Origin of the sequence: Paenibacillus sp. 7541, assembly GCF_002276395.1 — a bacterium.
In the GTDB taxonomy this organism is placed as follows: Bacteria; Bacillota; Bacilli; order Paenibacillales; family Paenibacillaceae; genus Paenibacillus_AQ; species Paenibacillus_AQ campinasensis.
The window spans coordinates 115,344-173,014 of record NZ_NQLZ01000005.1; the positions used below are offsets into that span (position 1 = coordinate 115,344).

Sequence of the window (57,671 nt, forward strand, 5' to 3'; positions counted from 1 at the left end):
TGGAACTGGCCTGGAGAACGCTGGAGAACAACGAAGTGGGAACCAATGAGTTCATCACCTGGGCCAAGGAAATCGGATCAGAAGTGATGATGGCCGTTAATCTTGGCACGCGCGGCATTGATGCCGCCCGAAATTTGCTGGAGTACACGAATCACCCTGGCGGCACCTACTGGAGCGATCTGCGCCGCAGCCATGGCTATGAACAGCCGCATCAAGTCAAAACATGGTGCTTGGGCAATGAGATGGACGGCCCGTGGCAGATCGGGCATAAGACAGCTGAGGAGTACGGCAGACTGGCGCTGGAAACGGCGAAAGCGATGCGTCTGGTAGACCCGGAAATTGAGCTTGTGGCCTGTGGAAGCTCGAGTGCGAACATGCCAACCTTCCCGGAATGGGAGGCCGTCACGCTGGATCATACCTATGAGGCTGTCGATTATATCTCCTTGCACCAATACTACGGGAATCGTGCTAACGATACGGCCAATTATTTGGCGCTTACCCTTGATCTGGATCATTTCATCCATACCGTGAAATCTACCTGTGATTACATCAAGGCGAAAAAGCGCAGCAAAAAGACGATGCATCTCAGCTTTGACGAGTGGAACGTTTGGTATCACTCCAACGATGCGGACAAACAAATCGAGCCGTGGAGCGTGGCACCTCCACAACTGGAGGATGTCTACAATTTTGAGGATGCGCTGCTGGTCGGCAGCATGCTGATCACCTTTTTGCGTCATGCCGATCGAGTGAAGATGGCCTGTCTGGCCCAGCTCGTCAACGTCATTGCTCCGATTATGACCGAGAATGGCGGCCGGGCATGGAAACAGACGATTTACTATCCATACCTGCATGCTTCCCGGTACGGGCGCGGTGTATCGCTGCAGCCCATCGTCGATTCTCCGGTCTATGACTCGAAGGATTTTACCGATGTTCCATACCTCGACAGCGCTGTCGTTTATAACGAGGCGGAGGAAGAAATTACGATATTCGCGGTGAATCGCCATCTGGAACAGTCACTGGAGCTGACGTGTGACGTGCGCAGCTTTGAAGGCTTCAAACTTGTGGAGTTTATCGTGATGGAGCACGAGGACTTGAAAGCCGTCAATACGGCGGATGAAGAGAAGGTAAAGCCGCATCACAGGGGACAGGCGAAGCTGGACTCCGGCATGTTAACCGCATCCCTTGCAAAGGCTTCCTGGAATGTCATTCGGCTCAAGAAAGGTTAACGCATTCTGCCAAGGCATAGAGCGTGCAGCCATCTGAGCAGTTAGCAGTATTTAGCCTAGCCATGCAGCATGTATAGTTCCGGGTATGATCTAGGGCATAATCACAGATGGAGCAGTGACATCTAGAGCGGCACTGTTCCATCGTCCCTAAGGGGCGGAGGTTCGGACAATAAGGCATAACTCAGAAGACATAAGGCATGTCGAAACTTGTAAGCGCTTCATTTTCTGACTGACAGACATCATACGAGCAGGCATCAAGGGACGTATGAATGAAATCTGGGGAGGTCAATGGAAATGATTAAAAAATGGTTTGTCGGTTTTCTGGTTTTGGCGATGACGATGCTGTGGGGATGCGGCGGCTCGAATAATGCCGGAGGCACAAGCTCGGTCATCGACGGAGGAGCCGGGGAGGATGCGACCGAGCTGTCCTACTGGACATTTGTGGAGCTGCACGGACAGCATTTTGAGAAGATGCTGGGGAAGTGGAATCAGGACAATCCTGACCGCCAAATCAAACTTAATGTGACGGTCATGCCTTATGATGATATGCATAACAAATTATCCATAGCCGTTCAATCGGGGACCGGAGCACCGGACATCGCCGATATCGAGCTTGGCAAGTTCCCGGACTTTCTGTCCGGAACGCCCCAGCTCGTTCCGCTGAATGACGTTATCGATCCGTACCGGGACACCATTGTGCAATCCCGAGTGGATTTATACAGCAAGGATGACGTCAATTATGGAGTGCCTACCCATGTGGGCGCATCCGTTGCCTTCTATAATACCGAAATTCTTGAAGAAGTTGGTGTCGATTACAAGGAGATTGTAACCTGGGAGGACTTCAAGCAAGCGGGGATAAAGGTATATGAACAGACTGGAAAATATATGGGGACCGCCGATACAAGTGCCTCATGGCAGGCTTCCATGCTGCTTGCACAGCAAGGGGCGGATTATACCGACGAGGTAGGAAATCCTCAGGTGAACTCGGAAGCGATGATAAGAGCGATGACGGTACTTAAAGATTTGCAGGACAACCAAGTTATCGCCACAATTGCAGGCGGTCAGCCGGATACGGAGGAGGCCTATGGCGAATTCAATGCCGGCAATTATGTATCGGCGTTTATGCCGCTCTGGCAGATGTCCCGATACACGAACTACATGCCAGACTTGTCCGGTAAAATTGCCATCGCTCCAATTCCGGTCATCGAAGAGGGAATGCCGCGATCGGTAGGCGGAGGCGGAACGGGCACCGTCATCACCCAGACAGCCAAGGATATTCAGCTAGCCAAAGACTTTCTGGCGTTTGCCAAACTGTCGCTGGACGCCAACAAGGAAATTTGGAATACACTTGGATTCGACCCGGTCAATATGGACGTATGGGAGATGAAGGAAGTCACTCACAATCCCGAGAACGCGTTTGTCCAGTATTTCGTCAACAATCCTTTTGATGTGCTCAATGAGATCCGGGATGAAATTCAATTGATTAAATCGACCCCCGCAACACCAACGATCAACAATATACTCTCCACCACGACCTACAATGAAATTTTCGAGGACGGCAAGGACATTACGCAAGCGTTAAATGATGCGCAGCAGCAGATTGAGCAGGAATTGAAATAATGTTCGTCAAAGGAGTCATGGTGTATGATTAGAAAGTTTTTGTACTCCCAGAAAGTTGCTCCTTACGTATTTGTCCTGCCGTTTATTCTGGTCTTTCTCATCTTCTGGGTCTATCCGCTTGGAAGCTCGCTCGGCATTAGTTTTCAGCAGATCCAGCTCGGGCAGGAGGCGGAGTGGGTTGGCATAAGCAACTATGAAAAGCTGCTAGGGGACGGCATCTTTATGAAGGCTGTGCTGAATAGCGCTGTATACATGGTGCTGACCCTCGTCATTCTAATTCCTTTCCCGATGCTGTTCGCGGTGCTGATCAACCATAAATTTATGTGGGGGAGAGAGTTCTTCAAATCCTCCTTCTTCTTCCCGGCGCTTACCTCGGTTGTTGTGGCAGGCACGATCTTCAGACTCATGTTTGGCGAGATGGAGGGTTCGTTGATCAATAGTATATTGGGCTGGTTCGGCATCGAGCCGGTCAAATTCCTCAAGGGACAGGTTACCGGGTTCATCGCATTGCTGGCGCTGGCCGCATGGAGGTGGACGGGGGTGAATATGCTCTACTTCTTGTCGGGGCTGAAGAATATTCCGGATGAATATTATGAAGCCGCGTCGATTGACGGAGCGTCGTCCTTTCAGAAATTCATGAAAATTACGATGCCGCTGCTCAAACCCACGACGATCTATGTTATAACGATCAGCATCTATGCAGGGTTGGCGATGTTCATCGAAAGCATGATGCTCTGGAACGGTAACAATTCTCCGAAAAATATCGGGTTGACCATCGTCGGTTATCTGTATCGCCAGGGCATTGAGAGGAATAATCTCGGTTATGCAGCGGCGGTAGGGATTGTCCTGCTGGCCATTACCATGGTCATTAATTTGACGCAGCTGACGCTGTCCGGGATGTTCAAGAAGGAGGAGTGAGCGATGAATAAGGAGATTTGGCCGCGCGCTGCGCTTTTAATCTTTTTCTCTGTCCTGTGCTTCTTCATTCTCGTTCCGTTCTACGCAGTGACGATCTCTTCCTTCAAACCGGGTGAGGAACTGATTCGTTACGGGCTTAACCTGCGGCTTGACCTGTCGGTGATGAGTCTGGATAATTTCATATACCTGTTCACCGGAAGCCACTCGTATTTCATGTGGTTCTTCAACTCGCTGCTTCTGACGATTGTCCAGGTCAGCTTGACGCTCATTGTCAGTGCAACGGTAGCTTATGGCTTCGCCGCCTACGAGTTCAAAGGCAAGAATATGCTTTTTATTTGCGTGCTGCTTATTATGATGGTTCCGTTCGAAATTTTGCTGCTCCCGCTGTACACATTGACCTATAATATCGGTCTTATGAACACCTATTCAGCTATCGTTTTGCCGGGGATTGCAAGTGCGGCTACGATCTTTTTCTTCCGGCAGTATTTGCGAGGCGTGCCGAGCGAAATTATTCAAGCGGGGCGAGTGGATGGAGCTAGCGAATACGGCATATATATCAGACTGATTTTGCCGGTGATGAAGCCTTCCTTTGCGGCGATGGCCATTCTGAACGGGATGAACAGCTGGAACAACTTCCTGTGGCCCTTCATGGTCCTCAGCGATGCCAATAAATACACGCTTCCGATTGGACTCAAGACACTGTTGACCCCGTATGGCAACAATTATGATCTGCTCATTGTAGGTTCCTTCTTCTCGATCATTCCGATCTTTGTTCTGTTCATTGCCTTTCAGCGATACTTTATAGACGGAATGACAGCAGGGGCTGTGAAGGGATAATAATGAGGGCGCGGCTCTTTCAAGAGTCGTGCCTTTTCATGATTAGCAGGAATAGACGGTCCGGACAAGCTAACCATACATAACAGGCGGTATCTTTCCGGTGTCCGGCTTGAGGCGGCGGTTCATTCGTGAACGCCTCTTAGACTGGCAAAATGAAGACTTCCGTTTTAAGATGGAGAGTAGAGATGCATATTCCGTATGGCATGAACGCAAACCTAACGTGAGGTGATCAAACTGTGCATCCCGTAACCCGAGTGCTGCTGATCATTGGCGGGGCGTTAATTGTGATCGGATTGCTGTGGCCGCTTATTGGCCGCTGGGTCGGCCGCTTGCCGGGCGACATCGTAGTGGATCGGCCCAATGTCAAAATTTACTTTCCTATCGTGACCTGCCTTGTGATCAGTGTGGTCGGCTCGCTGCTGCTGTATCTGATTCAAATGTTTCGAAAATAGCCGCAGCTGCTAACTTTCCGTCACGTAATTGATCCAACGCCAAGAGGCCGCCTTTCCGTGAAGGATAAGGCGGCCTCTTCAAATTATGACGCTGCATCATAGGTTACAACAGCTTCGGGGTCCAGATTCCTTACAATTGACTTGAACCGGGGCAGCTCGAACAGATGAATCCGGTACAACATTCCGGACACTGCCTCGCTCTGTGCTTGATTGCCGTCTGCGGTAAACTTGCTTCGCTCCTCCATGTCCGCTTCTTCAGGCTCACGATTCAAGAACGTGTTGATTGCTTGAGCCAGCGCGTCTTCGTTGGCACTGTTAATCCGGATGCCAAGATGAAACGAGAAGCTGGAGGTGGAGATGCGGATGGCCTCCAGCGCCGCTAGGCAAGCAATGGCTGAGTACATAGCAAGCTCCCAGCCAAGCACCAATCCGGCCACGGTAAGAAGTGCCAGGTTGAGTCCGATCTGGACGCCAGGAAGCTTGATCCGATTGAGAAGCCGGGTCAAGGATCTGGAGAGCTTCGGCATTTGGAGAGTATCCAGTATAATGCCGTAGCGGATTCCGATGCCGATCCCTGTGCCCAGCAGGATCCCGCCAATGGCGGCCGACCCGATCTTGCTGTCAATCACGGAGGGAACGGGATAAAACACGATGGAGCAAATGGAGAAGGTTAGAAGTCCTATGGCTGCTATAAGAGCCTTTTCCCGGGCCGATTGGCGGAAGGCAAGCAGCAGAAGCGGGAGATTCAGTACAAAGACAAACATGCCGGTATGCAGACCTGTTATGTGGGAGGCCAGGGCCGAAATCCCTGTCACGCCTCCCGTAATGATGCCGCTTGGCACCAGGAACAGATCAAGGCCAAGGGCAGCGATGAGTCCGCCCAACACCGCCATGAGCAGCCGTCTTATTCTGAATGTCCGTTTCCAGTCTTCTGCGTCACCGTCCGTTATGGGATACGGAAGATTAGGCATGGACACAACGCACCTCCTTTATCAGCTGGTGCTCTCATCCTTCAGCCGGGGTTTGGCCGGCTTTTCTTTATGATCCTTGAACTTGAAGATTTTGTTTAAGATATTGTACACGTGCTTCGACTCTTTGGTCAGCAAAGGCCCCAAAATAGCCAGGATCAACACGTACAATGCTGCAAACGGCTGAATGAAGGACGCAAGTCCGCCCGCTTTGCCGAGATTGGCCAGAATGATGGAAAACTCGCCGCGCGATACGATAGTCAGACCAATGTTTGAGGAAGCTCTGGAGGATAATCCAGCGCTTCGTCCTGCCAGCATCCCTGCGAGGAAGTTTCCGAACAGAGTGATAATTACAGCAATTACAGACAGTACCACAGCGCCTCCAAGCTCCGACGGAACGATCGACAGCCCGAAGCTGAAGAAGAAGATGGCACCAAAGAAGTCACGGAACGGCAAGATCAAGTGCTCGATCCGCTCCTGATGCTCAGTTTCGGCCAGAACAAGCCCGACGAGCAGAGCGCCAATCGCTTCGGCAACGTGAATCGTTTCGGAGAAGCCTGCAAGCAGGAACAAAGCTCCAAAAATAACGAGACAGAATAGCTCATTGGAACGAATATTCAATGCCTTGTTCAGCAGCGGCACCATCTTGCGTCCGATCACAATGACCAGGAGCATGAAGCCAAGGGCAATAACCGCCGACAGCAGCACGCCGCCAAGTGAGGACGAGCCGCTCAGGACAAGACCTGACAGGATCGAGATATAAACCGCAAGGAATACGTCCTCGAACATGATAATACCAAGAATCATCTCGGTCTCGGGGTTCGCCGTTCTCTTCAAATCGACGAGGACCTTGGCCACGATGGCACTTGAGGATATCGTTGTGATCCCCGCAATAATCAACGTCTCTGGAAGCGGAAATCCGGAGAAGATACCAAGCATCAATCCGAGGGTGAAGTTGATTGCAATATAGATGGTTCCGCCGACGGCAATCGACTTGCCTGATTTAATGAGCCGTCCGACAGAGAACTCCAATCCCAGATAGAAGAGCAGAAACAGTACACCGATCCGGCCGAGAAAATCAATAAATGGTGCGCTCTCGATAAACCGGAAATCAAACGGGCCAAAGTGGGGTGCGTGTGGCCCTACTGCCATCCCGATCAGAATATAGAACGGAACGACAGAAAAGCGGAGTTTTGCAGACAGCACCCCAGCGATGGCGAGTAGGGCAATCGCCAGTCCTACTTCTAATACCAAATGATCCATTCAATCAACCCCGTCCGTCTATCAAGATTTGTTTAAATAGCCGCTGCTGCTGGCGCTCACCAACGACTACGAGTGTCGAGTCTGCTGTAATAATAACGTCGGGACCGGGATTAATTTGCTTGCTGTTTTTATTCACAACCGCAATAATCGTTGCGCCCGAGGACTGTCTGACACCCAGGTCGCCGATGGATTTGCCAACCCCATAGTAATGAGGCTCAATCCGGTACCATTCGATGATGAGTTCATCGAGTGCCATATCAATCGTTTCTAGAGCTTTCGGCTTATAAGTCAACCCGCCGACAATGGCAGCAATTTGGCGAGCTTCGTCGTCATCGACGGAGATCATGGAGATGCTTTCCTCCGGATCGTCGTACTCGTAATGATACATTTCTCTGCGGCCATCGTCATGAATAATGATGACAAGCTTATCGCCGCCTCGCGTATCAATCACAAATTTCTTACCGATTCCGGGCAGATCTGTTTCACGTACATGCATGAGTAAAATCCTCCTAAAAAATGGACATGATTAGTTATAGCTTGAAATTACACCGGGGCTACTGAACGGGACGAAAAGCTGACAAATATCGACGTGTATTTAATAGGAAATAATAATAAAAGCCGAAGCCGAAGTGGGATTATCGACCGATAGGGCAACCTGAACTTAGGCGTTCTCAATATAAGGACCGCCGAAGTCGTCAAGAATGCCGGCAGCAAGCTGCTGGCGACTTTGAGTTTGGAGAGAATATGAGATGGCTTAAGCACCGCGGCGTTATGGTGAATGTCAGGCTTAAATACATACCGCAGATCTGCATGCTCATCCTTATATTGTTCCTGGGATGGAAAATAAAGCGCAAAGGCGGTGATGAGCACCAAACCGAACATCCAAAGCCATCGTGCTGTCTTCAATATACGCTCCAAGTCATTTCCCTCCCTTCGCTCCTAGCTTCCTATGGTAATGATAACATAAATGTAATTGATCTCAAAATGAGAACGATAAATTATTTAGGAACGGTTTGGGAGATCATTTATAGGGTTACAATCTCTTTATATATTTGGATATATTTAGATGAGTGAGGGCGAAGAAGTGCGAATGTTCCGCAATTGTTCGCCCTTTATTTTCGTTTCGGGTTGAATCATTTGGTTTGCTCCTATAGTGTCATTTGGAGCGAATGCCAAAGCGATTGCCTTGTCCCTGCCAATTATTGCGTGTTTTTACGAGAGGAGCTTCTTCTGCTGTTCGGCGATTTGGGTTGCTCTGTTGCCTCATTGGAGCTGCTTCGGATTTCCTCTGCATCTTCATTCTCCAGAACTCCCTGAACCAGATCATCCAGCATGTCCGTAGCTGCATGATCCTCCGGATGGTCGGATTCGGGAACGGGATGCACACCTGGAAACTGACCTTCGTAATCGACTTTTTTATTGCTCATATTTTCTCATTCCTTTCCCAATTATAGTGTGCAATGCAAATGGTTTTATGTACGATTAACCGTGTGAACCAGGATGAATCAGTACTAAATAAAGTATCTTTATATAGTGATAGATTATATAGAGGTATGTTAGAATAAAAGGGATATTATACCAGGAGGATGAATAATGCGATGAAGAAAAGAATACTGCTAAGCATGTTGGTTTTATTGCTCATGTCCACTTCTGCAGCTGCGGCACATCCCGGAAGAACGGATTCCAAGGGCGGTCATACTTGCAGAACCAACTGTGAACGATGGGGATTGAAATACGGGGAGTATCATTATCATAACGGAGGCAGCTCGAGCTCCTCTTCAGGTGGTTCTGCTGCATCGAAATCCAGCGCGCCGAAATCGAGCAGCTCGTCGGCCAGCAAGCCGAAAGAGAGCAAGCCTGCTTATGTAAAGTCCGGGCTTAAAGTCTTTATCAATGGCAGCGCACTTCAATTCGGGAGCGATCCGATCATCGAAAATAATACGAACCTGGTGCCGCTCAGAGAGATTGCGGAACGCATGGGTGCCCAGGTGAGCTGGAACAAGTCGGCCGGGGCGATTGGAGTACAGAGAGAAAATTATAAAATGACACTCACGCTCGGCAGCAAAACGGTGTACTACAACGGGAAGGCTGAGACGATAGCTGCTCCTCCGCGGGTCATTAACGGCGTGACCTATGTTCCTGTTCAGGTGTTTGCCAGAGGGCTTGGCGCCAGCCTGTCGTATGACGCGAGCGCAAATGCGCTGCGAATTACGCTTTGATCTTCAAGCTATGCCATCATAACTTGCTTCCTTACCCAGGAGACTTCTCAGACAGCCTGTTTCATACCCGGCTGTCTATTTTCATGTATAATGTAGGAAATGAACGCCCCTTGCTCTGGGGGATTGACAAGCGACAACTATAACGAGGGGAGCGTTTGGACCTTGAGCTTTTTCGATAAATTCAAGGCTGGTGTGTCGGAGGCCGGCAACAAGGCCAAGATCTTGGTGGAAGTAAATAAGCTGAAGCTGCAGAACAGCAGCAAGCGAAGCGAAATTGACGGACAGCTGCTGGAGATTGGCAAGATCGTATACGCATCGGCAGAGTCAGGGGCATGGCCACCTGACAGACAAAGCTTTGAAGCCTGTATGCGGCGCATTCAGGAACTGAAATTCGAAATGGAGCAAAATGAACTGCAAATTGCGAATCTTTCGGACGAAAAGCTGTGCAGAGCCTGTGGAAAGAGCTCGGCAATGAACGCCAGATTCTGCCCGCACTGCGGGGCTACATTTGAGGTTATACAAGTGAACCCGGATCAGGGGGAGGATACACGGCTCCTGCGAAATCCGGATGACAACAGCGACCCGCGAGCATAAACTGAACTTAACGTGTATATGAACCGGACCTGACCAGGGAATTCCTTGTGTCAAGGTCCGGTTTTTTTGATGGCGGCTGTGGACTTGGCGGAAATTTATTTTCCGTCTGAAAATAAATCGATCCTACTCACAAAAAAATCAATATGTAGTAGTATTAATTCTACTAGATGGAGGGAGTGAGCAGACGAATGCGAATCAACAAAGCAGGTCTTGGCAGTTGGCATCGGCATGTCAAACGAAAAGGTTATCCATGGTTTCCGGGTAGACAGATGCTGCTCCTCTTATTGATGGCAGGCATAGTCCTTTCCGCAGGATGCGACGGGCCACGCTTGCCCACACCAGATCATCCCCCGGACGCCAAGCCGAAATCCCCCATCAATATCGTGATCTCCAATCTTGGGATGACGTTTCCCGCCGGTATGGACGAGAACGACAACCGCTACCTCAACTATATTGAAGAACAAACCGGACTCGATATCCGGGTCAACACCCCGCCCCCTGAAGTCTATAACGAAAAGCTGGACGTCATTATGTCGTCAGGAAATCTGCCGGATATGCTTCATACCTATGACCCGGTATGGTTTGATCACTATGCCAAGCTCGGGGCACTGCATCCGCTGGATGAACTTCTGGATCAATACGGTCCGAATCTGAAGGCGAAAATTCCAGCCGAAGTTTGGGATCGGGTCAAGTATGGCGGCAACATCTATGCGGTGCCAAGCCTGAACGAAGTGACCGGTGTTGAATTGATGTATGTCCGCAAAGACTGGCTGGACCGGCTTGAGCTTGCGCCCCCGGTCACACTGGAAGATTACTATGAGGTTATTCGCGGCTTCACGCTCGATGATCCCGATGGGAACGGGCAGCAGGATACGATCGGTCTGACGCTAACCTCGAAGCTGGGACGCTCCTCCCCGTTCTTCGGCGCGTTTGGCACACAGCTGGATACCTGGTTTGAACGGGACGGTAAGCTGGTGTATGGAAATATTCTTCCGGAAACGAAGGAGGCGCTTGCTTTTTTCAATCGCCTGTATCAAGAAAATCTGCTGGACAGTGAATTCCCGCTCAACTTGCAATCCAGCGTCCACGAAAAAATCGAGAACGGCAAGGTGGGACTCTTCTCTGCAGCCTGGTATGACACGCGCGGCCCCATCGCGGCGAATAAGCTGAAGGACCCGAATGCGGAATGGATCATGCTGGAATACCCTACCGGACCCGAGGGGCACAGCGGTGTTTACGGCAAAGACGTGATTCGCGGCTACAACGTGATTCCGGCCACATCTGAGCATGCCGCAGAGGTTATCAAAATGCTGGATTTTATCGTGAGTGATTATAAAACGTTAAAGCTCGGCTTCGAAAATGAAATATGGAGATGGGAGAACGGGGTGATGGTGACCGACTTTGCGCTGCATGACGAGCATTTATATCGGGGCATTTATCAGTCGCTGGTTGATGTGCCAGACCCGGTATTGTTCAAGGAGCGGCTGGATTCATTGGGCGATTTTAATTTATACAACAACCTGGAAATGATCAATCAGCATATTATCCCTAACGCTTTTTACGGTGTGCCTACCCCTGCCATGAGCAAATACAGTAAGAAGCTGGACCGAATGGAGGATGTCTTTACCAAAATTATTATGGGCATTGAGCCGTTGGATGCATTTGACACCTATGTGGAGCAGTGGAGACAAGAAGGAGGAGATGAAATCACGAAGGAAGTGAATGAATGGTATACCAGACAGGAGGCAGGCCGATGAGAGGCTCGGGGGAGGTGGTGTGATGAAGAAGCCGTTTCGCTGGATTTCAGACCGGTTCTCACAACATATACAGACACGGTTAACCGGCTATTTCCTGCTGATCTTGCTGCCGCTGGTGGTCGTCAGCCTGTTTGCTATTGAGAAATCGAGGGACATCCTGTATGAGCAGGCCGTCGAGCGGACGGAAACGGCGTTGTCCTCGGCGATGAATCATTTTGATCTGGCACTGCAAAATGTCGAGGAAATATCGACGCTGATTGCGGGGGACCCCAGCATCAACGAACTGCTTAACAAAAACAGCACGCAGCTATCCCCCCAGTCGATTGTGGATTTCTCTGAAGTGTTGGAGCAGCTGTCCAAATTGGTCTCGGTGAACCGGTTCGTATCGCAGATTGCTGTGTATCACCATGCCTCTAACATGCTGATATCCACCAATTCCGGAGGCCGCAAGCTGACAGGAGAGCCGCAGCAGGAATGGATGGTGGAGGCCGCGCGCAATAACGGAACAGGCTTCTCCTACGTGATGGCTGATTATCCGGTTGCAGGCGGGCATACCTTCGGCTCGATGACGAACACCGACAGCATCTCGCTCATCCGGGCCATGGATTTGTATAACAGCGAGCGCCAGTCCAATCTGCTCATGGTTTCTTTTCAAAAGGCGAAGCTGCTCAATATTATCAAAACGCTGCTTCCTTCGGTGAACAGCCGAATATCGTTGGTGAACGAGAAGGGCGAGGTCATTGTGGAGACCGGGAGCACGCTGGAGGACGAGGTGACAGGGCGGGATCTGGTGGTGACAACCGCCTCGGATTACTCCTCCTGGCAGCTAACCCTGGTTCAGCCAAGGAGCGAGCTGTACAAGGAAACAGATCAGCTCAGGCTGTTTACGTATGCCATCATTGCGCTTAGCATTCTGCTGGCGATCATCATCTCCTGGGTTGTCTACAGCGGCATTGCCGCTCCTGTACTGAAGCTGTCCCGGGGGATGAAGAGACTGAGCAGCGGTGAACTGAACGTCAATGTAGATACAAAGCGGAGGGACGAGTTCGGATTTCTGATCCAGTCCTTTAACAAAATGGCTGCCGTGCAGAAGCACCTGATCGAAGATCATTATGAACAGCAGCTGCGTCTGAAGACAACCGAATTGAAGTTTTTACAGTCGCAGATCAATCCTCATTTTCTGTATAACACGCTGGATTCCATTTATTGGATGGCTAAAAACTATGATGCCGATGAAATCAGCGAGATGGTCATGAATCTGTCGAAGTTCTTCCGGCTAAGCCTGAATAAAGGCAGGCAGGTATTCACCATTGAGGAAAGCGTCATTCACCTTCACTACTATGTTCGGATTCAGCAGATTCGTTTCCTGGACAGCTTCACCGTGGCGTACCGAATATCGGAAGACAGCAGAAGGGTTCCGATTCTCAAGCTGCTCCTTCAGCCGCTGGTGGAGAATGCCATCCTGCACGGTATGGAGGGAAGAAGCGAGGGCGGAAGCCTGATAATCAGCAGCTGGATCGAGCAGGGCAGCATCGTCAAAATCAGCGTGGAGGACAATGGCCCCGGCATCGCGGAGGAGCGGCTCGTTTATATTCGGGAGGAGCTTGCCAAGATGGGTGCGCGGAGTGTGCAGGCACTCTCCCAAGACGAGGAGCATGTTAAAGACCTGTTCGGCTTGCGCAACGTCTTGAGCAGAATGAAGCTCTATTACGGGCGGGAAGCTGATATCGACGTGAACAGTGAGCCCGGCAAGGGTACGGTGGTTACACTGTCCATTCCGCTTGATCGCTGCAGATTGGAAAGCCCTGCGGATGAGAACGTATAATACAGACAAGGGGGAGTCGTAGATGATGAACTTGATGATTGTGGAAGATGAACCGAGACTACGGAATGCCCTTGCCTTCAATATCCCCTGGGAGGAGCATGACATCGAGGTGGTCGGTCTGGCATCGAGCGGGCTGGAGGCGCTGGAGCTTGTAAGCCGCAAGAAGCCGGACATCATGCTGCTCGATATCCAGATGCCCGAGATGGACGGATTGACTTTGCTTCGCGAATTGAAGGACCGGCAGGAGCTGGATCGGCTGAAGCTGATCATTTTGAGCGGGCATGATAATTTTGCCTTCGCCCAGCATGCGCTTGAGTACGGGGTTTCGAAATATTTGCTCAAGCCTGCGGGTGAGGAGGAGGTACTTGCGGCGGTGCTGGAGGCCAGAGCCCAGCTTCGGGCTGATCTGGAGCAGTGGCAGCGCAGGGCGCTCTTGGAGCAGCGCTGGAAGGACAACTTGCCTCACTTGCAGCATCTTTTTTTCATTCAATGGGTTGGCGGTAAATATGCGGAGCAGGAAGTTCTGGCCAAAAGCAAAGAGCTGTACATTCCGCTGAAAAAGGAGGCGCAGATAGCGGTAGCCGTCGTCGATCTCGATCCGATCCCGGAGGAAGAGACGAGGTTTCGCCAAGGAGACCGGGAGCTGCTGCAGTTCACGGTCCAGTGTCTGGCCCAGGAGCTGCTTCCGGCTCCGGCCTGCTGGGGCTGTGCGGATGCAGACAACCAGCTGCTGCTCATATTTGTTGTGGATGAGAAGCGGGATCCGAAAGATGCGATGCTGCGGGTTCATGCTGAAGTAGCCAAGCTTCTGTCCCAGACGAAGGAGGTACTGAAGGTGACGGCGAGTGCAGGCATCTGTGCCGGTACCGGTACGCTTGCCGAAGCGCCGCATCTGTATGCCCAGGCCTGCCGCGCGCTTCAGGAGCGGGTGATCTACGGTCATGATCTTGCGATTCCATATCGCGAGCAGCAGGCAGCGGACGGTCACGGGATGGCGGTTGCCGTGCAGCAGAGTCTGGAGAAGGCACTGGAAATTGCCCTGGAAACCGCCGACGAGACGAAAGCGCTGGAACTGCTGGAAGAGCTGTGGGAGGAAGTGTTCACGCGTTCCGCATCCTCTGATGAATTTCATGAGGCGATCCTGTATGTCAGCGGATTTCTGACCCGGGTCATTCATAAGCAAGGCTGGACGTTGAAGAAAATCGTTGGCGAGGATATCGCCTATTTCCACAACGTCAGGCTGCTCAGCACCAAAATGCAGACCTGGTCGCTGCTCACGCGAACCGTCCGGCATATCGCCAGATTCATGCGCGAGCAGCGAAAAACATCCAGCAATCAGCTGGTCAAGGATATCTTTCACCTGCTGGAGGAAGAAATGGACCAGGAGATTACGCTGCATACAGTAGCGGACCGGTTATATGTCAATTCGTCCTATTTAAGCCGGCTGTTCAAGCAGGAGGTGGGAGTTGCATTCTCCGCTTATGTGCTGGAGCGCAAGATGGAGCGGGCTAAATCCCTGCTGCAGCAGGGACAGAAGGTTTACGATACCGCCCGCCTGGTCGGGTATCGGGATGTGAGCTATTTTACGAAGGTGTTTCGCAAATATTGGGGGGTGAATCCGGGAGAATTCAAGGGGTGAGTGGCAAGCTGGAGAGGGGCGTGGAGCGGAGAGGCGTGCTTGCGTAGCATTGTCGCTGTAAGTGACGAATCGTAGGCGCTCCGCGACCGTATCATTCCTCCAACCGCTGTTGTCGCTGAATTTCCTGAATCATAGAAGTAAGGAAGAAATTCAGCTCCAAAGGCGACCGCTATCGCTTTTCCGGAATCGATTCGTTCGCTCCGCTGGGAGGCGAATCGTAGGCGCTCTGCGACCGTATCATTCCTCCAATCGCTGTTGTCGCTGAATTTCCTGAATCATAGAAGCGAGGAAGAAATTCAGCTCCAAAGGCGACCGCTATCGCTTTTCCGGAATTGATTCGTTCGCTCCGCTGGGAGGCGCCACGGGGCGTGCGCTGAACTTTAAGGCGCCTGCGGCTTACGAATAGAGTAGTTAGGTTAAAGTGCCTTCGTGCCTATAGGCAAGCTTGCAAAAATTCCGTACGTCACACGATTTACGCGGTACCCCGCGTGAAAGCCCTCACGCACGAGCGGCTTGGAACGATAATTTACAAGCTCATTGCAGACATTACATCACAATGGACCACCAGGCCATTGGCAAGGGAGACATTAGCTGCATTCCTGTAAAAGCAGTCACACAAAAGGTTGGACGGAAAACGTTACGTTTTCTCGCCCGGCCTTTTTATTTTGAAACTGTGATCCATCCGGAAGCTGAATTCGAAGTGTTAACTAAGTCGTTCCGTTGAAGCATCACCATCACATCCTCGTGACAAACCGACCGCAACTCCATGGCATCATTACTGACACCCCTGCCCCAACACAACATCAGATTACCATAAATAGTAATGATCCTCGCCTACTCAGTGTCTGCGGCGCGAATTACAATTTGTAATAACGACAAGAGATGAATGACATCGAAAGGGGGAAACAAGCTCGTGAGAACAACAATCGAACCACAGGATACATCAGCGGCCTCACCGACACCGGGCCCACACTTGAACCGAAAGCGGGGCTACTGGAGCCGCCTGGGGTCGGACATCTGGAAGGAATGGGATCTGTATCTGCTGCTCGTGCCGGGAATCCTGGTCATTTTACTCTTCAAATATACCCCGATGTACGGGATCACGATTGCGTTCAAGGACTTTAACATTTTTGCCGGTTATGCAGACAGTCCGTGGGTCGGGTGGAAGCACTTTGCGAAATTGTTTACGTCCCCGGACTTCGCCCAGGTATTCAGAAATACGGTCATTATCAGCTTTCTTAAAATTATCATTCTGTTTCCTCTTCCGATCATTATCGCCCTCATGCTGAATGAACTGCGAAACATGCTGTTCAAACGGACGGTGCAGACCGTCATTTATTTGCCGCATTTCCTGTCCTGGGTAATCGTCGGCGGCCTATTCATCGATCTGCTCTCTACAAACGGCGGCATCGTGAACAAAGTTCTTGTGTCCTTAAACATGGAGCCGATTGCCTTCTTCCTCGACAACAGCGTCTTCCGAAGCGTGCTGATCACCTCTGCGGGCTGGAAGGAGACCGGATGGAGCACGATTGTCTATCTGGCGGCTTTCACGATGATTGACCCGATGCTATATGAAGCAGCCAAAATCGACGGCGCCGGCCGCTGGAAACAGCTGTGGCATATTACATTGCCGGGAATTGCGCCGATCATCATTCTGATGTTTATTTTGCGGCTTGGCAACGTACTGGAGGCCGGGACAGAGCAAATCCTTGTCATGTACAACCCTGTCGTCTATCAAGTGTCGGACGTTATCGGCACTTATGTATACCGGATGGGGCTTGGCAATCAGGATTACAGCTTTTCAACCGCGGTCGGCCTGTTCGAAGCTGTCATTTCCTTCACGCTTGTCATTGTTGGCAATGCGATGAGCCGAAAATATTTGCAGCGCGGGATCTGGTAAAGAAAGGGCGGAACTTCAATGGAAGATCACAAAAAAGCGCTGGAGGGGAACAGCACAGCCAGAGGTGTCATCAAGCTGTCCTTCTCCGAGAAATGCTTTGCGGTATTCAATTACACCTTTTTCATTCTGATGGGTCTGACGACCCTGCTCCCTTTTGTCAATCTGATCGCCAAATCGCTAAGCAGCGAGGGGGCGGTGATCTCGGGAAGAGTCGGTTTGCTGCCGGTAGGGCTGCAGTTTGATACGTACTGGTATGTGCTGCAGGATTCCTTGTTTTTAAATTCACTGAAAAACTCCGTGCTGCTGACGCTTGTCGGCACAGCCTGCAGCTTGACCGTGACCACGCTCACCGCGTATCCACTGTCCAAATACCGGCTGCGCGGGCGCAAATGGCTGCTGCTTATGTTTGTATTCACCATGCTGTTTAGCGGCGGTCTGATCCCGACCTATCTGCTTATGCAGAACTTGAACCTCGTCAATACGTTCCCGGTGCTGTTTCTGCCGGCGATGATCAACGTGTACAACATGCTGATCATCAAAAACTATTTCGAAGGTCTGCCGGATTCGCTCGAGGAGTCCGCCAAGCTCGACGGGGCCGGAAACATCCGCATCCTGCTGTCAGTCATCCTCCCGCTCTCGCTTCCGGTTATGGCCACCATCGGACTGTTTTTTGCGGTGGCCTTCTGGAACGATTACTTCGCGGCCATGATCTACATTACCGATCCGGGGCTGAAGCCGATGCAGCTGTATCTGAAGGAGCTTCTGGTATCCTCAAGCGGCGACTTTCTGAAGGATAACATCGACGCGGCAATCAATACGACGCCGCAATCAATCCAAGCCTCGTCGATCCTGCTGGCGACGATTCCGATTCTGCTTGTGTATCCGTTCCTGCAGAAGTATTTTGTCAAAGGGGTGCTGGTCGGTTCGGTCAAAGGCTGAACATCACAGCACGCGAAAGGTCATTGAGCATGTGCAGCATCTGAACTTCTCGAAGGTGGTGATGCTTCCCGTTAAGAGTGAATTCATGCTGGTCTAGTTACTCAATTATAAGGAGGGTTATCCATGATCAAGCTTAAGAGATCTTCGATTCTGGCTGCGGTGCTCGGATTCACGCTGGCACTGTCCGGTTGCGGTGGCGGGGGAAGTACCGCGGAACAGCCCAATGAACCGCCGACTACGCCGGAGCAAGGACAAGGTGCGTCCGGGGGAGAAACTGCTGAAAAGCCAAATCTGCGCATGATTATGCAGTACGGCTTGTTTGACCCGAAGACGGAATTTGCGGCGAAATATATTCAGGAAAGAACTGGATACAATGTGGAATACGAGCTGCTGCCTGCGGAGGGAGCTGATGAGAAGCTGAACCTGCTTGTGTCCAGCAAGGATAATTACGATCTGGTGAAACTGAACGCGGCGCAGTTCTACAATCTGGCGTCCGCAGGAGCGCTGGAGCCGCTGGATGATTTGATTGAGTCGCATGGCAATTATATCAAGCAGTCCATCAAGCCGGAGTCTTTTGGCAGCGCGATGATTGACGGCAAGATCTATGGAATTCCGGAAACGGGAGCCGGCGTCAGCATCGGTGAAGAGCTGGTTGTCCGTCAGGACTGGCTGGATGAGCTGGGGCTGTCGATTCCGACCAATACCGACGAGCTGTACGACGTATTAAAAACGATCAAAGAAAAGAAAAACGTCATTCCGCTGACGATGAGCAAAGACTCGATCTACGGAGATATTGCAACGACGTTCGGGGTGCTGACCGATTGGAAGGAAGTGGACGGCCAGCTGATGTACCGCGCAGAATTGCCGGAGATGGTAGAGTTCATTACGTATATGAACAAACTGTATAAAGAAGGCCTGCTGGACACCGAAACGCCGATCAATACGGCTCAGAAGTCCATCGAGAAATTTGCGGGCGGCAATGCCGCCATGTATAAACTGGCCTGGTGGAATGCAGGCACGACGATTTCAGCATTGGAGAAGAACTTTCCGGAGGCCAAGACGGCCGTTGTGCCTTATCTGAAAGGGAAGGATGGCAAGGCGGTAGTCGGTGCCAAAGCGAATACAACCTGGTATATCTCGATTCTGAAGTCCTCGAAGAACAAGGAAGCGACGATGGATTTCCTGAACGCCAAGCTGGAGCCGGAGACCTTCAAAGGAATTGCGATCGGGGAAGAGGGCGTGCATCATGAAGTGAAGGATGGCAAGTATTATCCGATTCTTCCTAAATTCAATGATGATTTGAACAACGCCAGCAGTTTCTTGACCGGTGTAGATGAAGAGAAATATCCGATCTACTGGCAGGCGCGCGTTCGTAAGGACCCGGTGCTGCAGGCGCATTTTGAAGAGTTCCAGAGCAATGCGGAAGGCTTGATCGTGGTTGATCCGATGTCCACGGCGCCGCCGATCGATGCGGTTTCCAAGAACCTGCTCCGCTTAACGACGATGCTTGATGATAATGTACTTCAGTTTATTTCCGGAGCGAAGCCAATTGAGGATTACGACAAGTTCCTCGCCCAGTGGAGGGCGGAGGGCGGAGCCGATATGGTTGCGGCAGCCAACGAATGGTTTCAATCCTCGAAGTAAATGGATGTGAAAAAGCAGTCTGCATGGTGCAGCTGCTTTTTCCACACCCTTCATCTGACAATCTGTTCTAAATCTGTTTACATTGATCTAAAAATGAGGTGTTTACTTAATTGCAAATCAATCTGGTGTTAGCCATAATCCATGAGATGAAAGGTGGTACTGTTTATGAATCGAATGCTTCGAAAGCAGCTGTCCCGGCTTCTCTGTCTGACGCTGCTGATATCCATGCTCCTGCCGGCTGCGCCGGCGGTCTATGGCGATAGCGCGTCTTTGTCAGAGCTGCCTGGTGGGGCGTCGGAGGAGCCGGTTACTTTTGTGCCTGAGGGTGGCGGTCAGCCGCTGCAGCTGACGGATATTAATGCAGCCGGGGACGCCCTTGCAGGCAAGCCGGACTACTTGGCCCTGTACACAAGCGGCTCGGGGGTCACCAATGCCGTATACCGTGAAGCGGTGTGGGTGCCATCCCAGCATATAGCTGTTGCCGTGGATGCTAGCGGAAGTGTGGTCAGCGTAACCGGACCGGATGCCGACCCGCCTTTCGTCTGGGACCCGGACACGCAGCTGCCTATCCCTGCGGGCGGATATGTCGTGCTGGCTGGGGGGAGCTGGGAGCAGTCGGCTTATCAACAGCAGCTGTTCCAGCACTTCAAGCCTGGTGACCAAGTGAAGCTGATGCGGGGAGGAACGGTGGTCACCGCAGCTGATTTTATTCCACAGCAGCCGGATCCCGGCCCTCAACCCGATCCTGATCCAGACCCGGGCACGGTTGGGCCGGAGCTGCATCTGATCACGCATAACGATACGATCGTGTCCGTTCCGGCGATCGAGGTGGCCGGATTCATTGCAAATCTGCCTGATGACAGCTCGGCGTTGTCCGTCACAGTGGATGGCGAGGCGGCTAATCTGTCGCCGGAGGGCGTGTTCCGTCACGTCGTGTATTTGGAGCCGGGAGTGAGAGTGATCCCTGTAAAGCTCTTTGAGTCAGGCCATGAGCTGGCGACGAGCCATCTGACGGTTGTATATGAACCGCTGGAGGATCAGGATTATATCGAGGTTGAGGCAGCTCCGAAGGATATCACCATCGACATCGACGGCCCGCGCATTCAACTGAATTATGTTGACCGGGACGTGACGGGAGTCCCGAATATCGTGGCATTGTTTACACAGGATTACGGCGCGTCCGTTCTGATCCCCCAGTTTAATGTGGCGGTTCAGGTCGATGCCAACAATCGTGTGCTGCAGGTTATCAATCCGTCCATTAACGGGAATCCGCCGGTGTGGACCGGCCCGACCGAGCTTGCTATTCCCGAAGGCGGCTATGTGCTGATGGCGCAGGATGACAGCTATACAGGGCACTATATTAAACGATTCCTGGCGGAGAACTTTCGAGCTGGCGATGTGATCAAGCTGCGCAAGAACGGTGAGGTCGTTCAGGTTCGCGATCTGATGAGCGGCAACGGCCTGATCGCCCGACTGTCGCTTCACAATGAGCCGATGTACACCGTGACTGAAGGCAGTACGGTCATCTCTGGCAAAATCGATAATATGGATGACATCGATGCGATCCAGCTGCTGATTGACGAGACGGAAGTTTCCTTTGAGGCTGACGGTTCTTTTTCCTATACGTATCCACTCGCTAGCGGCACCAACTATATTGAAGTCAAAGTGTTGAAAAATGACATTGAGCAGGATGTGCGGTATGTTGCTGTCTTTGCAAGGCCGGGCTTCTCATCCAATAAAGAAGTGATTCTATGGGTGGATCAGGCGGCCAACGTGCGCAAATTCCAGTCAAGCGAGGATGTGCGGCAGTTCTTGCAAAAAGCAAAGGATACCGGCATTACCTCGGTTGTGCTTGATGTTAAAGGCGTAGAAGGCTATGTGTCTTATAAGAAGAACGACCTGACAGGCCGGCCGTACGTCAGTGAAATCCAGGCGCCGGAGAAGGCGGGGGCAAGCCCGAATCTTGATCTGCTCCAGGAATTCATCGACCACGGACACCCATTGGGTCTGGAGATTCACGCTGCGATTAACGTGTTTGCCGAGGGTTCTATCGCTCATCATGAATATGCGGTGCTAAACGATCATCTGGACTGGGAGGAGCGGGTCTATTTCCCGGAAAATAACGGCGAGATCAAGCGTCTGCGGGAGAGTGCCAGACAAGGGCTGGTGGCCTTTGTCAATCCGTCCCATGACGAAGTGAGGGAGTACCAACTCAAGACGTTTGAGGAGATCATTAAGAATTACGACGTTGACGGCGTCGTGCACGATCGTGGCCGCTATGACAATGAAGGGGCTGATTTCAGCGATGTTACGCGGGCCAAGTTCGAGCAATTTTTGCAGCAGCGGGGGAAACAGCTGGAGAACTGGCCGGAGGATATTTTCTATTATGAGAATAACGCCCGTGTCGATGGTCCGCTGATTCAAGAGTGGTGGGAATTCCGCTCCGGTACAATCCAGAGCTTCTTCGCAGAGGTGAAGTCACTGGTTGATTCGTATGAGGCCCGGGAAGGCAGGGAGATCAAAGTCTCTTCCTATGTCGGCTCCTGGTATGAAACCTATTATCTGAACGGCGTGAACTGGGGCAGCAAAAACTTCAGATACCACCCTGCGCTCAATATGCCGGAGGAGTCGGTGTATACACCGGAGTATTACGATACCGGATATATCGAGTACCTTGATTTCCTGATGATTGGTGCGTACCAGACGACGAGCCGGGAAATTCAGAAGTACATTACCCTCGGCAATATTGTAACCAATGGAGAAATTCCGCTGTATGCCGGCATCGCGATGAATAATGTGCAGGTTCCGGCGGTGCAGCGCGAAGTGTTCCAGGCGGGGCTCTCGTCAACGAACGGGCTTATGCTGTTTGATGCTTCGCAGGTGAACTGGACCGTTGTTCAGGCATCGCTGGAGAATCGGGAGTGGGTGAAGGATTTTCAGCTTGGTATGAGCTTGCCGGGGCATCCGGATTCTTTCATGGAAGGGCACTTCTATAATGTCAACCGGGTTGAAGGCAATGTGAATGTCATGACCGAGGATTTCGGTTACTCCACAGGCACGAATCGCTTCGGAGTCGAAGTGGTTGTCGATGATACGGGCACTGTCACCCGGGTCGTGAACAAAAATCAGGCGATTCGGTGGAGCTGGGGAGCACCGGAGGAGAATAACAGTGTCATTCCGCAAGGCGGGTTCGTCATTTCGGCGCTGGACCCTTCAGGCATCCGAACCTTGCGCCAGCTTGTGGCGAATGCCTACAGTGTTGGCGATCAGGTCCGGTCTGCTGCGTTAAGCGGCCTTCTGGACGATGAAGGACGGGAAACGAGGGAAAGCCAGATCCAGCTTGAGGGTCAGGTCGAGGTGCTCGGCCCAGGTCAGGCTGCGGTGAAAGTGAACGGAGCCGATGCGGCGCTGTCGGCAAACGGCGGATTTACCGCTGCCATTCCTCTGGCAACAGGGAGCAATTCAGTCACGGTTGACGTGTATGTCGACGGCTACAAAACGAACAGCAAAACCTTTGACATCATCCGCACATCGACAGGAGACGGCGGATCATCTCCAGGCAGTCCTGGCGTCCCCGTGGCAGGATCAGACGGGGGAACCGGAAGTGCCCCGCAGCCGGAACCTGCCCGGCCGGAACGGTTAACGATCAGCAGCGGGACAGATGAGGATGGCCGGACGGCTATCCATGTCGAGGTGAATGAGTTGCGGCTGCTGGAAGATATCGAGAGGCTGAGCAAGCTGTCGCCAGCTGCACAGGTGCTGGCCTATTCATTGGCCGGGACAGCGGCGGAGGGGGATATGCTCACAATGGATCTTCCGGCTGAAGGGCTCCGCAACGCTGTGAACAGGCTGCCAGATGGCGCTGTGGCTATCGAATCGTCCCTGGGCCGTTTCGAGCTTCCGCTTGCGGCACTGAAGCCGCTGATGACGAATACCGGGCAGGCGGAGCATCTGCATATTCGGATCGGCACGGCTTCTCGGGAACAGGAGCAGCGAGCCCGAACGCTGCTTGGAGATCTGCTGGCGTTCGAGTCCTCTTACGAGATCGCGTTGCACTGGAAGCAAGAAGGGGAGATCGGCGCTGCGGTGGAGCTGCCTTCCGGCATGTTTGCTACGTTCTCTCGAACGCTGGACCGCGTCGTTCATGCGTCCACGACAACGGTATTGAGAAGCCATCCAAGTTCGGATCAGGCGGTGTTCGTACCGGCACTGTTCCATACAGTGGATGGGAAGTCACGCGTATTGCTGCGAGTCATGAAGAACGGTGTATTCACGCTCGTCTCCAATGAGAAGACCTTTGGCGACATGACGGAACACTGGGCACGTGAAGATGTGACCCTGCTGGCGTCTAAGAAGCTGATCGAAGGCCTCGGGGAATCCCGGTTCGGGCCGAACGAGCCAGTCACAAGAGCCCAGTTCACCGCCATGATCGTACGGGCGCTCGGTCTTGAATCGCAGCCGGGCCAGAGCGGATTCCTTGATGTGCAGGCGGGCGATTGGTATGCCGATCCCGTTAAGACGGCGGTGGAGCACGGGCTGATTGAAGGCTTTAGCAGCGGGGAGTTCCGTCCGAACGACCGGATCACGAGGGAACAGATGAGCGTGCTGCTGCTTCGCGCAATGGAGCTGGCCGGGACCCGGGTAGAGCTCGGGAACAAGGATGCTCTGCTGGGAAGCTTTAGTGATCGGGACCGTCTCGGGGGCTGGTCGGAAGAGGCGGTGGCTGTGATGGTTCAAACCGGGCTGATGAATGGCCGGTCCGGGCAGCTGTTTGCGCCGAAAGCGGACTCGACCCGGGCCGAAGCGGCCGCAGTGCTGACAAGAATGCTGCAAATGGCAGAGTATTTGAACCGGTCACATGGACGGTAATCAAGGTTTGAGTATACCGAAATAATGTTCACGGGTGGGCCGGGGCAATTGACCCCGGCTCCCGCGTTGGAAGAGCAACTGAAAAAAGCGATCCGAACCGGCATTCTGGCCAGGTTTGGATCGCTTTTTGTCTTGTATTCAGCCTGCTGGTGTTTTATACCGGGCGGAGCGATGGCCATTGCAGCTCAATGCCTTCGTTAACCAGCCTTTGCTGAAAGTTTGCCAGCTTCTCCTCGTCATTGCGGACCTCGGTTGGGAGGGCGTTGTGGTCAAGACAGTATCCGAGCAGGTAGCCCGCGGCCTCTCCGATGTTCCACTCCACCGGATGCAGCCGATAGCAGCCATTCGTAATATGGGTGACCCCGATGTTCTTGCTGGCTGCGAGCACATTGCGGACCCGTTTCGGGATCAGGCTGCCAAGCGGAATCTGGAACGGCAGTGACGATATGTCGATGTATGGCCGATTGCCTGTGCTCGGATGGAGGTCAATCCGGTAGCAGCCGATGCCGACGGAATCGAAGAAGGTTTCGGCCACTCCGCTCGGTCTAGCGTCGGTCGCTACATGCTGCTCAAGGACGGTAAATTCAGCCAGAATTCGTCTGGACTCCCGGATGTACGGGTACATGGCGAGGCCGTCCTCGGTGCCCACGACATCAGGACGAAGGCGCAGTCCCGGGTAGCCCTGCTTGCCGTCGGGGCGCGGCGCTTCGGTCTGCAGCCAGTACAGCAAGGACAGGCTTAGCTGCTTGGCTTCATACAGATGCCGCTCCACCTTCTCCTGCGGAACATCAATGATCGACCCGAGCCAGTAGTCGTTCTGCGGCCAGTTCACCAAGGATACCGGACTGGCAAATGCCCCTTCTGCAAAATGGTCAGGGTTCAGAATTTGCCGATATTGAAACAGTGAGAACCTCCCGTATCCCGGAAAGATTTCATAATCGATCGGCTCGTTGGTAGACGGCTTCACCGCCCTGAGGCTAAGCAGCCGGTCCGGCCAAAAGTCCGGCTTGTACTGGCGCCAAAAATCGTACATGTCGGGCTTGGCAATCGTATGATCTTCATCTTCGAAATAATCGACGGCATAACAGTAGGTGAAGCCCTGCATGTCTTGGGGCAGGGGCTCGCCGTCGACCGCATGGGGCTCTCCGGTCTGCGCAATGGACTCAGCGCCCGTCACATATTCAATGCCTGCCAGCGGCAACAGATCGCCAAGCTCGGTTGCGTCGATGAAATACGGTGCGTGGAGGGCGATGTGATCGCCGGTATCCAGCTGCTTGACCGTGACGCTCTCTACATGATCCCCTTGAACTTCAGCCTTCGTAACGGCGGTATGGTACAGAATACGTACCCTGCCGCTATGCACATACGGGGCGAGCATTTGATGCAGCACTGCGAGCGCAGCCCGGGGCTCGTGGCATAGGCGGCTGACGGTGCCGCTGCCGGGATTGAGATTCCGCACAGCTCTTGCCGCAGGCGTCATCGGGAAGTGATCCCGATAATACTGGCGCACGCCATCGCGAAATTGTCTGTAGCTTCGGGTGCAGCCGAAGGATTCAATCCAGGGGTGTTCATCCGGCGGGACGGCCTGGCTTGTGAGCTGCCCGCCGATCCAGGAAGTTTCTTCTGTCATAATGACTGTTTTTCCGGATTTTGCTGCAGCTATCGCTGCTGCGGTTCCGCCTGTTCCGCCGCCCAAAATGACGATATCAGCTTGCATTTCTCGCATCATAATTGCAGATCTCCTTTGGTTTGGTATTGAAACAGACTAGGGTGAAAAAGATAACTATTTTCATTGTAGAGGCTTCCCCAGCGGATGAGTACCGGATAGGCGTGACCTTTTTTGGTAAAATGATGCGTTGTTTCACCCGGTTCGTGCCTTAAACGTGACCGGGCAGACGAAGGTTAGGCAGGCCGATAATCATCACATGGGATATGCCCGCCATCATAGGGGAGAGAGGAGCATCTAATGGCTGGATTGTAGGCGGAATAAGGTGTGTTTTATACAATAAGGCATATACAGGGTTTCGCGGCCGTCTTGGCAGGTGAGTGCCTGCAACGAGGGTACGAAGATGATACGATTGCCGTGCTTGATATGGCGGGCGATAGGGGGAAGGATCGATGGGGATATCGAATCAGGAAGGCCGGAGCATTATCGTTGCTCAGGATGGGAGCGGGCATTGCCGCACGGTTCAGGAGGCGATTGACCTGGCGCCGGCGGGATCGGCGGGGAACTGGACCGTCATCAGGATAAAGCGTGGCGTGTACAAGGAGAAGGTTCATATTGATAAGCCGTTTCTTTATTTAAAGGGAGAGCATGCGAATGACACAATCATTACCTACAATGACTATGCCAGAAAGCGGTTCCCGGACGGCTCGGAGTATAAGACGTTTAACTCTTACACGATTCTATTCGGGGCGGATGATATCGTGGCTGAGGATATCACCTTTCGCAATGATGCGGGGCGGGGCGAGCTGGTCGGGCAGGCGCTCGCGGCTTATGTGGACGGGGATCGTGTCTGTTTTCGCGAATGCCGGTTTATCGGGCATCAGGACACGCTGTTCACCGGTCCGTTGCCGGACAAGCCGCTGCAGGGCGGAAGCTTCGGCGGACCGCGGGAGGGAGAGCCAAGGAGAGCGGTTCACCGGCAGTGGTATGATCGCTGCTACATTGAGGGCGACGTTGATTTCATATTCGGTTCGGCTACGGCTGTTTTTACAGCATGCGATATCTACTCCCGCAATCGTCTAACCGAGGAGAACCAGGCGAATGTTAAGCTTCATCCTCATATCAGCGGCTGGGTAACGGCAGCGTCGACGCCGGAGGGTAGAAGCTACGGCTACGTGTTTATAGATTGCAGGCTGATTGGCGACGCCCCCCCGGAGAGTGTCTATCTGGGCCGACCGTGGCGCAATGATGCGAAGGTCGCTTATATCCGCTGCTGGATGGGGGCGCATATCCGGCGCGAAGGATGGGACAACTGGAACAAACCCGAAAGTGAAGCCACCGTCACGTATGTAGAATATGAGAGCAGCGGCCCAGGGGCGGTCTCTCACGGGCGTGTCCCCTGGTCAGCTCAGATTGACGAGGCAGAAGCCGAGAGCTACGCGCTAGGCAGCGTACTAAGCGAGGGCGGGTCGTGGGACTGGGAGAAGCGGAGGCTGACTTAAAGGAAGAAGGGGAGCGCACCTGCATATTCTGCGCTCACCCTTCTTGCCTGTATTTGCTCCGATATTGTCCAGGGGTCATGCCTTCAAGCTTCCGGAAGGAACGAATGAAGTTCTGGGAATTGTTATAGCTTAACTTCTCGGCAATTTCCTTAATCGGCATATCGGTTTCAACGAGCCATTTTTTTGACATTTTGAATCGGTACTGGGTCAGATACTCGCTGAAGGACATATTGGTTTCCTTCTTAAACACACTGCTCAGATAAAAATTGTTATAGTGCAGACGGGAAGCACATTCTTCAAGTGTAATGTTGCGGTCGAATTCGTTGCGGATCATTTCGATCATTTGCTCGGACAAGTTCTGGTATTGCGACTGCTGCCGGTCGCGGAACACTTTCACCATCGGCTGAATGACTCGGGTATGGAACCATCTCTCGATGTCGGAGCTTGTGTACAGCTTCAGCAGCTCCTCGACAAGGGAGCCGTCCTGGATATGGACCTGCTCCAGCATAATCCCGCTCTCCTGCATGACAATCATCAGATCATTCAACAGCCGGATCAGTGAGATTTGATATTCATGCGGAGTCCGGTCTTTGTGAAATACATCGGACAGCCACTGTCCAAGCAACTCCAGCGCGCGTTCCTCATCGGCCAGCTTGATCGCGTCGATCAGCTCGTTCTCCACCTGAGTCGGATAGAAGTACACGCGGGTATGTTTCCCGGAGTTCAGACTGTGATAAGGAATGATGACGCCTGTGCCAAGCTTGATCCGGTGCTTTAGCGCCTCAAGCCCTTCCTGATAAGCGCGCGCAGTTTTGAACAGATTGCTGTACGGCAGGCTGATGCCGATGCTGACATCCAGATCAAGAAAGGAACGGGTCGTTTTCTGAATTTCCTCGGACAGCTTGTAGATATAGTCGTTGAATTGCTCAAGGGTGATCTCGCCGCGCCCGATCAGGGTAACCTGGGTTTGATCAATAATGACCGACGGGAGCCTGTGCTCGGACGGTATAATTTCTTCAATCATGTTATGAATGGCAAACAGCAGCAGGTCGCTGTCCTTTCGTTCATAACGGGTTTCGTCCAGCATATCGATCTGGAGGGTAAAGACCGCCATGCGCTCCCACTTCGATACCAGTTCCCGGTAACCGAACAGCTCGATCTGCTCTTCCGCCTCGGGAGCATTGATCTTGCCCAGAAACAGCTTGTGCAGGAAGAAGGTGCGAACCTGCTGGCTATGCTGGCGCAGCTCGTTGCGAAGCTGCGTGTTGGACTGGAACATGTCACGGATATGTTCATCGATAATTTGCAGCTCGTTCTTCTTATTCGCCTGAATTTCCGGCAGACGCTCCACAATGCTCTCGAAAATATGCCGGATCGGCGTATACATCCTGCGCGTGCCGAGCCACACAACAAGCAGGCTGAAGCCGATCATGACCAGGCAGATGTACAGTGTAAACCATCCGATGGAGCGGGATTCCTTAGTCACTGCGGCCATCTCGGTTAAGGAGGCGTACAGCCAGCCGTTGAAATCGGAACGAACATAGGTGATGGACACCGGCTTGCCGTCAATTCTCGTCTCGAACTGCCCCGACTTGCTGTCGAAGCGCTCCAAGTCTTCTTGCTCATAGCCGGTATCGGTCAAGTAACGGCCGAGCTTGCCGGGTTCCGGATGAACGACGATCCGATAATCATGGTCAAGCACCATAACCTCCCGCGTATCGGAAGGACTGTCCATCATGGCAGCAAGGCTGCAGCTTGGAATAGTCGCTACGGCTATGCCGCGCGCCTCGGAGGAGGACAGCGGCATTTTCTTCGCAAGCGTGATCGTATACGGGCAAGCATAGCTCTGGGTGTCGCTTGAGCCCAGGGATTCGGTTTCGAGAAGGAGCCAGTTCGAATTGCTTTTTAATTCCATTAACGACAGCAATGTATCACTGGAAGCGTATTCATAAAAGTCGTACATTCCCCGGTTGTTGACGAGCCAGTTCATCGTGGCGTTGGCCAGAATGACATCCGTCACCTTCGTCTCCGGTGATTGCAGCAAACTTAGTTCTTCTCTCAGCTTGTTGTAGAGCTGGAAATCATAGTAGGACAGAGGGCGATACAGCGCCTCTTGCAAAATATTGGAATTGATAACATAGTTAAGTGTATAGTCTACGGTCTTGAGGACCTGCTCCAAATTGCTGTTCGTTTGGTTCATAAGCTGGATATTGCTGCTGTTCACATGGCTTTGTACTGAGGCGGACGATTTCATAAAAGAGAAAAATCCAAGCGCGATCAACGGAATAATGCTGATGACGCAGCCGAACAGTATCATTTTGGAATAAAGACTGTTTTTTGGATGCAAAGGGTACACCTTCCCGTTTAACAAAGTGTATAATCATTGTATTGGTAACGCTCTCATGATTCAATAATCATTTCATAAAGAATAATCACTGGATTGGGATATTGTGGATTTTACGAGGAACTGTCTGCTGTTATTCGAATCATAATGCGAAATATGCTTGAGCGCGGAGGTGGGCTTGTTATGAAGGGGCGTCTATCGGGAAATGTATGGATTGTACTGTCCGGGGCTGTGTTAATAGTGATGTGTTTGCTTATGTTGCGATCGATGGCGCTGGATAATCGCACCGAAGCAGCCGGAGGAGACATCTTGTCTATCTCGATTATGGCCAATCTGCATACAGCGGAGATTCCATCCAATAAGATCAAACAGATGATCGAGGAACATACCGGCACCGAGCTTAACGTGCAGTGGGTTCCGGACGGGATCTACGATGAAAAGGTATATGCGTCGCTGACGACAGGCACGCTTCCGAAAGCACTCTATTTGAAAAATGCGGCCTCGCTGCCGTTTTTTCGTGATGAAATTCGAGCGGGCTTGTTTTGGGAGATTGGGCCGTTCATTCCTGAATATCCGAATTTATCGAGGCTGAAGCCGGAAGTGCTGAACAACACCTCGGTGGACGGCAAGCTATACAGCTTGTATCAGGAACGGGCTTTGTCGAGGCAGGGAATCATTTACCGCAAGGACTGGGCCGATCGCTTGGGACTTCAAGCGCCGACGACGCTTGATGAGCTATACCTCATGTTGAAAGGGTTTACATTTGATGACCCGGACGGCAATGGCAAGCAGGATACCTATGGCCTAACGGATCGGAATGACCTGATCTACGGGGCATTCAAGACGATTTCATCATACTTTGGCACTCCGAATGATTGGGGCTGGAAGGACGGTTCATTGCTGCCGGAGTTTATGTTTCCGCAGTATATGGAGACGATGAAGTTGTTCCGTCAGCTGCATGAGGAGGGGATCATTAATCCGAATTTCCCGGTGACCAGCAAGCAGGATCAACAGGAGCTCTTTGTGAAGGGAAAGGCCGGTGTATACGTTGGAGCGATGGGGGATGTCATCACCCTGGAATCCAAGTTGAAGCAGCATGATCCCAGCGCTGTGCTGGATGTTCATAACCGGATTCTCGGGCCTGAGGGATATGGCATCTGGGCGAATCAAGGCTACGGAACGGTCGTGCTGTTCCCTAAATCCGCCATCGCTACCGAGGAAGAGCTGAGGCAGGTACTATCTTTTTATGACCAGCTGATGAGTCCGGAACTGGCCAATCTGATCTACTGGGGAGTGAAGGAGGAGCACTATACTATTCGGGAAGGGAAGGCGATGGCCGTGGACTCCCATTGGTTAAAGGAGAAGGAAGTAAAGCCGTATCAGTCGCTCATGATCGGAGGCTTCAGCACCATTCCGGGCATGCTGCAGCCGATTACCCTGAACGAAGTCAAGGAGAAAGCGGAACGGTTAATCTATGATAATGAACAATTCTTGATATATGATCCGACAGATCCACTGGAGTCTCCGCTGGATAGCGAGATTGGCGTCCGGCTGCAGGAGATCATCCGGGATGCTACGTACCAATTTATGATCGGGATGCTGGATGAAGCCGGGTTCCAGGCGGAGGTGGAGCGGTGGCTGCAGCAAGGCGGGGAGAGAATTATCCGGGAATATAATGAGGCTTATGCTCAAACGGCCGGGACGTTGTCACCGGATTAAATGAAGGGAGCCAGACTAGGGCCAGGGCCAGCGGCTTGACATGATGAAAGGCTTATTCGCACAAACATAAATGTAGCCGCGACTGTAGGCAAATGCCTGATATTACATACACGCAACCGATCTTTTAAGCCGCTTGAATTCGCACGCGCTCACCCTATGACGCGGAATTCAAGCGGCTTGTTCTTCGTCTGCTGCCTGTCCCCAACGGGATCCTTGGAACCGTGATAATCATTAGATTAGTTTTCCGCTCCTTTGGATGGAGCGGAAACGATGGAATGGCGTGCACGGCGCATCCCCAATCTCAAGATTATATACGTACCGGGAGGCGGTGTTTTAAGCTGTTCCTGTCAACATTTCAAATTTCAATTAAAACGGAGGTCAGAAAAAATGAAAAAGACAAAAGCCAGCACTGTCTTGGCAATTGTAACCGCTTTAGCGGTATTGGCCGGCTGTGGCGGAGGCGGAGGAAGCGCATCCGGAACGAAGCAGCAGGGCAGCGGCGCTCAGGGAGAGAGCGATCAGCCAGTAGCCATCACGATTATGGCTAACCTCCACACCCCGGAAGTTCCTTCAGACAAAATCGAGAAATTAATTGAAGAGAAAACAAACACGAAGCTAGAGATTCAGTGGGTTCCAGACGGCACGTACGATGAAAAGGTGAATGCATCCTTTGCTACCGGCACGCTGCCGCAGGTAACGCTGCTGAAGAATGCCGCCTCTCTTATTAATATGAGAGATGCAATCCGCAACGGGCAGTTCTGGGAAATTGGGCCTTATCTTCAGGACTACCCGAATTTGAGCAAATTGAAACCGGAAGTATTGAAGAACACGGCGGTGGACGGCAAAATCTACGCCATCTATCGCGAGGTGCCGCTATCCCGTCAGGGCATCATCTACCGCAAGGACTGGGCTGACAAGCTTGGACTCGGCGCTCCGACAACGATTGACGAGTTCTACGAGATGCTGAAGCAGTTCAAGGAGAACGATCCGGACGGCAACGGACAGAACGATACGATCCCGCTCACCGACCGCAACGATCTCGTCTACGGCGCATTCAAGACGGTAAGCTCCTGGTTCGGCACGCCGAACAACTGGGGTGAGAAGGACGGCCAGCTTCTGCCTGAATTCATGTTCCCTGAGTACGTGGAAACGATGAAGTTCTTCAAGAAGCTTCATCAGGAAGGGTTGATCAATCAGGACTTCCCGGTGACAAGTAAAACCGACCAGCAGAACTTGCTGACCACAGGCAAAGCAGGGGTATATATCGGTGCAATGGGCGATGTGTCCAGCTTAGAGCCGAAGGTGCTGGAGATTAATCCGGATGCGGAGCTTGACGTGCAGAACAAAATTGACGGTGGTCCAAACGGCTTTGGCGTATGGTCCGTACCAGGGTACGGTTCGGTGACCCTGTTCCCGAAAACGGCGATCAAGACAGAGGAAGAGCTCAAGCAAGTGCTGTCCTTCGTGGATCAGCTGATGAGCCCCGAACTGGCGAACCTGATCTACTGGGGAATCGAGGGCGAGCACCACACGCTTGAGGACGGTCAGGTCATTACAACCGAAGACACGAAGCTTTGGGATCGCGAAGTGAAGCCTTATCAGGTGCTTCAGGTCGGCGGACCGCTCACGGTTGAAGGCTTTCTGGAAGCGAAGCATACAAGACCGGTGAAAGCCAAAGCTGAGGCGCTCATTGTGGAGAACAATGATTTCCTGATCGAAGACCCTGCTGCAGCGCTCGATTCCAAAACCTATAACGAAAAAGGCGTGCAGCTCCAAGAGCTTATCAAGGATGCAACCTACCGCTTCATGCTTGGCGATATCGACGAGGATGGCTTCCAGGCCGCTGTGGACAACTGGCTGAACAGCGGAGGCCAACAGATCATCGATGAATTCAACGCATCAAACGAGGCTTCGAAATAACAGTACACGAGTATCCCGTCTCCCGAAGACCGAGCAGCCCGCTCGGCCTTCGGGTATTGTCGGGAACAGAAAGGAAGTCGAGGATCATGAGTGAGACAGCTGTGAGCACCGGGATGAATCCAGATGTAGATGTAAAGCCGCCCAAGCAAGATTCAGGACGGATGAAGCGAATAATCAAAAACCGAGCTATCTATATGATGATTCTTCCCGGGTTCTTATACTTCCTGATCTTTAAATACATCCCGATGTCGGGATTGGTAATTGCTTTTCAGGACTATCAAGCATTTCTGGGAGTAATGAACAGCCCCTGGGTAGGGTTCAAGCATTTCGAACGTCTGTTCACAGAGCCGATGTTTTTTACGATATTAAGCAATACCTTAATACTGTTCATGATGAATCTTTTGTTCTATTTTCCGGTGCCGATCATTCTCGCCTTGATGCTGAATGAGGTGCGGCGCGAAGTATTCAAGCGTTTTATCCAGACGATGGTATACATTCCTCACTTCATGTCGTGGGTCATCATCGTATCGATTTCATTTGTCATGCTGTCCATGGACCGCGGGATCATCAATGAGTTGCTGGCGATGATGGGCTTTGAGAAAATCAATTTCCTGATGAGCAGCGACTGGTTCAGGCCGATGTATGTGCTCCAGGTCATATGGCGTGAAGCCGGCTGGGGGACAATTATCTATCTGGCAGCGATGGCGGCGATTGACCCGGGATTGTACGAGGCTTCCCGCATCGACGGGGCCAGCAGGTTCCGCCAAATCTGGCATATTACCCTTCCTTCGATCCGCAGTGTCATCGTGGTGCTGCTGATTTTGAAGATCGGGGATGTGCTGGAGCTTGGATTTGAGCATGTCTATCTGCTGCTGAACTCGATGAACCGGGAAGTGGCGGAAATATTCGATACGTATGTATATACCGCAGGGCTTCGGCAGGGGCAGTTCAGCTTCAGTACGGCGGTCGGATTCTTCAAGTCGATCATCGGTCTGATTATGGTAATGCTGGCCAACTGGCTGGCCAAAAAAGCCGGCGAAGAGGGCATCTATTAAGATGAGAAAGGTGGAGCGCTATGGTACATGACAAAACAATACCGAGCCGGATTTTCGATATCGTCAATTATACGCTGTTGTTGATTATCGGCCTCGTTACAATTCTGCCTTTCCTGCATGTCATCGCCGGTTCGTTTACGACGGTGGCTGAGCTGGCACAGAAGCGGTTTGTCCTGTTCCCGACGGAATGGTCGCTGGACGCTTACAGATATATATTTTCAACGAATACCATATTCAAATCCCTTGGCGTTTCTGTCGGGGTCACGTTCTTCGGCACGATGTTCAGCATGCTGCTGACATGTCTGATGGCCTATGGCCTGTCTCGCAAAGATTTGGACGGACGCAATTTCATTATGTTCATGGTCGTATTTACGATGCTGTTCAGCGGCGGCATGATCCCGACCTTCCTCGTGGTGAAGGAGCTTGGCATGATCGATACGTATGCGGCGCTGATCGTACCGACGGCGATTAATGCGTTCAACCTTATCATTATGAGGAACTTTTTTCAGAACCTGCCCGAAGGTCTTGAGGAATCTGCCAAAATTGACGGTGCCGGCGACTGGGGGATTTTGTTCCGGATTGTCATTCCGCTGTCCATGCCTGCGATTGCAACGATTTCGCTGTTCTATGCCGTGACCTACTGGAACACGTACATGCAGGCGATTCTGTATCTGAATGACGGAGCCAAGTGGCCGGTGCAGGTTATTTTGCGCCAGATCGTTATCCTGGCCAGCGGGCTGACCGCCGACACCTCCAGCATGGAGGACTTTGTCCGGCCGCCAGAGCAGACGGTGAAGATGGCGGTTATCGTGGTGGCGACGCTTCCGATTTTGTGCGTATATCCGTTCTTGCAGAAGCATTTTGCCAAGGGGGCCCTGCTCGGCTCGATTAAAGGATAATAAGGAAAACTCGGAGGAGCTCTCATGGAGAACAAGCTGTACGCGCCTATTATTGGCGGGAACTACGCCGATCCTTCCATTATTCGGGTCGGTGAAGATTATTATATGACGCATTCTTCCTATAAGCTGACACCTGGACTCATCATTTGGCATTCCCGGGATCTGCTCCATTGGACGAAAGTTGGCGCTGCGCTGACCCGCTATGGCGGGGATGTGTGGGCGCCCGATTTTGCCGTGCATAACGGGCGCTACTATATCTATTATCCTGCCGGAGGGACGAACTGGGTCGTAACGGCGGAGCATCCGGCCGGTCCGTGGAGTGAACCGATCAATCTCGGAATTAAGGGGATTGACCCTGGTCATACGGTTGGTCCGGACGGGAAGCGCTATCTGCATATGTCCGGCGGATACATTGTCGAATTGAGCGATGACGGACTGTCGGTGGTCGGCGAGGCAAGGGAAATCTACGAGGGCTGGCGCTATCCGGAGGATTGGGTGGTCGAAGGATACAGCCTGGAAGGCCCTAAGGTCACCTATCATAACGGCTATTACTATTTGACCGTGGCCATCGGAGGGACAGCCGGTCCGCCTACGAGCCATATGGCGGTGTCATCAAGGTCCAGGACGCCTTGGGGACCGTGGGAGCATTCCCCGTATAATCCGGTGGTCCGCACCTGGAGCAAGGAAGAGGCGTGGTGGTCCAAGGGACATGCATCGCTTATTGATGCACCGGACGGGCAATGGTGGATGGTCTATCATGCCTATGCAAGCGGCTATCATACGCTCGGAAGACAGACGCTGCTGGAGCCGATTGAATGGACAGAAGACGGCTGGTTCCGCGCGGCTGGCAAGGCAGAAGCCAATCCGGCTGCTGAAGCCTTCAAGTTCCAAGATTCCTTCCAGGAACCGGGCCTTTGCCTGGAGTGGCAGACAGAAGGCACAGAACCGGAACAGCGTTTTCGAACCGGTCCGGGTGGGCTGATTGCGTCCGGAGCTTCGGAGAAGGAGCGGCACTCGCCTTTATTTTATATGCCAGCGCACAAGCGGTATATGGCAGAGGTAGAGGTTGCCCTGGAAGGGGAAGTCGAGGGGAGGCTCGTGCTGTATTACAACGACTATGCCTATTTGGGGCTTGGTGTACACGGCGGCGGAGTGCGGTTTTTCCGTTCCTTCAAAAATTATGCCACGATGCCAAGCGACAGCGGATACGCTTGGGTGCGGATCGTGAATGATGAGCACATCGTTTCTTTTTATTACAGTTTTGATGGCACGAAGTGGATGAAGTATGACAAGGTGGTGGACGCATCAGGCATGCACCATAATACGCTCGGCGGGTTTCAGAGCCTTCGCATCGGACTGGATGCCGTGGGCCGCGGCAAGGCGGTCTTCCGAAAATTCACTTATAAAGAGCTATAACTAGAGACGAAAGAAGGGAACGGAATGAAGCGGCGATTGGATGGTATTCTTGAACGGGGAGACGGGTTGTTTGACGGCTTTTTTGAATGGCTTGAGGGCCAATACGATCCGGACTCCGGAGGCTTCTATTATGCGCGCAGTTCGAGGGATTCCGGGGAATTTGTGCCGGATATCGAATCAACGGCTCAGGCGCTGAACATTATCGAGCGCTGCGGGCTTGCCCCATACCTGACAGAGGACATGAAGAAGGGCGTTGTCCGTTTTTTTCAGAGCAGACAGGACCCAGAGACGGGGTATTTCTATGATGCCAATCCGAATATGAGACAAGACGACGTGATGGTGGGCCGCGCGCTCGGATACAGTCTTAGGGCACTCCGTAAATTCGGCGCGGAGCCGCTGTATCCGCTGCCGGGCAGCAGCCTTGGAGATGCGGCGAGTTCATTTCCGGATTACTGTCAATCGCCCGAAGCGTACGGCGAGTGGCTTCGCTCGATCAGTCTCGCAAACAGCTGGCGCGGCTGCGACAGGCTGTGCAACTCCGCTCCTTATTTAGCGCAGATGGAGGAGGAGAAGCGTGAGCCGTTTTTGCAGCAGGCGCTGTCTTATTTTGCAAGCATACAGAATCCAGAGACGGGACTCTGGGGCGAAGGCGCTCCCTACGTTCAAATATCCGGAACCTTCAAGCTGTTGACGTTCTACAGCAAATTTGAAGTGCCGCTTCCGCGTACTGAACAAATTTACAATGCGCTGCTTCATGCATTGCGGCATGAAACCGCATCGGACATGTGTTATATCCGCAATCCGATCAGTCTGCTATCGGCGATCCATGTCCCGATGACCGAAGAGGAGTTGACTGAGATCGCGGAGATCACACTGGACAACATGGCAAGGCTTAAGCGAACGGATGGCGGTTTTTCCAGAGAGATTGACCATTCACCGCCGGCGCCGAATGTGGCCCAGGTTAAACAGGGTGAGTATTACCCCGACATGCCAGCAGCGGTTCCGATCGGGAAAGGAGAGGTTGAAGGGGATATGAACGCCGGTACGCAGGCTGTTCTCATCCGCTATTCCCTGCGGCAATTTGCAGGACTGGATGAACAGATGCTGCCGGCTGCAAAGGTCTGGCTGTCCACCAGGCTTACCTCGGCGGATGGGTAGTTTCGGCAGATGGATCCGGGGGTCCGGGAGATCTTCTCCGGACAACCAGCTCTCCGAAGAAGCGCGTATCACCCTGTTCAACCACGGCATCTATCAATTCGGGAACGCTTTGGCGGCGATTTTGGTCAACCTGTATTTGTGGCGGCTCACGAGCGATCTATGGGTCAACGGAGTGTTCAATCTGATGACGCTGGCGGTGGCGCCGATGGCCTCGATTCTGATCGGAAAGGCAGCCAAGCAGAGGGACCGGCTGCTTGCCTATCGGCTGGGGATATATCTGACGGCGCTATTCTATCTGTGTATCCTGATTGCCGGTGAGCGGATGGTGGATTGGTATATCGCCTTTGCCCTTTTGAAAGGGATCTCCACCGCTTTTTACTGGCTTGGGCATTTCACGATGATTCAGGATGTGACAGATCATGAGAACCGGCACCGCTACCTCGGGCTGAATCTCATTATTACTAACGTCTCGCTGTTGGCTGGACCGGCGCTGGCCGGCGTGATCGTCGGATGGTCCGACGGGTTTCAAGGCTATACCTATGTGTATCTTTTGGCATTTCTGATGTTTGCTTATGCCTCGGTGAACAGCCTGAAAATGAAAAGACGGGAAACCCAGCATAAAGCCTATTATTTAAAATATGCGCTGCAAATCATGCGGAAATATCCGGCTTATTACCGGTCCTTGCTGGGCTGGTTTGTGTTCGGGCTTCCACAAGGAATCCTCGCCTATATTCCGGCGATCCTGCTCTATCAGGCTGTGCCGAGGGAGGCCTTTGTCAATTACATGAATGTTGTCTTTTTGAGCGTTACGATCCTGTCAGGGTTTGCGCTGGCCAAATGGGGGCGGCCCGGGCTGAACAACCTGTATTTGAACATCGCTGCAGCCGGCTTCATTATCGGCTCGATCCCGCTGTTTGCCGGAATTGAGCTGTGGTCGGTCATTTTGTTCATGCTGTTGTTCTCTTGTGTAAAGCCGCTGCAAAACAACGCATATACCTCTTACTACTACAAGCTTAGCGGAGATCTTCCGCTCGGAGAGCATTTCAAGGTGGAGGCGGTGGTGCTGCGCGAAACGTTCACCAATGCCGGAAGATGTGCGGGCGTTATTCTGTACATGCTGATTTCGGTCCAGCTGGAGCAGGGCGCGCTGGTATGGGTGCTGACGGGCATTGCGCTGCTTCAGCTGCTGGTCGGCTGGCTGGCCTCGCCTTCGTTCCCGGCGTTCCGTATAGGAACCCTGCACAGGGACAACCGCAGTCCGGGTCTGGACGGAAAGGAAATGTAGCGGCAGCTACCAGATTCCCGGAATTCGCCCGGGATCGGCGGTTTTGCAGCAAGCGGGCCGCCCCAGTATAAACAGTCGCAAAAAGGATGCGGTAGGAGTAGGAGAACGATAGGCCTGCGGCGAAGTAGATACGGGAAATGATCGGCTGAAGGAAGCGAGGCTGAGCATGGATCTGTGAAGCGGCAGGCGGTGTACTGTCCGGGGAAACTCGGGAGGAGCAATGGATCACAAGCGAAGGAGGAATGGTTATTTATGGCACCCATCGGAGTATGGGAAGCGGCAGAGCCGGGCGTGAAACGGAAGCTGTTCCAGCCGGGAAAAGAACTGATGATGATGGAGGTTCATTTCGAGGAGGGAGCCATCGGCGCTTTGCATCGACATCCCCATGAACAGATGAGTTATTGCTTGAAAGGTTCTATCGAATTCTATATTGATGGCGAAATAACGGTCATCCGCGAAGGGGATACCATTGTCATCCCCGGCAATGCGGAGCATGGCGTCAAGGCGCTGGAGCCATCGGTCCTGCTGGACACATTCACACCGCTCAGACTGGACCTGCTTGCCAAGGGACAAGGGTGAAGAAGGAGCGGAAATGAAAGGGAGTCAGCCCACGTCCTAAGCTTCATGCATCGATGATCATACGCCAGACTGCTCCAGGGTCTTATAGCAGACTCTGGAGGCTGGCAATATAACCGAGAGGAGCTGCAGTGGATGAAACTATGGGAGAATATACAGAAAACCCCAGGCTATGAACCGGGAGAAGGGGCATTTGTGCCTGAAATAACGCCTTATCTGATTGAGGATGGAGTCGTTCGGGGCGCGGTGCTTGTGCTGCCTGGCGGTGGATACAGGCTCAGAGCGGATCATGAAGGGGAGCCGGTGGCCAAATGGCTGAACTCCATCGGTTTGTCGGCGTTTGTGGTGCATTATCGTGTGTCACCGTACCAGCATCCTTATCCGCTTCTGGATGCCAAACGAGCGATCCGACTTGTGCGATACCATGCCCAGGAATGGAACATCGATCCGAATCGTATCGGTATTCTGGGCTTTTCTGCTGGAGGGCATCTGGCCGCATGTGCAAGTACGCATTTTGATAAAGGGGATCCAGAGGCATCTGATCCGGTTGAACGGGAGAGCTCCCGTCCCGACATTTCGGTGCTGTGCTATCCGGTCATCTCATTCAAGCAATTTACGCATGAAGGGTCGGTAAGCCACCTGTTGGGGGATCATCCGACTGAGGCATTGCGGCGCGAGCTGTCCGGAGAACTCGCGGTCCAGCCGAACACGCCGCCGGCGTTTCTATGGCATACGGCCGACGACAGTGCAGTTCCGGTCGAGAACAGTCTGTTGTATGCGGGAGCGTTAAGTAAACATCATATTCCGTTCGGGCTTCACGTCTTCCCGCATGGACGACATGGACTTGGCCTGGCCGAGGATGTGCCGGATGTATCGCGGTGGACAAGCTTATGCGAGGAGTGGTTAAGAACGATCGGTTATCTAAAGGAGTAGGAAAAAGCGAGCTCTTCTCCATGATCGGACATGAGATCATGAAGGGTTCATCCAGAAGATAAGAAACAAGCTCATCTGAATCATGGCGATTCGGATGAGCTTGTTGTTTATATAGGTTCGCTGCTGATGAGGTAGTCCGCGAATCAGGCCCGTCCTCTGATCTCTTGGCGCAGGAACATCACGTATGAAATGGCAAAGCAGATCAGCGTGGCTGCAGTGAGGCCGGTAATTTGCGGCCACACGAGCAGCAGGCTTTGGCCGAATGGAAGCGGGCTGGCGATGGCGCCATATACCTGTTCGGTCGTCAGCGGCCCCAAATTTCGGATTGACGGCATCAGCAAGGTGCTCGCCGCCTCGTTAAACAGCGTGTACGGGGACAATCTTCCCAGCCATAGCATCATATTTTGATAGTTCAGCACATCATTCATCGTGGCGGTTGCGGCGTTCGGGGCTATGCCTCGGGCCAGCAGGTTCAGAATCATGTCAAAAAAGAAGCTGAAGAACAGCCACACCGCGATGCTGGAGAGCGCGGAGGTTGCCGGCTGGCGGAACCGCACCGAGAACGTGATGGACAGGTTGAGCCAGAAGGCGACGTAAAAGATCGTCACCACCAGAAAGCTGATCACCCGCAAAAATTCCTCGAAAGTAGGCGGGATGCCGATAATGAGTGTGCCGAGCGCCATCGTAAGCAAACCGAGCGTCAGAAACATCAGGCTGATGACCATGAGGGAAGCAACAAATTTGGCATTGAGCAGATCGTCGCGGTGGATCGGCTGGGCCATAATCCGGCTCAGTGTTCCCTTGTTGCGCTCGCTGTTGATAGCGTCAAATCCCATGCCGATTCCAAGCAGCGGGCCGAGAAACCCGACAAAGCCGATGAAGGTTGGGAGCGTGCCATCCGAGATGGTAAACAGCTTCAGAATGACAAAGTCATTCGTTTCGCTGTCCGAGCGGATCGCTTCCTGAATGCTGTTCATGGCCGTGTACAGCGACGCTACGCAAGTCAGGGCGATAATGCCAAGCAGCAGAATAAAACGCCAGCTCCGAATATGATCGGCCACTTCCTTGCGGATCAGTACCCCGAATGGAGATGGACCCGAATGATGCGCTCGCACGGAGTCACGGGCGGAAGGGCCCGGCCGTTTCGATAGCGACTGTTTCACTTTGGCGGCCAGACTGCTTGCGCTTGCTCCGAGGCTTTTAAGCTTGGCTGTAATGCTTGCTGTCGCTCTTCTCTCCATGCTTGTCGTCACCTCCTGCAAAATAACGATGGTAAATTTCGTCGAGGCCATATTGCTGTCTGCTCAGGGAGAACAGCCTTCCACCGCCCTCAACAATTCTTCTGGCAACTTCCGGACTGCAGTCTGTGCTTGAACGGATAATGAGCCTCACCGCAGTGTCCGGTTCAGGCACATCCGCTTCTGCCGGGCTGTTATCTGCTTGCAAGGAAGCGCCAACCTCCAGATGATGCACGCCCTCGATGCTTCGGATTTCATCCTGGAGGCGGGAGCTGTATCCGTCCATCTCGGCGGTGATGATAATCGGATCATCGGCAAACAAGGTGCGCGAGAGGCTTGAAACGTCGCCTTGAGCCAGCAGCTGCCCGCGGACGAACAGACCGACACGGTCGCAGATTTGCTGCACCTGATGCAGCTGGTGGGATGACAGGAGCACCGTCAGGTGCTGCTCGCGGCTGAGCTTTCTTATGAGGCCGAGCAGCTCCTCCATCCCTGTCGGGTCAATCCCGAGCGTAGGCTCATCGAGAATGATGATCTCGGGCGATTTCACCAGCACATCAGCCAGGCCGAGCCGCTGGCGCATCCCGCGGGAATAGGCTCCCGCTTTTTTATTCGCGGCATGAGTCAAGCCAACCTGCTCCAGCAGCTCTGTCGCTCTGCCGCGGGCTGTCTCCTCCGGGATGCCGTTCAAGCGAGCAGTGAGCATCAAATTCTCAAACCCGGTTCGATCTTCATAGAATCCGACATCGTCGGGCAAGTATCCGACCCGCCGCTTGACCGGAATCGGTTCTCTTGTCGGATTAAGCCCGAGGACGTTGATCGTCCCGGAATCCGGCTCACTCAGCCCAAGCAGCATCAGAATGGTAGTGGACTTGCCGGCGCCGTTCGGACCGAGCAGACCGAAAATCTCGCCGCGCTGGATTTGAAGAGACAGACCGTCAACCGCTTTGGTTCCGTTGTAGCTTTTGGTTAACTCGTGAATATCAATGACCGTTTCCGTCACGGTTATCTCCTCCCGTACGTGCGAATCAAATAGTAGATCCCTCCGAGTATCGCCAGAATGACAAGCACCCCGATCCATCCCCACAGCATGGAGCCTTTCACGGCGATGCGGAATTGCGCATTTGAGCTGGCTTCAGCAGCGGAAGCCTTCAGGCTGGTCACATAATCGCCGGCAATGGCTTTGTCGCTAGCGGTGATTTTGGCTTCAACTGTCGTGGACTGCCCTGCAGCCAGGCTTTCGATCGTTTTCGGATTGAAGGTAACCTCCCAATCCACCGGAGCTTCGGAACTAAGGTTGATGTCGCTCAGATCGGCGGTGCCTGTATTTTTTACTAGCAATTCGATCGTTTTGCTGCCACCGGCGGTTACATTGGAGCTCAGCAGGCCGCTAGGTGTCGTAAGCTGAAGCCCGTAAGAACCGGTAATGACCGCTTCCAAGGTCAGTTCAGAGGAGGTGGACTGGTTGGATGCCCGAATCGGAATGGAATACGTGCCTTGCGTCACTTCGGCTGGCGGCTTGACGTCCACGGTGATGGACTGGCTTTGTCCCGCCTCAATCTCGACGGAGGACACCTGGTTGCCACCGGACGTAAACTTCACGTCCCAGCCCGGTTCGCCGCTCGCTTGCAGCGCATAGTTCTGGGTTTCCGCGGTTCGGTTCTGCAAGTTTACGGTATACGTAAACGTGGAATCGGCATGTCCCTCCAGATTGGCCTGATCTGTGGTCAGCTCGGTTTGATACGTTCCTTTTTCCGTAATTTCGACTGTCAAAGGCAGACTGGCCATGCTGCCGGCCGTTAATTGAAAACGATAAGACCCTTTGTCAATTTCAAGCGGTACCCCGACCTCCAGCGTCACGGACTCGGACTCTCCAGGCTTGACGGACACTTCCTTCAGCTGCCAGCCCCCGCTGTTCAGCTTGGCGGTCCAGTTCTCCGGCAGACCCGACAGCTGGAGCGGGGCCGTGACGACACTGTTGGTGTTGTTGTATACCTCTACGCTATAGTTGATTGTCTCCCCCGGCGGAACGGAAATCGAGGTATATGGGGTGTACAGTGTCACTTCACCCGCGGCAAAGGCCGACTTTCCATTCGTAAACAGGCTTGCCCCCAGCACGAATAGGAGCAGCAAACTCAGCAGTTTCATTTTGGATTTGGATACATTCATGAACTACCCCTCCTGATTTTTATGTGGTCATAAAGGGTACGAATGACGCGCAGAAGTGGATTTACAACAAAGCTTAAAAGAAGCTAAAAAATTCATTAAAAGAACATGAAAAGCCCGGAACAGGATTCAAAACAACGAACAGTTTTGCTAAAATGTGATCGAAAAAATTCGGCTGATCCATAAAGGAAAGGGGATAAGGAGGAGCTTGGGATGAACGACAATCCTGAGATGTGGCTGGCGGAGATTGCCGAGGGGTCGGCGGCGGCCTTTGGACGCTTCTATGAAGCCTACGCCAAAATGGTGTACCGGCTGGCCTTCCAGTTTACGAAAGATGCCGCCGAAGCGGAGGACTTATGCCAGGATATATTCATGGAAGTGCTGCATAAAGCAGAGCAATATGACCCGGATCGGGGCAGTGTCGAGGCATGGCTTGCAGTAAGAACGCGCTGTAGAGCAATGGACCGGCTGCGGCGGAAACAGCGTCTGGCGATCACGGAATGGAGCGAGGATACGCTGCCGGAGACGTTGTGGACGGGGGAACGGGAAGCTGTGGAGGTTGCTGCCCTGAGGCAGGTCGAGCTGGAGCAGGTGAAAAAGGCATTGAAAACCATACCGCCGATGCAGCGAATGGCCGTCTACGGAAGCTATGTGGAGCAGATGTCGCACCGGGAGATGGCCGAACTGATGAAGCGGCCTGTAGGCACTGTGAAATCACTGATCCGATACGGCATACAGAACGTAAGAAAGCGACTGGATATCGTCAGCGGGAAGGAAGGAGGGGGCTCGGAGCATGAAACATTCAAAGTCCGGCCTTGAATATCTTGCTGAGCAGTACCCCGGCTGTCCGCTTTATCCGGAAGAGAAGCTGGTGGATTACGCGATGGGCCGGCTCTCAGCGCTCGAGTCACACCATCTGGAGCGCCATCTTGCCACATGTGCCCGTTGTGCCGGCACGGTCGTGGAGTGGCAGAACTTGCTTGGCGCCGAAGCGGGAGCCATTACGCATGATATGCCGCTCGGAACCGCAGCCACTAGCCAGGAGGGAGTTATGGTCAGGGATGGGGACGAGCATGCTGTATATGACTATATACCTTCGGTTGCGGAATGGAATCTTACGAGCGATGCATATCCAGGAGTGACAGCCGCACATGAGCCATCGGCCCGATTAAGGAGCAAGCTGATGCGCGCCGCATATAAACGCGCGATTGTGAGAAGAATCAAATCCAGGCCATGGCCATTCATTGCCAGTCAGGCATTGGCGGGTGCGCTGCTCGTGATGCTTGTCATCGGTTTGTTCTCGTTCAAGAACGATCTGGGCCAACAGGAAGCGACCTTTGAGCATACGGTGAACCAGCGAATCGCCCATATGCAGAGCGAGGATACCGAACGATATGTCATTCAACCGGTAGGGCCTTTCTATGGCAGCGGATCGGTATGGCTCAAGCGGGCTTCCGGGGAGATGCTGATCGTTGTAAAGGGCCTGCACTCTCTGGAGGAGAAGGACTACCAGGTCTGGCTCCAGAACGGCAATCAACTGTCGAGTGCCGGATTTATGCTCGTTCCGGGGCCGCAAGGAAGAAGCTATTATTATGGTGTTGTGACGGGAGATGCCGAGCGAATCGTGGTCAGCATGGAGCCCAAGGGAGGCAGCCTGAGACCGACGGGACCAGAGGCGGTGCTGGTTGAGATGAGAAGGTAGAGCAGATGTAGAGGGGACAAGAGGATGGGGGCTTCTGCCGGCTCCAATCGGCAAGCGGAAGGGTACTCCGAAGGTTCACCTTCGGGACCGTTAATCGTCGCATTGTTATTTTAGCAAATGGTGGCTGTACATGCACTTCTGGGCGACTGCCTACATACAATGAAAGGACCGAGAAACCGTGCCGATCTAGGACCGGTTGCATTGTATTTTCGCAGGAGGTGTCCCCAAGTGCCTGGATTGTTTACCGCCATTGCATTATTTATCAAAGAGTTGACCCTGCTCGTATCGTACGTGAAAAACAATGCGTTTCCCCAGCCTCTGACCGAGGAAGAGGAGGCTAAGCATTTGCAGCTAATGGCCGAAGGCGATCCCCAATCACGCAACAAGCTGATTGAGCATAACCTTCGGCTCGTGGCGCATATTGTCAAAAAATTCGACAATACTGGCGAGGACCTCGAAGACCTAATCTCCATCGGAACGATTGGACTGATCAAGGCGATTGAAAGCTTTCGCCCGAACAAAGGGACCAAGCTGGCTACGTTTGCCGCTCGCTGTATCGAAAATGAGATACTGATGCATCTCAGATCACTTAAGAAGACACGAAAGGATGTTTCTCTGCATGATCCGATCGGGACGGACAAGGAAGGAAATGAGATCACCTTAATCGATATCCTTGGCAGTGAAGCGGATGATATCGTGGATGCCGTACAATTGAAAATCGAGAAAAGTAAAATCTACAGAAATCTCGACATATTGGATGACCGAGAGAAGGAAGTGGTCATCGGACGCTTCGGACTGGAAGCAGGCGGGGAAGAGAGAACACAGCGAGAAATCGCTAAGGAGCTGGGCATTTCAAGGAGCTACGTGTCGAGGATCGAGAAGCGTGCGCTTATGAAGCTGTATCATGAGTTTTACAAGCAGAAGAAATGAATGTTCAATCAGGCACGACAAGGAACGAAACGAGATAACATTCATGGACTAAGAATAAGCCCCGTCAGGGGCTTATATCATTTCAATTCTTAAACATCCTAAATATTAATAATCCGAATGTTCGGTGCCCAAACTCTGGAAATTACCCACCCCCACGTTTAGTTCGACGATTACGTAACTCTGCGCAGCGATGCCAGACGACGGAGTAGGGTAGGGGGACCGTAAGTCACGGTACGGAGAAGCATCGGTGCAGCAACGCTGCCCACCATGCCGAATATTTCGGAGTGCAGTCCCTTCTGCCCAATGACATATCCGCAGAACCCGCCGATAAACTCAATGGAAACATACCGCGTTAGGCTGGATAACGACACCACGTAGACAACAAATTCATCGTTTCTCCTCGTTCTCATTCCGCTCCCCTTTGTGTTTGTATCGTTTTTTTCACAGCACTCAGCATTCGATATTTTTCATGCCATTTTATGTCCAGCCTGCGTGCGGTATTCATCTGAATGTCCGATTTTCTCCCAAAAAATTACCCTCCTTGTCCGATGATGGACAGGAGGGTCGTTTCATGAAGGATCGGATTCGTAAGACGCCTGTTCTGCATCAAGCTCAGGCTGAAGGATTTGATCCTCGGAGGGGAAATCCCGCTGCTGCTGTTTATGCAGACTTCGATTTTCATAGTCAAAGCGGTTCGGCGGTCGTTGATCGACCCTCCACGGTGTGCTCTTGCCGAGAGAGTCGGCGGTGATGCTGGATCCGAAAGGTCCTTCCGGGAATTCCTCGGCCGTAAGGTCGTTCCGCTGGGATTCCACGGTGGACAGATCGGTGTAACGATCGCGGTCTTCCTTCTTGAAAGGGCTCATGGCAGCGACTCCTTCTGCAGGATATGTCGGTAGTGTGCCCGGTAAAAAGGGGAAATATGTCCCAAGTCATCCCCGTGGAGCATGATTGAATGATTAGACGCCCTCATCCGGCGACAATCGGCCCCGCCAGCAATTTATCGACTGCCGTGCAGCACGGTGCGAGTCGCGGCTCCCCTTACTTTTACACCAGTCCAGCTGCTCCGAACACCTTGTCAAAGGCTTGGCGCGACTTGGCTGCCAGCTCCTCCGGCGAGCCTTCCGGCGCCGCAGCTGTCAGTATTTCCTGCGTTACCGGCCCGTTATATCCGATCGTGTCCAAAGCCTGGAGGAATCCAGTCAGATCAATAACCCCTTCGCCAGGATATAAGCGATCATTATCGAGGACATCCTGAACAGGAACATCTCTGGCGTCATTGATATGTACATGGACGATTTGCTCCGGCTTCAGGCTGTGAATGTCCGCCACTTCCATTTCGTTGGTATGCCAGTGAAATGCATCGAGCAGCAGTCCTACATTCGGTGCGTGAATCGCGTCGATCCAATCAAGCGTCTCCTGCATCGTCCAGATAAAAGGATGTTTCCACTGGGTACGGAGGTGGTGCGGCCCCACAAATTCAAGGCCAAGCCGGATGCCGTAGGCACCGAGAATCTCAGCGCATAGACGCAAACGCTTGGTTGCCTGCGCCATGAAATGCGCTGCCGGCAAATCCGTGGACGGAAGAATGTACGTGCAGCAACGGGTGCATCCGAGCGCCGCTGCAGCAGCAGCCTCGGCAGGCAATGCCGCCAGTCCTTCGAGAAATTCGCGGTCTCCTTTACGCCATTCTACCGAGAGGCCGATGGCTCCAATGCGGATATGCCGCTCTTCAAGCAGAGAAAGCGCCTCGTCTGTACCCAGGCGATCGACAAGTCCTTTAGCGCTTACATCCACAACGGAAAAATGATAGCGGGAGGCCAGTTCAATCAGCTGTGTGTCGCTTTCCAATTTCCCCAAACCTGCTCCTGTCAGTCCTTGTTGCATCGTTATCGACTCCATTCATGATTAGAATTGATTAAAGATCACACCGAAACATCAGGCTGTCTCCAACAGTATAAAACCAAGCAGAGCAAATGAACAGGGTTATGCTCACATTCCACTAAGCCATTTTAATCGCTGAGGCGATTCATACGGGGCATAGCTTGAGATGTGATCGTTCTTGAATTTGGCGGCCGGGACAGGGATTGGGCGCACAATGACGAATAAGGAGTTGGGGCGGCTAGAAAAGCTGAATCATGAGCATACCGGGATTTTGCCATGCGGACAGGCTTGTTGCTGTCCCGATCCCTAACATCATAATCCAGTCGTAAAGGAGCTTATAACCGATATGAACACAATCAAGCAGCGAAAGCTGGAGCTGGACAATTGCAGACCGGAACCGACCATGGATACAGAGACGTTAACCCGCTTCTGGGATGAAGCGCTAACCGGATATTCCGGCAAAATGCTAGATATCGTGTTAACCCCTGAAGTGACCCCTTATTCGGCCATGGACGTATCCAAAGTCAGCTATCGGGGATATGATGACACTCCGATTCATGCATGGTATATCAGGCCGAAATCACGCGCGGAGGAAGAACGCCGCATTCCATGTATCGTGACATTTCCGGGCTATACCGGGGACAAGGGATATCCCGAGCGATATGCGCACTGGGTGCTTCTTGGTTATGCGGTGCTTGCGGTCGATGTAAGGGGACAGGGCGGGGAAACCGGCAATCTGCTGCCGATGGACAGCGGCGTTGTCAAAGGATGGATGACGCAGGGCATTACGGATATTCACCGTTCTTACTATATGGCGATTTCTATAGATGCTGTGCGGGCAATCGACACAGCAGCGGTCCTGCCCGGGGTTGATCCGGATCGAATTGCTGTAGCGGGCGGCAGTCAAGGCGGTGGCCTGTCATTGATGTGCGGAGCCCTCAGCGGGAAGGTCGCTGCGATCGTAGCCGATATTCCGAACATGTGCCGCATGGATTATGGCGTGTTGCACTCAGCAAGTTCATTGAGCGAGGTGGCGGGTTACATTAAAAGATTTCCGGATCAACTCGATGCCGTGCTTGAGCATTTGGCCCATTTTGACATGCTGAACCTGGGGCCCCGGATCAAGGCGCCTGTGCTCGTGTCGGCTGGGTGGAAGGACACCGTCTGCATGCCTGAGACGATATATGCCGCATACAATCGAATGCAGGCTCCGAAGGAAATGAAAGATTATCCATTTTCGGGGCATGAGGTGAACGAGTATCAGAAGCGGCAGGCCGTTCAATTTTTACAAAGCGTGCTGGGATAAGTGGATAGGGTGTGGGTGTGTCGGTTACAACAGCCCCTCATGTCATTATTATGTTATCATTTATGACACAATAAGAATAATTGTTAACTTTTTTGACGTTATAGTATTGACATCACGCTGATACTGTCTATAATTAAACCCAAGGATGATGTTTCTTGATGAACACCCGAATACCTACCCCGGTCAATGTAATAATATATTACACATAAGGGATGTTGAATAATGACAACAGCAGGCGAACTCAAACAGGACATTTTGAGGGTTTACAACGCGATAAATAAGAAAATATTTAACGTGGGTGTAAAGCAGCAAAAGGTCGACTTCGTCGGCAACAAAATCATTATTGTGTCAAGGAACAGTCGAGTCCCCGTCCTTAAACTGCTGGATGAGAATTACCCCCTCTCTACCCGGCAGTTGGACCACCTTTTATTTCAATTGTTGAAACAGGAGATCAAACAATCTTTTGAAACGCAGTTTAAATTGAATATCATTACGATTCTTAAAGATTACGATGCAGAGACCGAATACTCCGGTACCATCGTGTTCTTGGAGAAAGACGTGGAAGCTTATCTGAACGACAAGCCCGAACTCTGAGAGGAGAGCTGGCCAATCGTCAGTTTGGTACCCATATGCACTTCGTTGCATTTTGGGACTGGACTGGCGATTTTTTTATACCCATATTGTCAACAAACTCACTATACGATCAAAAGGAGGACGCATAATGAGTCACAAAATCGAGATTTCCGGTGTCAGCAAATGGTTTCGCAGAGACGGTCAAGAGATTCCTGCCATGAGGGAGACAAGCCTCTCGATTGAAGCAGGGAGATTCGTCAGCATCATCGGGCCCAGCGGATGCGGCAAATCGACGCTGTTCAATATTATCGCCGGGCTCATGCCGCCCTCCACAGGCAAGGTGCTTGCCGACGGGGAGAACATTGTGGGCAAGACCGGCTATGTCGGCTATATGCTGCAGAAGGATATGCTTCTGCCTTGGCGCACTATTCTGGACAATATCATTTTAGGCATGGAGATTCGGGGAGTTCCATACAAGGAAGCGACCGAGCGGGCGCTGCCGTTGATGGAGAAGTACGGGCTGAAGGGCTTCGACAAGCATTATCCACGGGAGCTTTCCGGGGGAATGAGACAGCGGGCTGCGCTGCTTCGGACATTGCTGTATGACCGGGATATTATTTTGCTGGACGAGCCCTTTGGGGCGCTGGATGCGCAGACGAGGCTGACGATGCAAAACTGGCTGCTGCAAATCTGGGCCGATTTCGGCAAAACGGTGCTGTTTGTCACCCACGACATTGATGAAGCAATTTATTTATCTGACGACATCTATGTGTTCTCTTCCAGGCCGGGGAGAATCAAGACCAAGATTACCGTTACGATGGAACGCCCGCGAAAAACCGAGGATATGACCTCTCCGGCATTCATGGATTTAAAGCATCATTTGCTGGATCTGCTGTCTGCCGGACATGACGAGGAGCAAATTTCATAAAAGGGAGAGAGATTGCCGATGGAAACTGCACGTAAGGAAGCTTTTATCGTTCATGCTGTTGCACCGGCGGAAACGGTGCCGGAAACGTCTGTAAGGCCGGAGGTGGTGCCCTATATTCTGGATGAAGAGGCGATCGCGCGCGCCAGAAGCAGACGAATTGTGTGGGGGCGCTTTGCCGTTGCCGTCCTTATCTTTCTGGTCTGGGAAGTGTTTACGCGGATCGGATGGCTGGATTCCTATTATTGGAGCAGTCCGAGCGCCATTCTAACGACCACCTGGACTCAGATCACGGAGGGGTCGCTGCTGGGGGATATCGCTTATACGTCAGGCTCGACCTTGCTTGGCTTTGTGTTTGGCACCTTTCTAGGCGCGCTGCTCGGGCTGTCATTCTGGTGGTCCAGGTCTTATGCGGGCATCAGTGAGCCGTACCTGATCATTCTGAACGCCATGCCGAAGCTGGCGCTTGCGCCTGTGCTGGTCATCCTGCTGGGGATCGGATTTTTCTCCAAAGTTGCGCTGGCCTTCTCCATGACGGTGGTCGTATCCGCGCTGTCTGCCTACAGCGGTGTGAAAAGCGTTGACCCGGACATGGAGAAGCTGATGTACTCTCTGGGCGCGAAGCGGCATCAGGTGTTCGCGAAGGTGGTCGTTCCATGGTCGATGCCCTGGATCATTAGCAGCTTGCGCATTAACATAGCGCTTGCCCTCGCTGGCGCCATTGTCGGAGAGTTCATCGCCTCCAGTCAAGGTGTCGGACGAATGATTATGTATGCAGGAACGATTCTGGACATCAATCTGGTGTGGGTGGGCGTCGTGGTGCTGTCGCTGTTGTCCATGCTGATGTACTGGGGTGTGGTCGTTCTGGAGAAATGGCTGTCCAAAGGGCTGGCCAAGCAGTAGACAACCTATACTCAGACTTGCCTTCACAAGCATGGCGACGGATTAATCCATTTAATTAATCAAGGGGGATTCCTATGTACAAAAAGATGACGAAGCTGCTGCCGCTGTTACTTGCCATGATCATGATTGTAAGCATCCTTTCCGCCTGTTCGGGCGGGAATGCGGGCGGCAGCGCGAACGCCGCTTCGGACGGGGGCAAGCTGAGGAAGCTTGTGATCGCTGAACCGCTTCACTCCACGGGTTATTTGCCGCTCTATGTGGCGCAGAGAGAAGGATATTTTGAGAAGAGAGGACTGGAGGTTGAGGTTATTCAGGCTGCAGGCGGGGCCCACGTAGCGGCGGTTGTCAGCGGAGACGCCTGGGCGGTGATCGGCGGCACAGAGTCCAACGCGCTGGCGAACAACAACAATTCGGACCCGATCATTTCGGTTGTGAATGTGGTGAATCGGGCCAACGTCTATCTTATGGCTAAAAAAGGGACAGGCCCGGCGGGAAGCTCGCCGGAAGAGCTGAAAGCTTTTCTCCAGGGCAAAAAGATTAACGCCGGACGTCACGGTGGAACTCCGAATTTGCTCACCCGGTATTTGCTTATCCAGCTCGGGCTTGATCCGGAGAAGGATGTACAGCTGCTTGAGCCGGCTGATGCTTCGACCGTTGTCACGATGGTTCAACAAGGGGCGGCCGATATCGCCAACGGGGCTGAACCGCAGATCAGTGACGGCATTGCGAAAGAGGTATGGGACGAGCCGTTCTATAAATTTCATGATCTCGGCGACTTCTCGTATTCCGTGCTTAGCGTGAAGAAATCCACGATTGAGAAGGAGCCGGAGACGGTGCAAAACTTTACCGACGCGATTATCGAAGCGCTGCAAGCGGTACAGACGGACAAGGAGCTGGCCAAGCGCAATTTGAAGGCCGAATTTCCTACGTTGTCTGACGAGGCCATTCAGGCATCCCTGGATCGTGCATATGAGGATCATCTGTGGAGTCTGGACGGAATGATCTCGGAGACGGCTTTGGACACCGACATGGATGTTATGATTCAGACCGGCATTTTCAAGGGCGACTATACGTATGACGGGCTGGTAGATATGCAATTTGTGGAACGATCCGGCCAATAACGATTGCCATCCTATCCTGCGCTCTGATGGGGCGAAAACCTTTCGAAATGGAGATGACTTTATCCGATGAAATCATTAAACGAACTGCTGTTAAACAGTAAAACGGCCGTCGTTGTCGTGGATGTGCAAAATGATTACTGCCACCCGGAAGGGGCTTTGCCCCGCGCCGGATGTGACATCAGCGGCATACCGGGGATGATCGGGCAGCTGCAGAAGCTGCTGATATCTGCGAAGGAGCACCAAGTTCCGGTCATTTATATTCAGACGCTTCATGAACCGGCAACGGACTCTGAAGCGTGGACAACCCGTTCCTCCGGGCGTTCTGCGAGCGTATGCCGGGTGGGCAGCTGGGGGGCCGAGTTTTATGAGGTGACACCAACGCAGGATGACATTATCGTCAACAAGCATCGGTACAGCGCATTTGTAAACACACGTCTCGACTCGGTGTTAAAAACGCTCAAGATTGAAACATTAATTATGACGGGCGTCAGCACGAATGTATGTGTAGAATCGACCGCCAGAGACGGTTTTATGCTTGATTATCATATTGTGTTGGCCGAGGATGCCTGTGCCTCATACTCCCGAACAGCACACGAGATGACAATGGAGAATATCGCGGGCTATTTTGGCAGCGTGTGCGGAGTACAGCGAATCGTGGATGTCTGGGCTGACAAAGCCCCGGAGTATCGCGAGTCAATGTCACTCTCCCGCTGACAGAAGGAGATGGAATAGAAACGACGGATGGATAAGCTCTCTTTAAATTTTAAGGGGGCTTTTTGTTTGAACCAGTACATGAATGATCCATATTGAATAACAAAGCTGGTGAATCAAGATGAATAGCAGGACACAGCGGCTTGCGCAATATACGATATGCATGGGGGCGTTTCTATCAAATTTGTCGGCAGGGATGTTTAATATTGCGCTTGTTGATATCGCAGGCTCCTTTGCAACGACCATTTCATCCGCTCAATGGATTGTGACCGCGTATCTGCTGGTCATTTCCATCCTTCTGCCCGTAATGGGCAAGCTCGGAGATAAGATGGGCAGGCGCGTGATTCATAACGCAGGAGCGTTTCTGTTTATGGCCGGATCGGTCTTCTGTGCGCTATCCCCTTCACTGAATGGCCTGATTGCTGCAAGAGGGCTGCAGGGAGCGGGGGCCGCGATGTACCAGGCTACCAATATGGCGCTGATTGTTTCTGCTTTTCCAACCGCGCAGCGGGGTAAAGCGCTCGGGTTAATCGGCACCTTTGTCGCAGCGGGGTCTATGATCGGACCGAGCCTCGGGGGGGTTCTGATTCAGTGGTTCTCCTGGCGCAGCAATTTCTGGATGCTTGCTGTGCTTGCGCTTGGGATGTGGATATGCGCACAGCGCTTCATCCCGAAAGATGAGCCGGATGGGGAGAGCCGTCTGGACGTGCCGGGGGCCATATGGTTTGCCGTCTCCCTGACAGGACTCGTTACGGCGGTCAATATGGGCGCGCGCTGGGGTTGGGGGTCCTGGCAGGTTTCCCTGCTGATCCTCCTGTTTCTTGCCGGGGCTTGCGGTTTCGTCGGCTGGTGCCTATCTGCTCGCTGGCGCAAGGAAGGGCGCAGGGAGCGTCCCTTTATCAAGCTGGAGCTGTTCCGGGATGCCGGAATCAGCCTCGGCATATTGACAACCATTATCACTTATATGGCTGCTTTTGCGGCCCAGCTGGCGCTGCCGATATTTCTGCTTGGGGACCTCGGTATCGCCCCGGCTATCGCTGGCCTGATTATGGCGGGATATCCGTTATCTCTCATTATTGTCTCGCCTCTATCGGGCAGTTTGTCAGACAGGCTCGGCACCTTCCCGCTGCTTAGTGCCGGACTGTTCATGATGACAATCGTTTTGATGGCGCTCAGTTTTGTGTCAGCTTCCTATCCTTTAATTGTTCTTATCTTACTGATTGTCTTGCTAGGGGGATCGATGGGAACGATAACCCCGCCGAACAATTCCCTTGTGATGAACCGGGCTGCCCAATCGGATCTCGGGCTAATCAGCAGTCTTCTGGCCCTTTCCCGCAATCTGGGCATGATGTTTGGAACAGCCGCCGGAGGCGTGCTGCTGTCTCAGTCTGGGGGCGCTGACAGCGCTGGCGGGATGCGGATGATGTTTGCGCTGACGACCGGGCTCGTAGCTGCGGTTCTTGTTGCGATTGTGCTGTCCTTTCGGCTGGCCAGACATAAGGAGCTTTCTTCTTCATCCTAGGCAGTGGACAATATACAAAGAAGACCATCCGGCAAAAGCCGGATGATCTTCCAAGTGAACGATGTGGACGGCAAGCGAGGATCAAGCCCGTTCCAAGATCGTATTCAGTGTGGTGCGGTCAAGCCCTTTGACAAGCTTGATCAGCAGCTCTCTGGCCGCCTCGTAATCATCGGTATGGATAATCGATGAGGACGTGTGAATGTATCTGGAGCAGATGCCGATGATGGTGGACGGCACGCCGATACCGCTCAGGTGTACCTGGCCGGCATCCGTTCCGCCCGGAGATACAAAGTACTGATATTTGATCTTGTGTGTCTCGGCAGTATCCTGCACGTATTCGACCATCCCGCGATGGGTCAGCATAGTCGGGTCGAAGATGCGAAGCAGCGCGCCTTGCCCGAGCTGGCCGAACTGGCTTCTGTCACCCGTCATGTCATTTGCAGCACTGGCATCGAGTCCGAAGAAAATGTCCGGCTGAATCAGATTGGCAGCGGTGCGGGCACCGCGAAGCCCAAGCTCTTCTTGAACCGTAGCGCCAGCATAAACGATGTTTGGCAGCTGTTCGCCATGAAGCGCTTTGACCAGCTCGATGGCCAAACCGACACCATAGCGGTTGTCCCATGCTTTGGCCATAATCTTCTTCGGATTTGCCAGCGGCGTAAATTCGCAGATTGGAACAATCTGCTGGCCCGGACGAATGCCGAATGATTCGGCTTCCGCCTTGTTGTCAGCGCCGATATCGATATACATCGACTTGATGTCAACCGGTTTGCTGCGCTGAGCTTCATCCAGCAAATGGGTCGGCGTCGATCCGACCACCCCGATGATCGGTCCATTGTCCGTTATAATTTGCAGACGCTGGGCGAGAATGGCCTGGCTCCACCAACCGCCCAGTGGCTGAAAGCGGATCATGCCGGCCTCGGTAATGCCGGTAACCATAAATCCGACTTCATCCATATGGCCTGCGACCATGACCCGCGGTCCTTCCTCCTTCCCTCTCAATACGGCGAACAGACTGCCGAGGCGGTCCTGTACGAACTCGTCGGTGTAGGGGGAGAGGGCGTTCTTCACCCAAGCCCGAAGCTCGCGCTCAAAGCCCGGCGCTGCCGGGAATTCGGTCAATGTACGGAATAGCTCGCGTGTCGATTCATTCATTCTATGATTCGCTCCTTCGTATAAAGGTATGTATAATCTGCATAGTTCTAGTATGCCCCCGGCACGTACAATTGTCCACCTGACGACGATATGCCATGGCGGCTTTGAGGGCATACATACGATTACCTTCGTCATGACACTCCGCGAGAAAGGAACGGCGCGAACCCTGTTCATGAACACTTTGAACAAGCACCCGATCCCCTGAGCGGGAATACGATATATGGACCACTGCTTTACTTGGATCTCGGAGGGAAGGGACAGGACTGACTATGGGCCAACATTCAGGGGATGTGTGGGAACGGCAAGCGGATGTGAGAGATCTTCTGCTCATCGTGGTGCTCTTTATATTATTGGTTATTTTGCTGCTGTATGTATTGATTTAACCTGGTAAA

At 52.7% G+C, this 57,671-nt stretch carries 47 protein-coding genes (1 of these 47 only partly in view); 34 read left to right on the top strand and 13 right to left on the bottom strand.

The features are described from left to right. From arfA to CHH75_RS02820, 5 genes are all read left to right on the top strand, one after another. Positions 1 to 1,226: the 3' portion of an arabinosylfuranosidase ArfA gene (gene arfA / locus CHH75_RS02800; protein WP_095397405.1), read on the top strand. Its footprint begins 262 nt before the window's first position; 1,226 of the gene's 1,488 nt are visible here — the last part of the coding sequence; its start codon lies beyond the left edge, outside the window; the stop codon is at positions 1,224 to 1,226. A gap of 294 nt (positions 1,227 to 1,520) precedes the next feature. Beyond that, positions 1,521 to 2,846, top strand: coding sequence for an ABC transporter substrate-binding protein (locus tag CHH75_RS02805; RefSeq protein ID WP_095397406.1), 1,326 nt, complete (start codon positions 1,521 to 1,523; stop codon positions 2,844 to 2,846). Positions 2,847 to 2,870: 24 nt separating this feature from the next. Next, complete coding sequence (locus tag CHH75_RS02810; protein WP_095397407.1) at positions 2,871 to 3,764, top strand: carbohydrate ABC transporter permease; 894 nt, start codon at positions 2,871 to 2,873, stop codon at positions 3,762 to 3,764. A 3-nt stretch (positions 3,765 to 3,767) separates the two neighbouring features. Then, a complete protein-coding gene (locus tag CHH75_RS02815; RefSeq protein WP_095263018.1) occupies positions 3,768 to 4,601 on the top strand; it encodes a carbohydrate ABC transporter permease in 834 nt (277 codons plus the stop codon). 236 nt (positions 4,602 to 4,837) lie between these two features. Continuing rightward, positions 4,838 to 5,053 carry a DUF2905 domain-containing protein gene (locus CHH75_RS02820; protein ID WP_095263019.1) on the top strand — a complete coding sequence of 72 codons (216 nt, stop codon included), beginning with the start codon at positions 4,838 to 4,840 and terminating at the stop codon, positions 5,051 to 5,053. 83 nt (positions 5,054 to 5,136) lie between these two features. Here the strand turns inward: CHH75_RS02820 and CHH75_RS02825 are convergent, their stop codons facing one another. From CHH75_RS02825 to CHH75_RS02845, 4 genes are all read right to left on the bottom strand, one after another. Continuing rightward, positions 5,137 to 6,024 carry a YitT family protein gene (locus CHH75_RS02825; protein ID WP_095263020.1) on the bottom strand — a complete coding sequence of 296 codons (888 nt, stop codon included), beginning with the start codon at positions 6,022 to 6,024 and terminating at the stop codon, positions 5,137 to 5,139. Between the two features lie 21 nt (positions 6,025 to 6,045). Further along, a complete protein-coding gene (locus tag CHH75_RS02830; RefSeq protein WP_095263021.1) occupies positions 6,046 to 7,284 on the bottom strand; it encodes a cation:proton antiporter in 1,239 nt (412 codons plus the stop codon). A gap of 4 nt (positions 7,285 to 7,288) precedes the next feature. Further along, entirely contained in the window at positions 7,289 to 7,780 is a 492-nt protein-coding gene (locus CHH75_RS02835) for a cation:proton antiporter regulatory subunit (RefSeq protein ID WP_095263022.1), read from the bottom strand. Between the two features lie 703 nt (positions 7,781 to 8,483). After that, positions 8,484 to 8,711, bottom strand: coding sequence for a hypothetical protein (locus CHH75_RS02845; protein ID WP_095263024.1), 228 nt, complete (start codon positions 8,709 to 8,711; stop codon positions 8,484 to 8,486). A gap of 171 nt (positions 8,712 to 8,882) precedes the next feature. On the opposite strand from CHH75_RS02845, the gene CHH75_RS02850 reads away from it, so the two are divergent. The 9 genes from CHH75_RS02850 to CHH75_RS02890 all read left to right on the top strand — a co-directional run bounded on the left by CHH75_RS02850 (position 8,883) and on the right by CHH75_RS02890 (position 24,670). Continuing rightward, positions 8,883 to 9,503, top strand: coding sequence for a copper amine oxidase N-terminal domain-containing protein (locus CHH75_RS02850; RefSeq protein ID WP_095263025.1), 621 nt, complete (start codon positions 8,883 to 8,885; stop codon positions 9,501 to 9,503). Between the two features lie 162 nt (positions 9,504 to 9,665). Then, positions 9,666 to 10,097, top strand: coding sequence for a zinc ribbon domain-containing protein (locus tag CHH75_RS02855; RefSeq protein ID WP_095263026.1), 432 nt, complete (start codon positions 9,666 to 9,668; stop codon positions 10,095 to 10,097). Positions 10,098 to 10,366: 269 nt separating this feature from the next. Next, the gene (locus CHH75_RS02860; RefSeq protein ID WP_230875564.1) at positions 10,367 to 11,854 is read left to right on the top strand and encodes an extracellular solute-binding protein; all 1,488 of its coding nucleotides are present in this window, start codon (positions 10,367 to 10,369) and stop codon (positions 11,852 to 11,854) included. 22 nt (positions 11,855 to 11,876) lie between these two features. Then, positions 11,877 to 13,679 carry a cache domain-containing sensor histidine kinase gene (locus CHH75_RS02865; protein WP_095263028.1) on the top strand — a complete coding sequence of 601 codons (1,803 nt, stop codon included), beginning with the start codon at positions 11,877 to 11,879 and terminating at the stop codon, positions 13,677 to 13,679. Positions 13,680 to 13,704: 25 nt separating this feature from the next. Further along, a complete protein-coding gene (locus CHH75_RS02870) occupies positions 13,705 to 15,318 on the top strand; it encodes a response regulator transcription factor (RefSeq protein WP_095397546.1) in 1,614 nt (537 codons plus the stop codon). A 913-nt stretch (positions 15,319 to 16,231) separates the two neighbouring features. Next, entirely contained in the window at positions 16,232 to 17,218 is a 987-nt protein-coding gene (locus CHH75_RS02875; RefSeq protein WP_483310905.1) for an ABC transporter permease, read from the top strand. An 18-nt stretch (positions 17,219 to 17,236) separates the two neighbouring features. Continuing rightward, on the top strand, positions 17,237 to 18,157 hold the full coding sequence (locus tag CHH75_RS02880; RefSeq protein WP_095263030.1) for a carbohydrate ABC transporter permease: 921 nt from the start codon (positions 17,237 to 17,239) through the stop codon (positions 18,155 to 18,157). Between the two features lie 123 nt (positions 18,158 to 18,280). Beyond that, a complete protein-coding gene (locus CHH75_RS02885; protein WP_095397409.1) occupies positions 18,281 to 19,801 on the top strand; it encodes an extracellular solute-binding protein in 1,521 nt (506 codons plus the stop codon). A 165-nt stretch (positions 19,802 to 19,966) separates the two neighbouring features. Continuing rightward, positions 19,967 to 24,670 carry an S-layer homology domain-containing protein gene (locus CHH75_RS02890; protein WP_095397410.1) on the top strand — a complete coding sequence of 1,568 codons (4,704 nt, stop codon included), beginning with the start codon at positions 19,967 to 19,969 and terminating at the stop codon, positions 24,668 to 24,670. Between the two features lie 154 nt (positions 24,671 to 24,824). Here CHH75_RS02890 and CHH75_RS02895 read toward each other — a convergent pair whose 3' ends face one another. Then, positions 24,825 to 26,399, bottom strand: a complete 1,575-nt coding sequence (locus tag CHH75_RS02895) for an FAD-dependent oxidoreductase (RefSeq protein WP_095397411.1) — start codon at positions 26,397 to 26,399, stop codon at positions 24,825 to 24,827. A 389-nt stretch (positions 26,400 to 26,788) separates the two neighbouring features. Here CHH75_RS02895 and CHH75_RS02900 point away from each other — a divergent pair, with 389 nt between their 5' ends. Beyond that, positions 26,789 to 27,838 carry a pectinesterase family protein gene (locus CHH75_RS02900; RefSeq protein ID WP_095397412.1) on the top strand — a complete coding sequence of 350 codons (1,050 nt, stop codon included), beginning with the start codon at positions 26,789 to 26,791 and terminating at the stop codon, positions 27,836 to 27,838. 34 nt (positions 27,839 to 27,872) lie between these two features. On the opposite strand, the gene CHH75_RS02905 is transcribed toward CHH75_RS02900, so the two are convergent. Next, positions 27,873 to 30,185 carry a helix-turn-helix domain-containing protein gene (locus CHH75_RS02905; protein WP_230875540.1) on the bottom strand — a complete coding sequence of 771 codons (2,313 nt, stop codon included), beginning with the start codon at positions 30,183 to 30,185 and terminating at the stop codon, positions 27,873 to 27,875. Positions 30,186 to 30,425: 240 nt separating this feature from the next. Between CHH75_RS02905 and CHH75_RS02910 the strand changes: the two genes are divergently transcribed. The 9 genes from CHH75_RS02910 (at position 30,426) to CHH75_RS02950 (ending at position 41,143) form a co-directional block, all read left to right on the top strand. Further along, positions 30,426 to 31,901 (top strand): extracellular solute-binding protein, encoded by a 1,476-nt coding sequence (locus CHH75_RS02910; RefSeq protein ID WP_483310906.1) that lies wholly within the window; start codon positions 30,426 to 30,428, stop codon positions 31,899 to 31,901. Positions 31,902 to 32,288: 387 nt separating this feature from the next. After that, positions 32,289 to 33,821, top strand: coding sequence for an extracellular solute-binding protein (locus CHH75_RS02915; protein ID WP_095263035.1), 1,533 nt, complete (start codon positions 32,289 to 32,291; stop codon positions 33,819 to 33,821). 86 nt (positions 33,822 to 33,907) lie between these two features. Continuing rightward, on the top strand, positions 33,908 to 34,876 hold the full coding sequence (locus CHH75_RS02920; protein WP_095263036.1) for an ABC transporter permease: 969 nt from the start codon (positions 33,908 to 33,910) through the stop codon (positions 34,874 to 34,876). A gap of 20 nt (positions 34,877 to 34,896) precedes the next feature. Beyond that, a complete protein-coding gene (locus tag CHH75_RS02925; protein ID WP_095263037.1) occupies positions 34,897 to 35,775 on the top strand; it encodes a carbohydrate ABC transporter permease in 879 nt (292 codons plus the stop codon). A gap of 24 nt (positions 35,776 to 35,799) precedes the next feature. Continuing rightward, complete coding sequence (locus tag CHH75_RS02930) at positions 35,800 to 37,191, top strand: family 43 glycosylhydrolase (RefSeq protein ID WP_095397414.1); 1,392 nt, start codon at positions 35,800 to 35,802, stop codon at positions 37,189 to 37,191. A 24-nt stretch (positions 37,192 to 37,215) separates the two neighbouring features. Then, entirely contained in the window at positions 37,216 to 38,349 is a 1,134-nt protein-coding gene (locus tag CHH75_RS02935) for a prenyltransferase/squalene oxidase repeat-containing protein (protein ID WP_095397415.1), read from the top strand. Beyond that, complete coding sequence (locus tag CHH75_RS02940; protein ID WP_095263040.1) at positions 38,342 to 39,634, top strand: MFS transporter; 1,293 nt, start codon at positions 38,342 to 38,344, stop codon at positions 39,632 to 39,634. The genes CHH75_RS02935 and CHH75_RS02940 overlap by 8 nt, the downstream gene beginning before the upstream one ends. A gap of 252 nt (positions 39,635 to 39,886) precedes the next feature. Beyond that, positions 39,887 to 40,213 carry a cupin domain-containing protein gene (locus tag CHH75_RS02945; RefSeq protein ID WP_095263041.1) on the top strand — a complete coding sequence of 109 codons (327 nt, stop codon included), beginning with the start codon at positions 39,887 to 39,889 and terminating at the stop codon, positions 40,211 to 40,213. A gap of 132 nt (positions 40,214 to 40,345) precedes the next feature. Then, positions 40,346 to 41,143 carry an alpha/beta hydrolase gene (locus tag CHH75_RS02950; RefSeq protein WP_095397416.1) on the top strand — a complete coding sequence of 266 codons (798 nt, stop codon included), beginning with the start codon at positions 40,346 to 40,348 and terminating at the stop codon, positions 41,141 to 41,143. Between the two features lie 143 nt (positions 41,144 to 41,286). Here CHH75_RS02950 and CHH75_RS02955 read toward each other — a convergent pair whose 3' ends face one another. Genes CHH75_RS02955 through CHH75_RS02965 form a run of 3 tightly spaced genes read right to left on the bottom strand, consistent with a single transcriptional unit; the run spans position 41,287 to position 44,550 of the window. Next, positions 41,287 to 42,435 (bottom strand): ABC transporter permease, encoded by a 1,149-nt coding sequence (locus CHH75_RS02955; protein WP_425320422.1) that lies wholly within the window; start codon positions 42,433 to 42,435, stop codon positions 41,287 to 41,289. Beyond that, complete coding sequence (locus CHH75_RS02960) at positions 42,344 to 43,384, bottom strand: ABC transporter ATP-binding protein (protein ID WP_244908046.1); 1,041 nt, start codon at positions 43,382 to 43,384, stop codon at positions 42,344 to 42,346. The genes CHH75_RS02955 and CHH75_RS02960 overlap by 92 nt, the downstream gene beginning before the upstream one ends. Positions 43,385 to 43,386: 2 nt before the next feature. Continuing rightward, the gene (locus CHH75_RS02965; protein ID WP_095263045.1) at positions 43,387 to 44,550 is read right to left on the bottom strand and encodes a COG1470 family protein; all 1,164 of its coding nucleotides are present in this window, start codon (positions 44,548 to 44,550) and stop codon (positions 43,387 to 43,389) included. Positions 44,551 to 44,760: 210 nt separating this feature from the next. Between CHH75_RS02965 and CHH75_RS02970 the strand changes: the two genes are divergently transcribed. The 3 genes from CHH75_RS02970 to sigK all read left to right on the top strand — a co-directional run bounded on the left by CHH75_RS02970 (position 44,761) and on the right by sigK (position 47,179). Beyond that, a complete protein-coding gene (locus CHH75_RS02970) occupies positions 44,761 to 45,366 on the top strand; it encodes an RNA polymerase sigma factor (RefSeq protein ID WP_095397417.1) in 606 nt (201 codons plus the stop codon). After that, positions 45,341 to 46,249 (top strand): anti-sigma factor, encoded by a 909-nt coding sequence (locus CHH75_RS02975; protein WP_095397418.1) that lies wholly within the window; start codon positions 45,341 to 45,343, stop codon positions 46,247 to 46,249. The genes CHH75_RS02970 and CHH75_RS02975 overlap by 26 nt, the downstream gene beginning before the upstream one ends. Positions 46,250 to 46,477: 228 nt before the next feature. Then, the gene (gene sigK, locus CHH75_RS02980; RefSeq protein WP_095263048.1) at positions 46,478 to 47,179 is read left to right on the top strand and encodes an RNA polymerase sporulation sigma factor SigK; all 702 of its coding nucleotides are present in this window, start codon (positions 46,478 to 46,480) and stop codon (positions 47,177 to 47,179) included. A gap of 170 nt (positions 47,180 to 47,349) precedes the next feature. Here sigK and CHH75_RS02985 read toward each other — a convergent pair whose 3' ends face one another. The 3 genes from CHH75_RS02985 to CHH75_RS02995 form a co-directional block, all read right to left on the bottom strand. Next, positions 47,350 to 47,589, bottom strand: coding sequence for a hypothetical protein (locus tag CHH75_RS02985; protein WP_095397419.1), 240 nt, complete (start codon positions 47,587 to 47,589; stop codon positions 47,350 to 47,352). Positions 47,590 to 47,748: 159 nt separating this feature from the next. Next, positions 47,749 to 48,045, bottom strand: coding sequence for a hypothetical protein (locus CHH75_RS02990; RefSeq protein WP_095397420.1), 297 nt, complete (start codon positions 48,043 to 48,045; stop codon positions 47,749 to 47,751). 181 nt (positions 48,046 to 48,226) lie between these two features. Beyond that, entirely contained in the window at positions 48,227 to 49,066 is an 840-nt protein-coding gene (locus tag CHH75_RS02995) for a sugar phosphate isomerase/epimerase family protein (RefSeq protein ID WP_095263051.1), read from the bottom strand. A 343-nt stretch (positions 49,067 to 49,409) separates the two neighbouring features. On the opposite strand from CHH75_RS02995, the gene CHH75_RS03000 reads away from it, so the two are divergent. From CHH75_RS03000 to CHH75_RS03030, 7 genes are all read left to right on the top strand, one after another. Continuing rightward, on the top strand, positions 49,410 to 50,369 hold the full coding sequence (locus CHH75_RS03000) for an acetylxylan esterase (protein WP_095397421.1): 960 nt from the start codon (positions 49,410 to 49,412) through the stop codon (positions 50,367 to 50,369). A gap of 222 nt (positions 50,370 to 50,591) precedes the next feature. Continuing rightward, positions 50,592 to 50,963, top strand: coding sequence for a Na-translocating system protein MpsC family protein (locus CHH75_RS03005; RefSeq protein ID WP_095263053.1), 372 nt, complete (start codon positions 50,592 to 50,594; stop codon positions 50,961 to 50,963). A 127-nt stretch (positions 50,964 to 51,090) separates the two neighbouring features. Further along, a complete protein-coding gene (locus CHH75_RS03010) occupies positions 51,091 to 51,870 on the top strand; it encodes an ABC transporter ATP-binding protein (RefSeq protein WP_095263054.1) in 780 nt (259 codons plus the stop codon). An 18-nt stretch (positions 51,871 to 51,888) separates the two neighbouring features. Next, positions 51,889 to 52,770, top strand: coding sequence for an ABC transporter permease (locus tag CHH75_RS03015; protein WP_095263055.1), 882 nt, complete (start codon positions 51,889 to 51,891; stop codon positions 52,768 to 52,770). Between the two features lie 74 nt (positions 52,771 to 52,844). Further along, positions 52,845 to 53,891, top strand: coding sequence for an ABC transporter substrate-binding protein (locus tag CHH75_RS03020; protein WP_095263056.1), 1,047 nt, complete (start codon positions 52,845 to 52,847; stop codon positions 53,889 to 53,891). Positions 53,892 to 53,957: 66 nt separating this feature from the next. After that, on the top strand, positions 53,958 to 54,605 hold the full coding sequence (locus CHH75_RS03025) for a cysteine hydrolase family protein (RefSeq protein WP_095263057.1): 648 nt from the start codon (positions 53,958 to 53,960) through the stop codon (positions 54,603 to 54,605). A gap of 118 nt (positions 54,606 to 54,723) precedes the next feature. Beyond that, a complete protein-coding gene (locus CHH75_RS03030) occupies positions 54,724 to 56,124 on the top strand; it encodes an MFS transporter (protein ID WP_095397422.1) in 1,401 nt (466 codons plus the stop codon). Positions 56,125 to 56,205: 81 nt separating this feature from the next. Here the strand turns inward: CHH75_RS03030 and CHH75_RS03035 are convergent, their stop codons facing one another. Beyond that, complete coding sequence (locus CHH75_RS03035; protein ID WP_095263059.1) at positions 56,206 to 57,279, bottom strand: M42 family metallopeptidase; 1,074 nt, start codon at positions 57,277 to 57,279, stop codon at positions 56,206 to 56,208. Positions 57,280 to 57,671 lie beyond the last annotated feature (392 nt).

What these genes read in the sequence shown, in the direction of transcription:
- CHH75_RS02935 (WP_095397415.1), top strand. Translation starts at nt 37,216, where the DNA reads ATGAAGCGGCGATTGGATGGTATTCTTGAACGGGGAGACGGGTTGTTT.
- CHH75_RS02925 (WP_095263037.1), top strand. Translation starts at nt 34,897, where the DNA reads ATGGTACATGACAAAACAATACCGAGCCGGATTTTCGATATCGTCAAT.
- CHH75_RS02975 (WP_095397418.1), top strand. Translation starts at nt 45,341, where the DNA reads ATGAAACATTCAAAGTCCGGCCTTGAATATCTTGCTGAGCAGTACCCC.
- CHH75_RS02910 (WP_483310906.1), top strand. Translation starts at nt 30,426, where the DNA reads ATGTGTTTGCTTATGTTGCGATCGATGGCGCTGGATAATCGCACCGAA.
- CHH75_RS02940 (WP_095263040.1), top strand. Translation starts at nt 38,342, where the DNA reads ATGGGTAGTTTCGGCAGATGGATCCGGGGGTCCGGGAGATCTTCTCCG.
- CHH75_RS03000 (WP_095397421.1), top strand. Translation starts at nt 49,410, where the DNA reads ATGAACACAATCAAGCAGCGAAAGCTGGAGCTGGACAATTGCAGACCG.
- CHH75_RS03010 (WP_095263054.1), top strand. Translation starts at nt 51,091, where the DNA reads ATGAGTCACAAAATCGAGATTTCCGGTGTCAGCAAATGGTTTCGCAGA.
- CHH75_RS02805 (WP_095397406.1), top strand. Translation starts at nt 1,521, where the DNA reads ATGATTAAAAAATGGTTTGTCGGTTTTCTGGTTTTGGCGATGACGATG.
- CHH75_RS02865 (WP_095263028.1), top strand. Translation starts at nt 11,877, where the DNA reads ATGAAGAAGCCGTTTCGCTGGATTTCAGACCGGTTCTCACAACATATA.
- CHH75_RS03020 (WP_095263056.1), top strand. Translation starts at nt 52,845, where the DNA reads ATGTACAAAAAGATGACGAAGCTGCTGCCGCTGTTACTTGCCATGATC.
- CHH75_RS02815 (WP_095263018.1), top strand. Translation starts at nt 3,768, where the DNA reads ATGAATAAGGAGATTTGGCCGCGCGCTGCGCTTTTAATCTTTTTCTCT.
- CHH75_RS02945 (WP_095263041.1), top strand. Translation starts at nt 39,887, where the DNA reads ATGGCACCCATCGGAGTATGGGAAGCGGCAGAGCCGGGCGTGAAACGG.
- CHH75_RS02895 (WP_095397411.1), bottom strand. Translation starts at nt 26,399, where the DNA reads ATGATGCGAGAAATGCAAGCTGATATCGTCATTTTGGGCGGCGGAACA.
- CHH75_RS02810 (WP_095397407.1), top strand. Translation starts at nt 2,871, where the DNA reads ATGATTAGAAAGTTTTTGTACTCCCAGAAAGTTGCTCCTTACGTATTT.
- CHH75_RS02850 (WP_095263025.1), top strand. Translation starts at nt 8,883, where the DNA reads ATGAAGAAAAGAATACTGCTAAGCATGTTGGTTTTATTGCTCATGTCC.
- CHH75_RS02985 (WP_095397419.1), bottom strand. Translation starts at nt 47,589, where the DNA reads ATGAGAACGAGGAGAAACGATGAATTTGTTGTCTACGTGGTGTCGTTA.
- CHH75_RS03015 (WP_095263055.1), top strand. Translation starts at nt 51,889, where the DNA reads ATGGAAACTGCACGTAAGGAAGCTTTTATCGTTCATGCTGTTGCACCG.
- CHH75_RS02955 (WP_425320422.1), bottom strand. Translation starts at nt 42,435, where the DNA reads ATGGCCTCGACGAAATTTACCATCGTTATTTTGCAGGAGGTGACGACA.
- CHH75_RS02990 (WP_095397420.1), bottom strand. Translation starts at nt 48,045, where the DNA reads ATGAGCCCTTTCAAGAAGGAAGACCGCGATCGTTACACCGATCTGTCC.
- CHH75_RS02825 (WP_095263020.1), bottom strand. Translation starts at nt 6,024, where the DNA reads ATGCCTAATCTTCCGTATCCCATAACGGACGGTGACGCAGAAGACTGG.
- CHH75_RS03005 (WP_095263053.1), top strand. Translation starts at nt 50,592, where the DNA reads ATGACAACAGCAGGCGAACTCAAACAGGACATTTTGAGGGTTTACAAC.
- CHH75_RS03035 (WP_095263059.1), bottom strand. Translation starts at nt 57,279, where the DNA reads ATGAATGAATCGACACGCGAGCTATTCCGTACATTGACCGAATTCCCG.
- CHH75_RS02885 (WP_095397409.1), top strand. Translation starts at nt 18,281, where the DNA reads ATGATCAAGCTTAAGAGATCTTCGATTCTGGCTGCGGTGCTCGGATTC.
- CHH75_RS02995 (WP_095263051.1), bottom strand. Translation starts at nt 49,066, where the DNA reads ATGCAACAAGGACTGACAGGAGCAGGTTTGGGGAAATTGGAAAGCGAC.
- CHH75_RS02915 (WP_095263035.1), top strand. Translation starts at nt 32,289, where the DNA reads ATGAAAAAGACAAAAGCCAGCACTGTCTTGGCAATTGTAACCGCTTTA.
- CHH75_RS02860 (WP_230875564.1), top strand. Translation starts at nt 10,367, where the DNA reads ATGCTGCTCCTCTTATTGATGGCAGGCATAGTCCTTTCCGCAGGATGC.
- CHH75_RS02835 (WP_095263022.1), bottom strand. Translation starts at nt 7,780, where the DNA reads ATGCATGTACGTGAAACAGATCTGCCCGGAATCGGTAAGAAATTTGTG.
- CHH75_RS02890 (WP_095397410.1), top strand. Translation starts at nt 19,967, where the DNA reads ATGAATCGAATGCTTCGAAAGCAGCTGTCCCGGCTTCTCTGTCTGACG.
- CHH75_RS02970 (WP_095397417.1), top strand. Translation starts at nt 44,761, where the DNA reads ATGAACGACAATCCTGAGATGTGGCTGGCGGAGATTGCCGAGGGGTCG.
- CHH75_RS03030 (WP_095397422.1), top strand. Translation starts at nt 54,724, where the DNA reads ATGAATAGCAGGACACAGCGGCTTGCGCAATATACGATATGCATGGGG.
- CHH75_RS03025 (WP_095263057.1), top strand. Translation starts at nt 53,958, where the DNA reads ATGAAATCATTAAACGAACTGCTGTTAAACAGTAAAACGGCCGTCGTT.
- CHH75_RS02845 (WP_095263024.1), bottom strand. Translation starts at nt 8,711, where the DNA reads ATGAGCAATAAAAAAGTCGATTACGAAGGTCAGTTTCCAGGTGTGCAT.
- CHH75_RS02950 (WP_095397416.1), top strand. Translation starts at nt 40,346, where the DNA reads ATGAAACTATGGGAGAATATACAGAAAACCCCAGGCTATGAACCGGGA.
- CHH75_RS02900 (WP_095397412.1), top strand. Translation starts at nt 26,789, where the DNA reads ATGGGGATATCGAATCAGGAAGGCCGGAGCATTATCGTTGCTCAGGAT.
- CHH75_RS02965 (WP_095263045.1), bottom strand. Translation starts at nt 44,550, where the DNA reads ATGAATGTATCCAAATCCAAAATGAAACTGCTGAGTTTGCTGCTCCTA.
- CHH75_RS02920 (WP_095263036.1), top strand. Translation starts at nt 33,908, where the DNA reads ATGAGTGAGACAGCTGTGAGCACCGGGATGAATCCAGATGTAGATGTA.
- CHH75_RS02830 (WP_095263021.1), bottom strand. Translation starts at nt 7,284, where the DNA reads ATGGATCATTTGGTATTAGAAGTAGGACTGGCGATTGCCCTACTCGCC.
- CHH75_RS02870 (WP_095397546.1), top strand. Translation starts at nt 13,705, where the DNA reads ATGAACTTGATGATTGTGGAAGATGAACCGAGACTACGGAATGCCCTT.
- CHH75_RS02880 (WP_095263030.1), top strand. Translation starts at nt 17,237, where the DNA reads ATGGAAGATCACAAAAAAGCGCTGGAGGGGAACAGCACAGCCAGAGGT.
- CHH75_RS02930 (WP_095397414.1), top strand. Translation starts at nt 35,800, where the DNA reads ATGGAGAACAAGCTGTACGCGCCTATTATTGGCGGGAACTACGCCGAT.